The sequence below is a fragment of the Klebsiella sp. CB_Kp196 genome (genome assembly GCF_040061575.1).
GTDB classification, from domain to species: domain Bacteria; phylum Pseudomonadota; class Gammaproteobacteria; order Enterobacterales; family Enterobacteriaceae; genus Klebsiella; species Klebsiella michiganensis.
Genome location: NZ_JBEAFH010000031.1, coordinates 1 through 57,671 on the forward strand (window position 1 = coordinate 1; position 57,671 = coordinate 57,671).

Annotated in this window: 51 protein-coding genes and 1 pseudogene (1 of these 52 running past the window's edge); 19 read left to right on the forward strand and 33 right to left on the reverse strand. The window is 55.4% G+C overall.

The features are described 5' to 3' along the window. Nucleotides 1-121: 121 nt before the first annotated feature. Entirely contained in the window at nt 122-688 is a 567-nt protein-coding gene (gene gmhB / locus ABLU87_RS04795; protein WP_014837457.1) for a D-glycero-beta-D-manno-heptose 1,7-bisphosphate 7-phosphatase, read from the reverse strand. Nucleotides 689-876: 188 nt separating this feature from the next. Here gmhB and metN point away from each other — a divergent pair, with 188 nt between their 5' ends. The 7 genes from metN (at nt 877) to ABLU87_RS04830 (ending at nt 7,329) form a co-directional block, all read left to right on the forward strand. Further along, nucleotides 877-1,908, forward strand: a complete 1,032-nt coding sequence (gene metN, locus ABLU87_RS04800) for a methionine ABC transporter ATP-binding protein MetN (RefSeq protein ID WP_004098793.1) — start codon at nt 877-879, stop codon at nt 1,906-1,908. After that, nucleotides 1,901-2,554 (forward strand): methionine ABC transporter permease MetI, encoded by a 654-nt coding sequence (locus ABLU87_RS04805; RefSeq protein ID WP_004098792.1) that lies wholly within the window; start codon nt 1,901-1,903, stop codon nt 2,552-2,554. Before metN ends, ABLU87_RS04805 begins: the two co-directional genes overlap by 8 nt. A 37-nt stretch (nt 2,555-2,591) precedes the next feature. Then, nucleotides 2,592-3,407, forward strand: coding sequence for a methionine ABC transporter substrate-binding lipoprotein MetQ (metQ, locus tag ABLU87_RS04810; RefSeq protein WP_004098791.1), 816 nt, complete (start codon nt 2,592-2,594; stop codon nt 3,405-3,407). 108 nt (nt 3,408-3,515) lie between these two features. Beyond that, complete coding sequence (gene rcsF, locus ABLU87_RS04815; protein WP_004098790.1) at nt 3,516-3,923, forward strand: Rcs stress response system protein RcsF; 408 nt, start codon at nt 3,516-3,518, stop codon at nt 3,921-3,923. Then, nucleotides 3,920-4,627, forward strand: coding sequence for a tRNA (N6-threonylcarbamoyladenosine(37)-N6)-methyltransferase TrmO (tsaA, locus tag ABLU87_RS04820; protein ID WP_032748069.1), 708 nt, complete (start codon nt 3,920-3,922; stop codon nt 4,625-4,627). The genes rcsF and tsaA overlap by 4 nt, the downstream gene beginning before the upstream one ends. A 110-nt stretch (nt 4,628-4,737) precedes the next feature. Beyond that, nucleotides 4,738-6,456: a proline--tRNA ligase gene (gene proS / locus ABLU87_RS04825; RefSeq protein ID WP_014837454.1), complete on the forward strand. Its 1,719-nt coding sequence runs from the start codon at nt 4,738-4,740 to the stop codon at nt 6,454-6,456. A gap of 51 nt (nt 6,457-6,507) precedes the next feature. Further along, the gene (locus tag ABLU87_RS04830) at nt 6,508-7,329 is read left to right on the forward strand and encodes a YaeF family permuted papain-like enzyme (RefSeq protein ID WP_047724396.1); all 822 of its coding nucleotides are present in this window, start codon (nt 6,508-6,510) and stop codon (nt 7,327-7,329) included. Here the strand turns inward: ABLU87_RS04830 and nlpE are convergent, their stop codons facing one another. The 3 genes from nlpE to ABLU87_RS04845 are packed head-to-tail and all read right to left on the reverse strand — an operon-like array spanning nt 7,330 to nt 9,028. After that, nucleotides 7,330-8,031 (reverse strand): envelope stress response activation lipoprotein NlpE, encoded by a 702-nt coding sequence (gene nlpE / locus ABLU87_RS04835; RefSeq protein WP_014228013.1) that lies wholly within the window; start codon nt 8,029-8,031, stop codon nt 7,330-7,332. Nucleotides 8,032-8,072: 41 nt separating this feature from the next. Beyond that, on the reverse strand, nt 8,073-8,486 hold the full coding sequence (gene arfB / locus ABLU87_RS04840) for an alternative ribosome rescue aminoacyl-tRNA hydrolase ArfB (RefSeq protein ID WP_014228012.1): 414 nt from the start codon (nt 8,484-8,486) through the stop codon (nt 8,073-8,075). After that, nucleotides 8,483-9,028, reverse strand: a complete 546-nt coding sequence (locus ABLU87_RS04845; RefSeq protein WP_004098780.1) for a YaeQ family protein — start codon at nt 9,026-9,028, stop codon at nt 8,483-8,485. The genes arfB and ABLU87_RS04845 overlap by 4 nt, the downstream gene beginning before the upstream one ends. A gap of 196 nt (nt 9,029-9,224) precedes the next feature. Here ABLU87_RS04845 and ABLU87_RS04850 point away from each other — a divergent pair, with 196 nt between their 5' ends. Together ABLU87_RS04850 and rof are read left to right on the forward strand one after the other, a co-directional pair. Next, nucleotides 9,225-9,425 (forward strand): YaeP family protein, encoded by a 201-nt coding sequence (locus tag ABLU87_RS04850; protein ID WP_004098778.1) that lies wholly within the window; start codon nt 9,225-9,227, stop codon nt 9,423-9,425. After that, nucleotides 9,412-9,672: a Rho-binding antiterminator gene (gene rof / locus ABLU87_RS04855; protein ID WP_004098776.1), complete on the forward strand. Its 261-nt coding sequence runs from the start codon at nt 9,412-9,414 to the stop codon at nt 9,670-9,672. Before ABLU87_RS04850 ends, rof begins: the two co-directional genes overlap by 14 nt. A 15-nt stretch (nt 9,673-9,687) precedes the next feature. On the opposite strand, the gene tilS is transcribed toward rof, so the two are convergent. The 21 genes from tilS to rpsB all read right to left on the reverse strand — a co-directional run bounded on the left by tilS (nt 9,688) and on the right by rpsB (nt 35,388). Continuing rightward, nucleotides 9,688-10,989: a tRNA lysidine(34) synthetase TilS gene (gene tilS, locus ABLU87_RS04860; RefSeq protein ID WP_064358611.1), complete on the reverse strand. Its 1,302-nt coding sequence runs from the start codon at nt 10,987-10,989 to the stop codon at nt 9,688-9,690. A 69-nt stretch (nt 10,990-11,058) separates the two neighbouring features. Beyond that, a complete protein-coding gene (locus tag ABLU87_RS04865; protein WP_004098774.1) occupies nt 11,059-11,448 on the reverse strand; it encodes a VOC family protein in 390 nt (129 codons plus the stop codon). A 62-nt stretch (nt 11,449-11,510) separates the two neighbouring features. Beyond that, nucleotides 11,511-13,649, reverse strand: coding sequence for a lysine decarboxylase LdcC (locus ABLU87_RS04870; RefSeq protein WP_122116936.1), 2,139 nt, complete (start codon nt 13,647-13,649; stop codon nt 11,511-11,513). Nucleotides 13,650-13,724: 75 nt separating this feature from the next. Then, nucleotides 13,725-15,515, reverse strand: coding sequence for a chitinase (locus ABLU87_RS04875; protein WP_122116935.1), 1,791 nt, complete (start codon nt 15,513-15,515; stop codon nt 13,725-13,727). Between the two features lie 190 nt (nt 15,516-15,705). Further along, complete coding sequence (gene accA, locus ABLU87_RS04880; RefSeq protein WP_004137983.1) at nt 15,706-16,665, reverse strand: acetyl-CoA carboxylase carboxyl transferase subunit alpha; 960 nt, start codon at nt 16,663-16,665, stop codon at nt 15,706-15,708. A 12-nt stretch (nt 16,666-16,677) separates the two neighbouring features. Further along, nucleotides 16,678-20,160 (reverse strand): DNA polymerase III subunit alpha, encoded by a 3,483-nt coding sequence (gene dnaE, locus ABLU87_RS04885; RefSeq protein ID WP_009654544.1) that lies wholly within the window; start codon nt 20,158-20,160, stop codon nt 16,678-16,680. A gap of 38 nt (nt 20,161-20,198) precedes the next feature. Beyond that, a complete protein-coding gene (gene rnhB, locus ABLU87_RS04890; RefSeq protein ID WP_014228005.1) occupies nt 20,199-20,795 on the reverse strand; it encodes a ribonuclease HII in 597 nt (198 codons plus the stop codon). Next, a complete protein-coding gene (gene lpxB / locus ABLU87_RS04895) occupies nt 20,792-21,940 on the reverse strand; it encodes a lipid-A-disaccharide synthase (protein ID WP_004098764.1) in 1,149 nt (382 codons plus the stop codon). Before lpxB ends, rnhB begins: the two co-directional genes overlap by 4 nt. Further along, nucleotides 21,940-22,728: an acyl-ACP--UDP-N-acetylglucosamine O-acyltransferase gene (gene lpxA / locus ABLU87_RS04900; RefSeq protein WP_004098763.1), complete on the reverse strand. Its 789-nt coding sequence runs from the start codon at nt 22,726-22,728 to the stop codon at nt 21,940-21,942. The genes lpxB and lpxA overlap by 1 nt, the downstream gene beginning before the upstream one ends. Nucleotides 22,729-22,731: 3 nt before the next feature. Next, nucleotides 22,732-23,187: a 3-hydroxyacyl-ACP dehydratase FabZ gene (gene fabZ / locus ABLU87_RS04905; RefSeq protein ID WP_004098761.1), complete on the reverse strand. Its 456-nt coding sequence runs from the start codon at nt 23,185-23,187 to the stop codon at nt 22,732-22,734. Nucleotides 23,188-23,289: 102 nt separating this feature from the next. After that, nucleotides 23,290-24,315, reverse strand: a complete 1,026-nt coding sequence (gene lpxD / locus ABLU87_RS04910; protein ID WP_014837448.1) for a UDP-3-O-(3-hydroxymyristoyl)glucosamine N-acyltransferase — start codon at nt 24,313-24,315, stop codon at nt 23,290-23,292. A gap of 3 nt (nt 24,316-24,318) precedes the next feature. Further along, on the reverse strand, nt 24,319-24,804 hold the full coding sequence (skp, locus tag ABLU87_RS04915; protein ID WP_004098757.1) for a molecular chaperone Skp: 486 nt from the start codon (nt 24,802-24,804) through the stop codon (nt 24,319-24,321). Nucleotides 24,805-24,934: 130 nt separating this feature from the next. Further along, nucleotides 24,935-27,364, reverse strand: coding sequence for an outer membrane protein assembly factor BamA (bamA, locus tag ABLU87_RS04920; protein ID WP_014228002.1), 2,430 nt, complete (start codon nt 27,362-27,364; stop codon nt 24,935-24,937). Nucleotides 27,365-27,395: 31 nt separating this feature from the next. Beyond that, nucleotides 27,396-28,748: a sigma E protease regulator RseP gene (rseP, locus tag ABLU87_RS04925; protein WP_014228001.1), complete on the reverse strand. Its 1,353-nt coding sequence runs from the start codon at nt 28,746-28,748 to the stop codon at nt 27,396-27,398. A gap of 11 nt (nt 28,749-28,759) precedes the next feature. After that, nucleotides 28,760-29,617 carry a phosphatidate cytidylyltransferase gene (cdsA, locus tag ABLU87_RS04930; RefSeq protein ID WP_014228000.1) on the reverse strand — a complete coding sequence of 286 codons (858 nt, stop codon included), beginning with the start codon at nt 29,615-29,617 and terminating at the stop codon, nt 28,760-28,762. Nucleotides 29,618-29,629: 12 nt separating this feature from the next. Next, a complete protein-coding gene (gene ispU, locus ABLU87_RS04935) occupies nt 29,630-30,388 on the reverse strand; it encodes a (2E,6E)-farnesyl-diphosphate-specific ditrans,polycis-undecaprenyl-diphosphate synthase (protein WP_004098751.1) in 759 nt (252 codons plus the stop codon). Between the two features lie 242 nt (nt 30,389-30,630). Beyond that, nucleotides 30,631-31,830 carry a 1-deoxy-D-xylulose-5-phosphate reductoisomerase gene (gene ispC / locus ABLU87_RS04940; RefSeq protein WP_057173044.1) on the reverse strand — a complete coding sequence of 400 codons (1,200 nt, stop codon included), beginning with the start codon at nt 31,828-31,830 and terminating at the stop codon, nt 30,631-30,633. A 226-nt stretch (nt 31,831-32,056) separates the two neighbouring features. Next, nucleotides 32,057-32,614: a ribosome recycling factor gene (frr, locus tag ABLU87_RS04945; protein WP_004098748.1), complete on the reverse strand. Its 558-nt coding sequence runs from the start codon at nt 32,612-32,614 to the stop codon at nt 32,057-32,059. A gap of 205 nt (nt 32,615-32,819) precedes the next feature. After that, nucleotides 32,820-33,545: a UMP kinase gene (gene pyrH, locus ABLU87_RS04950; protein ID WP_004098747.1), complete on the reverse strand. Its 726-nt coding sequence runs from the start codon at nt 33,543-33,545 to the stop codon at nt 32,820-32,822. 146 nt (nt 33,546-33,691) lie between these two features. Beyond that, entirely contained in the window at nt 33,692-34,543 is an 852-nt protein-coding gene (tsf, locus tag ABLU87_RS04955) for a translation elongation factor Ts (protein ID WP_004098746.1), read from the reverse strand. A gap of 119 nt (nt 34,544-34,662) precedes the next feature. Continuing rightward, on the reverse strand, nt 34,663-35,388 hold the full coding sequence (gene rpsB / locus ABLU87_RS04960; protein WP_003856207.1) for a 30S ribosomal protein S2: 726 nt from the start codon (nt 35,386-35,388) through the stop codon (nt 34,663-34,665). Between the two features lie 323 nt (nt 35,389-35,711). Here rpsB and map point away from each other — a divergent pair, with 323 nt between their 5' ends. From map to ABLU87_RS04985, 5 genes are all read left to right on the forward strand, one after another. Next, the gene (map, locus tag ABLU87_RS04965; protein ID WP_004098745.1) at nt 35,712-36,506 is read left to right on the forward strand and encodes a type I methionyl aminopeptidase; all 795 of its coding nucleotides are present in this window, start codon (nt 35,712-35,714) and stop codon (nt 36,504-36,506) included. Between the two features lie 119 nt (nt 36,507-36,625). Then, nucleotides 36,626-39,289: a bifunctional uridylyltransferase/uridylyl-removing protein GlnD gene (gene glnD / locus ABLU87_RS04970; RefSeq protein WP_046878565.1), complete on the forward strand. Its 2,664-nt coding sequence runs from the start codon at nt 36,626-36,628 to the stop codon at nt 39,287-39,289. Between the two features lie 33 nt (nt 39,290-39,322). After that, a complete protein-coding gene (gene dapD / locus ABLU87_RS04975) occupies nt 39,323-40,147 on the forward strand; it encodes a 2,3,4,5-tetrahydropyridine-2,6-dicarboxylate N-succinyltransferase (RefSeq protein ID WP_004098743.1) in 825 nt (274 codons plus the stop codon). Nucleotides 40,148-40,254: 107 nt separating this feature from the next. Beyond that, nucleotides 40,255-40,644: a DUF3461 family protein gene (locus ABLU87_RS04980; RefSeq protein WP_004098742.1), complete on the forward strand. Its 390-nt coding sequence runs from the start codon at nt 40,255-40,257 to the stop codon at nt 40,642-40,644. A gap of 195 nt (nt 40,645-40,839) precedes the next feature. Then, nucleotides 40,840-43,818: a putative mucin/carbohydrate-binding domain-containing protein gene (locus ABLU87_RS04985; RefSeq protein WP_122116934.1), complete on the forward strand. Its 2,979-nt coding sequence runs from the start codon at nt 40,840-40,842 to the stop codon at nt 43,816-43,818. A 36-nt stretch (nt 43,819-43,854) separates the two neighbouring features. Here ABLU87_RS04985 and cdaR read toward each other — a convergent pair whose 3' ends face one another. The 3 genes from cdaR to dgt all read right to left on the reverse strand — a co-directional run bounded on the left by cdaR (nt 43,855) and on the right by dgt (nt 48,292). Beyond that, nucleotides 43,855-45,012 (reverse strand): DNA-binding transcriptional regulator CdaR, encoded by a 1,158-nt coding sequence (cdaR, locus tag ABLU87_RS04990; protein WP_004098741.1) that lies wholly within the window; start codon nt 45,010-45,012, stop codon nt 43,855-43,857. 191 nt (nt 45,013-45,203) lie between these two features. After that, nucleotides 45,204-46,643, reverse strand: coding sequence for a serine endoprotease DegP (gene degP / locus ABLU87_RS04995; protein WP_004098740.1), 1,440 nt, complete (start codon nt 46,641-46,643; stop codon nt 45,204-45,206). A 134-nt stretch (nt 46,644-46,777) separates the two neighbouring features. Beyond that, nucleotides 46,778-48,292 (reverse strand): dGTPase, encoded by a 1,515-nt coding sequence (gene dgt, locus ABLU87_RS05000; protein ID WP_046877770.1) that lies wholly within the window; start codon nt 48,290-48,292, stop codon nt 46,778-46,780. Nucleotides 48,293-48,376: 84 nt separating this feature from the next. On the opposite strand from dgt, the gene mtnN reads away from it, so the two are divergent. From mtnN to ABLU87_RS05015, 3 genes are all read left to right on the forward strand, one after another. Further along, nucleotides 48,377-49,075 carry a 5'-methylthioadenosine/S-adenosylhomocysteine nucleosidase gene (gene mtnN / locus ABLU87_RS05005; RefSeq protein WP_014227993.1) on the forward strand — a complete coding sequence of 233 codons (699 nt, stop codon included), beginning with the start codon at nt 48,377-48,379 and terminating at the stop codon, nt 49,073-49,075. After that, a complete protein-coding gene (btuF, locus tag ABLU87_RS05010) occupies nt 49,068-49,868 on the forward strand; it encodes a vitamin B12 ABC transporter substrate-binding protein BtuF (RefSeq protein ID WP_025107381.1) in 801 nt (266 codons plus the stop codon). The genes mtnN and btuF overlap by 8 nt, the downstream gene beginning before the upstream one ends. Nucleotides 49,869-50,051: 183 nt before the next feature. After that, entirely contained in the window at nt 50,052-50,675 is a 624-nt protein-coding gene (locus tag ABLU87_RS05015) for a TRIC cation channel family protein (RefSeq protein ID WP_009654554.1), read from the forward strand. A gap of 99 nt (nt 50,676-50,774) precedes the next feature. On the opposite strand, the gene erpA is transcribed toward ABLU87_RS05015, so the two are convergent. Next, nucleotides 50,775-51,119, reverse strand: a complete 345-nt coding sequence (erpA, locus tag ABLU87_RS05020) for an iron-sulfur cluster insertion protein ErpA (protein ID WP_004098733.1) — start codon at nt 51,117-51,119, stop codon at nt 50,775-50,777. Between the two features lie 81 nt (nt 51,120-51,200). Continuing rightward, nucleotides 51,201-52,619 (reverse strand): H(+)/Cl(-) exchange transporter ClcA, encoded by a 1,419-nt coding sequence (clcA, locus tag ABLU87_RS05025; RefSeq protein ID WP_032694441.1) that lies wholly within the window; start codon nt 52,617-52,619, stop codon nt 51,201-51,203. A gap of 180 nt (nt 52,620-52,799) precedes the next feature. On the opposite strand from clcA, the gene hemL reads away from it, so the two are divergent. Together hemL and ABLU87_RS05035 are read left to right on the forward strand one after the other, a co-directional pair. Beyond that, a complete protein-coding gene (gene hemL, locus ABLU87_RS05030) occupies nt 52,800-54,080 on the forward strand; it encodes a glutamate-1-semialdehyde 2,1-aminomutase (RefSeq protein ID WP_032748054.1) in 1,281 nt (426 codons plus the stop codon). Nucleotides 54,081-54,351: 271 nt separating this feature from the next. Then, a pseudogene (locus tag ABLU87_RS05035) lies at nt 54,352-54,447 on the forward strand (Rpn family recombination-promoting nuclease/putative transposase); the annotation flags it as partial. A 177-nt stretch (nt 54,448-54,624) separates the two neighbouring features. Here the strand turns inward: ABLU87_RS05035 and fhuB are convergent. The 3 genes in view from fhuB to fhuC are tightly spaced (each overlapping or abutting the next) and all read right to left on the reverse strand, a layout consistent with a single transcriptional unit that may run on beyond the window. Beyond that, nucleotides 54,625-56,607: a Fe(3+)-hydroxamate ABC transporter permease FhuB gene (gene fhuB, locus ABLU87_RS05040; protein WP_064358580.1), complete on the reverse strand. Its 1,983-nt coding sequence runs from the start codon at nt 56,605-56,607 to the stop codon at nt 54,625-54,627. Further along, nucleotides 56,604-57,494: a Fe(3+)-hydroxamate ABC transporter substrate-binding protein FhuD gene (fhuD, locus tag ABLU87_RS05045; protein ID WP_014227987.1), complete on the reverse strand. Its 891-nt coding sequence runs from the start codon at nt 57,492-57,494 to the stop codon at nt 56,604-56,606. The genes fhuB and fhuD overlap by 4 nt, the downstream gene beginning before the upstream one ends. Continuing rightward, nucleotides 57,494-57,671 carry the final stretch of a Fe3+-hydroxamate ABC transporter ATP-binding protein FhuC gene (fhuC, locus tag ABLU87_RS05050; protein WP_004098728.1) on the reverse strand. The gene runs 620 nt beyond the window's last position, so 178 of the gene's 798 nt are visible here — the last part of the coding sequence; its start codon lies off the right edge, out of view; its stop codon occupies nt 57,494-57,496. Before fhuC ends, fhuD begins: the two co-directional genes overlap by 1 nt.

The following is a 57,671-nucleotide window of genomic DNA, read 5'->3' on the forward strand; positions in this document are numbered from 1 at the left end:
GTTGTTTGTGAAGTGATTCACATCTGCCGTGTCAGTGGGAGCGCATTATAGGGAGTTATTCGGCGGTGACAAGCGGTAAAATGCAATTTTATTTCAACCGCTCACCTTTTATACATAACGCTTATTTTTGCTGCTTTTTGATAGCATCCGGCAGGTCTGCCAGGCTATTAAGTACCCAATCAGCGGCACTTTCGGCTTCTGGGGTCACCGGCTTGCCGGTGCGCACTAATACTTTCGTGCCGACATTGGCCGCCAGAGCTGCCTGCATATCTTCGACTTTATCGCCAACCATAAAGGAAGCCGCCATATCAATATGCAGATAGTCGCGCGCCGAAATCAGCATACCCGGATGCGGCTTGCGGCAGTCGCAGGTCTGGCGAAACTCTTCAACGGTTCCCTGCGGGTGGTGCGGACAATAATAGATACCATCCAGATCAACGCCGCGATCGGCCAGCGACCAGTCCATCCACTCCGTCAGCGTTTCAAACTGCTCTTCAGTAAACTTACCGCGGGCGATACCGGACTGGTTGGTCACCAGCACCAGCGCGTAGCCCATCTCCTTTAATTGACGCATTGCGTCAATGACGCCATCGATAAATTCAAAGTTGTCGATTTCATGGACATAGCCGTGATCGACATTAATCGTGCCATCACGGTCAAGAAAAATTGCGGGTACTGACATTGCCACCGGTTTGCTCCTGATAAAGGCTAATGCGCGTAGTATCGCATGTTTCCGGACGCAAGAAAGTGCTCATTATACAGAGTCAGATTGATTTAGACGTCTGGATGCCTTAACATCCATTTCATTGACAGGCATCGCCTGGACACGGCAGAAGAAAATGCCACGGCAAACGGCTAAACGATAATAAATAACTGATGATTAAACTTTCGAATATTACCAAAGTGTTCCAGCAGGGAAATCGCAGCATACAGGCGCTGAACGATGTCAGCCTGCATGTCCCCGCCGGGCAAATTTATGGCGTCATCGGCGCTTCCGGCGCGGGTAAAAGTACGTTAATCCGCTGCGTTAACCTGCTCGAACGTCCAACGCAGGGCAGCGTACAGGTAGGCGGCCAGGAACTAACGGCGCTGTCAGAAAAAGAGCTCACTCGCGCTCGTCGCCAGATTGGCATGATCTTCCAGCACTTTAACCTGCTTGCCTCACGCACCGTATTCGGCAACGTGGCGTTGCCTCTGGAGCTGGATAATACGCCGAAAGATGAAATCAAGCGCCGGGTGACCGAGCTGCTCGATCTCGTCGGTCTGGGGGATAAACACGATAGCTATCCGGCAAATCTCTCCGGCGGTCAAAAACAGCGCGTGGCCATCGCCCGTGCGCTGGCGAGCAATCCAAAAGTCCTGCTCTGCGACGAAGCCACCAGCGCTCTGGACCCGGCCACTACGCGTTCGATTCTGGAACTGCTGAAAGATATCAACCGTCGCCTGGGCCTGACGATTTTGCTGATTACCCATGAAATGGATGTCGTCAAACGCATCTGCGATTGCGTTGCCGTTATCAGCAACGGCCAGTTGATTGAACAGGATACGGTGAGTGAGGTCTTCTCTCATCCCAAAACCCCGCTGGCGCAACAGTTTATTCAGTCAACGCTGCACCTTGATATCCCGGATGATTATCAGGCCCGCCTTAAACCTGAAGCGCTTCCCGATAGCGTGCCCATGCTGCGCATGGAGTTTACGGGTCACTCCGTTGATGCCCCGCTTCTTTCTGAGACTGCCCGTCGTTTTAACGTGAATAACAACATTATTAGCGCGCAGATGGATTACGCGGGCGGCGTGAAGTTCGGCATTATGCTCACTGAGATGCACGGCACGCAGGAAGATACCCAGGCCGCAATCGCCTGGCTACAGGAACACCATGTAAAAGTAGAGGTACTGGGATATGTCTGAACCAATGATTTGGCTGCTGGTTCGCGGCGTATGGGAAACGCTGGCCATGACGTTTGTCTCCGGCTTCTTCGGTTTTGTTCTCGGCCTGCCGGTCGGCGTGCTGCTGTACGTCACCCGTCCGGGGCAAATTGTCGCTAATGCGAAGCTCTACCGCACGCTTTCGGCGGTGGTGAATATTTTCCGCTCGATTCCTTTTATTATCCTGCTGGTGTGGATGATCCCATTCACTCGCGTGATCGTTGGCACGTCGATTGGCCTGCAGGCGGCTATCGTTCCGCTGACGGTCGGCGCTGCGCCGTTCATCGCCCGTATGGTGGAAAACGCCCTGCTGGAGATCCCCACCGGCCTTATCGAAGCATCCCGCGCCATGGGCGCAACGCCGATGCAGATCGTGCGTAAGGTTCTGCTGCCGGAAGCGCTGCCGGGCCTGGTGAATGCGGCAACCATCACGCTCATTACGCTGGTCGGCTATTCCGCGATGGGCGGCGCCGTCGGTGCCGGTGGTCTCGGGCAGATTGGCTATCAGTACGGTTATATCGGCTACAATGCAACGGTAATGAATACCGTACTGGTGCTGCTGGTTATTCTGGTGTACTTAATCCAATTCTCAGGCGATCGTATCGTCCGGGCTGTGACTCACAAATAACATTACACAATACAGAATCTTACAGGAAGGAAATAACATGGCCTTTAATTTCAAAACCTTTGCGGCAGTCGGCGCGTTAATCGGTTCTCTGGCTCTGGTGGGTTGCGGTCAGGACGAAAAAGATCCTAACCATATTAAAGTCGGCGTTATCGTCGGTGCGGAGCAGCAGGTTGCGGAAGTCGCGCAGAAAGTAGCAAAAGAAAAATACGGCCTTGATGTCGAACTGGTGACTTTCAACGACTACGTTCTGCCGAACGAAGCGCTGAGCAAAGGTGATATCGACGTTAACGCCTTCCAGCATAAACCGTATCTTGACCAGCAAATCAAAGACCGCGGCTACAAGCTGGTTTCCGTAGGTAACTCTTTTGTTTACCCGATTGCGGGTTATTCGAAAAAAATTAAATCGCTGGACGAACTGCAGCCGGGCTCTCAGGTTGCGATTCCTAACGATCCCACCAACCTTGGCCGCTCTCTGCTGCTGCTGCAACAGGTTGGCCTGATCAAACTGAAAGAAGGCGTTGGTCTGCTGCCAACCTCTCTGGATATTATTGAAAACCCGAAAAACCTGAAAATTGTTGAGCTGGAAGCCCCGCAGCTGCCGCGCTCTCTGGATGATGCGCAAATCGCTCTGGCGGTTATCAATACCACCTATGCCAGCCAGATTGGCTTAACGCCGGCAAAAGACGGTATTTTCGTGGAAGGTAAAGAGTCTCCGTACGTGAATCTGATTGTCGCTCGCGAAGACAACAAAGATGCGGAAAATGTTAAGAAATTTGTTCAAGCCTATCAGAGTGATGAAGTTTACGAAGCGGCTAACAAAATCTTTAACGGCGGTGCGGTGAAAGGCTGGTAATCTTTTCTCAGCGTAATATCATTCAGGACGGGCTTTATGCCCGTCTTGTCATTTATGCAAGCACCTGATTCAATAGCGCCCTGTTTTATTATTTATTGAGGAAATACTATGCGTGCTTTACCGGTCTGTTTGTTAGCACTCATGTTAAGCGGTTGTTCTATGCTAAGCAGATCTCCCGTCGAGCCTGTACAAAGCACCGTAACCCCGCCTGCCAAATCGGAACCGGCAAAACCGAAAGCGACGCGTCCGGCCCCGGTAAGAATCTATACCGATGCAACAGAATTGGTGGGTAAACCTTTCCGCGAACTCGGCGAAGTCACCGGTGAATCATGCCAGGCCTCGAATCAAGACTCTCCGCCCAATATCCCGACGGCGCGCAAGCGCATGCAGATTAACGCTGCAAAAATGAAAGCCAATGCCGTGCTGCTGCACCGCTGCGAAGTGACCAGCGGAACTCCGGGCTGCTACCGCCAGGCCGTCTGCCTTGGTTCAGCGCTTAACGTCACGGCGCAATGAGTGATTTTCAGTTTGCGCAGATAGGCGTTATTCGCTCGCCCTATAAAGAAAAATTTGCCGTCCCCCGCCAGCCTGGGCTGGTTAAAAACGGCGGCGGCGAATTACATCTTCTGCCCCCCTATAACCAGGCCGATGCCGTACGTGGCCTGGAAAACTTCAGCCATCTGTGGATCCTGTTTGTGTTTCATCAGACCATGGAAGGCGGCTGGCGCCCGACCGTGCGCCCTCCCCGCCTCGGCGGTAATGCGCGGATGGGCGTTTTCGCCACCCGTTCGACCTTTCGTCCTAATCCAATCGGTATGTCGCTGGTCGAGCTAAAAGGTATTCGCTGCCAGAAAGAACACGTCGTTCTGGAACTCGGTAGTCTGGACCTGGTGGATGGTACGCCGGTCGTGGACATCAAACCTTACCTGCCCTTTGCCGAAGCGCTGCCGGAAGCCAGCGCGAGCTACGCGCAGCAGGCACCGCAGGCGGAAGTGGCGGTGAGCTTCACGCCCGAAACAGAAGCCCGGCTTTTAGAACTGGAAAAGCGCTATCCCCGACTTAAGGTGTTTATTAGCGAAGTTCTGGCGCAAGATCCGCGCCCGGCATATCGTAAAGAAGAAGACCCGGGAAAGACCTACGCCGTCTGGCTGCTGGATTTTAACGTGCGCTGGCGGGTGATTTCGTCCGGTTTTGAAGTCTTTTCTCTCGAACCACGCTAATTTTATTTTCCTCTCTTTTGGCATCTTTGCCACACTGGTAAACTAAACCACTTTTTTGTGTCAGGCTGGCTCCCAGCCTGTATCGATCGTCCAAATGGAACCGTAACAACATGCGTACTAGCCAATACCTGCTCTCCACTCTGAAGGAGACACCTGCCGACGCCGAGGTTATCAGCCATCAGCTGATGCTGCGCGCCGGGATGATCCGCAAGCTGGCCTCCGGGTTATATACCTGGCTGCCGACCGGCGTGCGCGTCCTGAAAAAAGTCGAAAACATCGTGCGTGAAGAGATGAACAACGCCGGTGCAATCGAGGTGTTAATGCCGGTAGTTCAGCCCTCTGAGCTGTGGCAAGAGAGTGGTCGTTGGGAACAGTACGGCCCGGAACTGCTGCGTATTGCTGACCGTGGCGAACGTCCGTTCGTACTCGGCCCGACTCATGAAGAAGTGATCACCGACCTGATTCGTAACGAGCTGAGCTCTTACAAACAGCTGCCGCTGAACTTCTATCAGATTCAGACCAAATTCCGTGACGAAGTGCGCCCGCGTTTCGGCGTGATGCGTTCCCGTGAATTCCTGATGAAAGATGCTTACTCTTTCCATACCTCTCAGGAATCTCTGCAGGAAACCTACGACGCGATGTACGCCGCGTACAGCAAAATCTTCAGCCGTATGGGCCTGGATTTCCGTGCGGTACAGGCTGACACCGGTTCTATCGGCGGTAGCGCATCTCACGAATTCCAGGTGCTGGCGCAGAGCGGCGAAGATGACGTGATCTTCTCTGACTCTTCCGACTACGCGGCCAATATTGAGTTCGCCGAAGCCGTTGCGCCGAAAGAGCCGCGCGCGGCCGCCACTCAGGAAATGACGCTGGTCGATACGCCGAACGCCAAAACCATCGCCGAGCTGGTTGAGCAGTTCAATCTGCCGATTGAGAAAACGGTGAAAACCCTGCTGGTCAAAGCGGTAGAAGACAGCAAGTCTCCGCTGATTGCCCTGCTGGTTCGCGGCGATCATGAGCTGAACGAAGTGAAAGCGGAAAAACTGCCGCAGGTCGCCAGCCCGCTGACCTTCGCCACCGAAGAAGAGATCCGCGCGCTGGTGCAGGCGGGTCCTGGTTCTCTGGGCCCGGTTAATATGCCCATTCCGGTGATTATTGACCGTACCGTTGCCGCAATGAGCGATTTCGCCGCGGGCGCGAACATCGACGGGAAACACTACTTCGGCATCAACTGGGATCGCGACGTCGCCACCCCTGAAGTGGCTGATATCCGTAACGTCGTGGCGGGTGACCCGAGCCCGGACGGTAAAGGTACGCTGCTGATTAAACGCGGTATCGAAGTGGGCCACATCTTCCAGCTGGGTACCAAGTACTCTGAAGCGATGAAAGCCTCCGTACAGGGCGAAGATGGCCGTAACCAGATCCTGACGATGGGCTGCTACGGTATCGGTGTGACGCGCGTGGTGGCGGCCGCCATTGAGCAGAACTTTGACGATCGCGGGATTCTGTGGCCGGAAGCTATCGCCCCGTTCCAGGTTGCGATTCTGCCGATGAACATGCATAAATCCTACCGCGTGCAGGAGCTGGCCGAGAAGCTGTACGCAGAGCTGAGCGCGCTGGGTATCGACGTGCTGATGGACGACCGTAAAGAGCGTCCGGGCGTGATGTTCGCCGATATGGAGCTTATCGGTATTCCGCACACCATCGTGCTGGGCGACCGTAACCTCGACAACGACGATATCGAATATAAATATCGTCGCAGCGGCGAGAAGCAGCTGATTAAAACCGGCGATATCGTGAATTACCTGGTACAACAAATTAAAGGTTAACGCCAAAAGAGGCTCTGGTTTCAGAGCCTCTTTTTTACAAGGATTGTAATCATGGCTAAACAACGGGCAAATTATGTCCTGCTTTTTCCCGCATTGTTTTTACTTTCGGCCTGCACGGTAGACGTCAGCCGGTCCGCGCCTTCCGCTTCCGCTATTAAGCCACCATCGCAGCAATGGGCAGTTAAACTTCAGCGCCAGAGCTCGGTGGCTAATAACACGCTGACTGAAATTAACGCACAAGACCTGCTCCCCGGCGATCTCCTTTTCTCTTCCAGCATTGGCGTGACGTCCCTGGGGATTCGTGCTTTTAGCACATCGTCCGTTAGCCATGTTGCTATCTATATCGGTGATAACCAGGTTGCAGAAGCAACCGGCGCTGGGGTGCAGATTATTCCGCTCCAGCAAGCAATGCAGCACAGCGATAAGCTGTTTGCCCTAAGAGCGCCTGACCTCACGCCGCAACAGGCCGCAGGCATTAAAAATTTCGCCTATAAAAACAGAAACAGCGGCTATAACTATCGCGGCATCATTGAATTTGTGCCCTTTATGGTAACCAAACAGCTCTGCTCCCTGAATCCCTTTTCGAAAGATTTCCGCCAGCAGTGCGTGAATGGCCTGGCCAAAGCGCAGCTTAGCGATGCCGTTTCCGGGGACAAAAAAATGTGGTTTTGTTCTGAGTTTGTCAGCGATGCCTTCGCGAAGGCCGGACACCCGCTGACCCTGGCTCAACCGGGCTGGATTAGCCCATCAGACCTGCTTCATATGCGTGAGGGGGACGTGGCAAACTTTAAGCCCGAAACACAATTGCAGTATATCGGGCATCTTAAATTGGGAATTTATATCAAGACAAGCCGTCTCGTAGGACTCAATTAACTAACGAGAATTGCAGTCTTCTTTTTGATAAAACTTGCCTGGTGAATCCACCGCCAGAACTTTAACCGGCGCTCCCGAATCCGGGTTCGCTTCCAGCGTAAAGTGCCCCTCGACCACCAGCAGCACCGGGCGAGTATCCGTTCCGCGCGCCGCGGCATAATCACGCTCGAGCTGCGCGTTATTCGCGACTGCCACTCGCTTGCCGGTTGCGCAATCGGTAAAGGTCGCGGCATCCGCCATATAGAAGTACATTCCGCGCATCGCCATTGGCGTGATGGGCAGGCTGGATTTGACTGACTCAAGCGTATAGTTCAGCGTAGACTCGATGGGATTACCGTCGCGATCGAGCATTTCCAGCTTGTCGCCCTTCGCCCGATAGTAAGACTTCTCGCCTTTGCTGTCGGTCAGCACCAGCTTATCGGCCGTGCGCGCCCAGGTGCCATAGGAAGCAAAGGAGGAAGGCTCGCGACTGACGCCCTGATACCGCTCGTTCATCACCCAGGTGCCGTCTTTCTCAAGAAAGAGCGAAGTTTCGATGCCTTCGCAGTCGGCACACGGCAGCACGCCGCGCCAGCTCTGCTGCATCGGCTTTAGCTCTTCCATCGGCGCCGGTTGTAGCGTGTCCATCTCCGCGCGATGGTTACAGCCGAATAGGGCAAAAAGCGAGCATGCCGCCACGACTGAAAATACGATTTTCTTCACTGTAAATTCCTTATTATCCATTCCACCGGTTCGCCATGCCTTTAATGACGAACTTTCCCACGCAGCGCCTTAACTGAGGATTTTTGCGCCTTTGAGGCAAGCCGGCGCTCTTTTGACGCTCTGGTCGGCCGCGTCTCCCGGCGGCGCTTCTGCACTGCGGTTAATTCTTGTATTAAGGCAACCAGACGCGCAATCGCCGCTTCGCGATTCATCTCCTGGCTGCGATATTCCTGAGCCTTAATGATAACCACACCCTCGGCAGAAATTAAGTGATGGCTGGAGGTAAGCAGACGTTCCTTATAATACTCGGGCAGGCTCGATGCCTTAATATCAAAGCGCAAATGGATAGCCGTCGATGCTTTATTGACATGCTGACCGCCCGCCCCCTGGGCGCGTATCCCGGAAAGCGAGACCTCGTCATCCGCAATCGCCACGCTGCGGCTAATCGTAATCATGCGGATGTTTGCCAGGCCGTTAAATGAATTTCCAGATTATTCTTAGCGTCAGATAACCAGATAGCGCCATCCTGGATAGTCGCCTGTAGCGACATTGTCCGATCGGCAAAAGCACTGAGCTGCGCCAGCTGAGTATCATCTAAATACCATACGGTTAGCTTTGAAAACTGTGCCATTTTGCTTTTATTTTGCTGCCACCAGATTTCTGCCGCCCGGCTATTATAGGCAAACAGCGCCACCTCTTGCGCCCGCGAACAGGCTTTTTTAATCCGCCGTTCGTCCGGCAGCCCCAGTTCAATCCATAGATCAACGCCCAGATGATCGTTTAGCAGCCAGAGTTCAGCTTCATCATCGGAAGACAGACCGCGGGTAAACTGCAGACGCTCGTCGGCGTATTTCATCCACGCCAGCAGGCGCAGCATCATGCGCTCCTGGGTTTCTGACGGATGCTGGGCAAGCGTCAAACTGGCATCCAGAAACTGGTTGCGGTCCAGGTCGGCCACGTTCACCGTCGCTTTATAAATCGTCGCTTTCAGCGCCATGAGGAAACTCCTGATAAAAATGGCGTTCATTGTAGCGAAACTGGCGGCAAAAGGCTGTCAGCAATCACAGGATCCCCTTTCATCCTGCTGATATTGCTTAAATGACTATGGTATAGTCACCTTGCTAAACAGAGTTTATCTTCGTAGGCTTAAACTTACATCCCACGGTTAAGTCAGAACGCTGACAGGAGGGCATGTGGACAAATATTGTGAGTTAATACGCAAGCGGTATGCGGAAATAGCCAGCGGGGACCTTGGGTATATCCCGGATGCGCTAGGTTGCGTGTTGAAAGTATTGAATGAGGTTGCGGCGGATCAGGCCCTTGCTGAGTCAGTCAGGGAAAAGGCCGCATATGCGGCGGCAAACTTACTGGTGAGCGATTATGTCAATGAATGATACTTATCAACCCATCAATTGCGATGATTATGACAACCTCGAACTTGCCTGTCAGCACCATCTGGTCCTGGCGCTGGAGCTCAAAGATGGCGAACAGCTGCAAGCGAAGGCCAACGATCTTATCTCGCGCAAAAATATCGAGTATCTCGTCGTGGAGCTCGCCGGTGACGTCCGCGAACTGCGCCTGGATAAAATCGCCAGCTTCAGCCATCCGGAAATCGGTACGGTAGTGGTCAGCGAGTCCTGAAGCAAAACGGGTGGCTCAGCCGCCCGTTTTCATCCACATCATCTGCACGCCTTCACCTTCCTGAACTTTCCCATCGACGGTACTAAACAGACCATCGGCTGCGGCGATAAGCGTTTCGCCGTAAAACAGCAGCGGCGTGGTATCGCGCCGCCAGGGCGCAACGTTGAGCTCCTGCCAGATTTTCTTCAGCTTGCGGCCGCCCTGGCGACCGACGATATGCAGATTACCGCTGGCGCGAAAACGAATAGTGACCGCTTCATCCTGGCGCGGGCCGCGTAACGGGCCGCCGGCCAGGAGCTTCAGTTCGCCAAGGCCGTCGGGTAACGGCAGCGGTCTGGCAATATCGCGCCACGCCAGCACCGTCTCGCTCTGTCCGGGGAGATATTTCACCCAGTGCAGCCGTTGCTGATAGCGACGAACGGCGAAGTGGCCAAGGCGCAGACAGGGATACGCATCCTCGCGCGCCATCGCCACTTCACGCCAGATACGCTCCGGCATCTCGCGCGAAGGCATCGGCGCATTGAGCCCAGCCAGCCAGCGGCGCAGCAGCGCGGCCCGACGCGGCGCGCTCATGGCCGCCAACGGTTCGATAGTCAACGCGCCATCCTCCGCCACCAGCGTTGCCAGCTCCGCAGCGAGCATTTCATCCAGCAGCTGTTCCTGCTCGCCGCACAGGCTGGCGCTGCGCGCTACGGCCTCGGCGAAGTGCGGCCAGCGAGCGTTAAGCAGCGGAACAATTCGCAGGCGGAGAAAATTGCGATCGTAGGCGTCGTCCTGGTTACTTTCGTCTTCAATCCAGCTGAGCTGATGGGCTATCGCCCACCGGTGCAGGGAGTCGCGGCTTTCGTTAAGCAGCGGACGCAGCAGTTTCGTCCCGGCAAAATCGGACTCGCCGGCCATCGCCGAAAGCCCGGTTGGGCCGCTCCCCCGCTTAAGCGCCAACAGAAAGGTTTCACACTGGTCGTCAAGATGCTGTGCCGTCACCAGCGCTTCGCCGGGTAATAGCGCCGAACGGAAAGCCTGATAGCGCGCCTGACGCGCGTGGGCCTCAATCCCCAGCCCCTCATCGGCGAGCGCCACCCGTTCAACCAAAAGCGGTACCTGCCACTGCTGGCATATTTGTCGGCAGTGCGCCACCCAATCGTCGGCGTTCGCGCTGAGGCCGTGGTGTATATGCATCGCCCGCAGCTGAACGGTAGGATCCTGTTCGCGCCAGCAAACCAGGCGATACAGGAGCACGCTCGAATCCAGCCCGCCGCTAAAGGCCACTAAAAAATGGCGGTGCGGCTGTAGCGTTTGCGCCATGTCTGGGATCATCATCATGAGAGTACTAACTGAGGAAAGCGTGTCCGGCACGTTACCCGGCAGAACACGCTCTGACAAGAATTACTGCTGATAAATCTCCAGCGGTAGCCCGTCCGGATCGTTAAAAAAGGTGAATCGTTTACCGGTGAAGGGGTCGATACGAACGCCTTCACAGGCCACGCCGTGGGCCTCAAGATGCGCAACGGCGGCATCGACATCATCAACGCTAAACGCCAGATGGCGCAGCCCGCAGGCTTCGGGGCGGCTCGGACGCGCAGGAGGAAACGGGAATGAAAAGAGTTCAATAACATATTCGCCATTCAGCGCCAGATCGCCCTTCCATGAATCGCGCTCCTGGCGATAGAACTCGCCCTGCAGGGTGAACCCCAGAATGTCGCAGTAGAAGGCTTTACTCTTCGCATAATCCGTCGCAATGATGGCGATATGGTGAACCCGTTTTAAACCCAGCATGGTACAACTCCTCCAGTTGAAGCCAACAACGTTACTCGTTCAGTTCGTGAGTACGCAAGCGCTTAGTCATTTTTTAAGACTCGAACCCAGTACACGCCGTCTTCATCGCGTTTCGCGCCGTGGATATCGGTTTCGAAACCCGGATAGTGGCGGCCGATGGAGCACAGCATAAGCAGGAAATTGAGCACCGCGCGGCTCTCCTCGGCGATCATCTCGCCGGGCATCAGCAGCGGCACGCCGGGCGGGTACGGTAGGATCATATTCGCTGAAATACGCCCGACCAGATTCTCCAGTTCAATGGTTTCCACTTCGCCTTTAATCTGCCGCTGCCAGGCCTGATGCGGCGTCATTTTCATCTCCGGCAGGACGTCGAAAGCGCTAAGCATCAGCTGCGAGAGCTGGTGCTGGCGAATCAGACGATGAATACCCTGAGCCAGATCCTGAATACGCATGTTGCGGTAAAAATCCGGATCTTCGGCGTACAGATCCGGCAGCATGTTTTTCACCCGTAAATTGAGATCGTAAGCGCGTTTGAACTCGGTCAATCCGCGCAGCAGCCCCATCGCCCGGGTTTTATCTATACCGATACTGAACAGGAACAGCAGGTTGTACGGCCCGGTTTTTTCTACCACCACGCCGCGCTCATCAAGGAACTTCGCCACCAGCGCGGCCGGAATGCCTTCGCTATCCATGTTGCCCTGCTCGTCCATACCGGGCGTCAGAATGGTGACTTTCACCGGATCGAGGAACATATGGTCGTCATCGGCGTCCTGAAAGCCATGCCACCTTTCTCCGGGTGAAACCGGCCAGCACTGCGCTTCCCCCACCTCTTCCGGCTGCCAGATATCAAAAAACCAGCCGTCAGACTCTTCGCGCAACCGCTGCACCTCTTTACGAAAATCCAGCGCCCGCTCAATCGAACGCTGAATCAGTCGTCTGCCGGAGTTGCCGCGCAGCATGGCGGCAGCCGTCTCAATGGAGGCAACGATCGGGTAGCTCGGGGAGGTCGAGGTGTGCATCATAAAGGCTTCATTGAAGGTATCCTCATCATAGCTGCCTTTAATATGAATCAGCGAAGCCTGCGATAGCGCGGCCAGCATTTTATGCGTCGACTGCGTTTCAAAGATCACTTTCCCCGCAATACGATCGCCGCTCATCCCGCTTTTACCCTGATAGATCGGATGAAAATGGGTATAGGGCACCCAGGCGGAATCAAAGTGGATTGACGGTACGTCGAGGGTCTCTTTGATCCAGGTGGTGTTATACAGCAGTCCGTCATAGGTGGAGTTGGTGATCACCGCATGCACAGGCCACCCGGCGCCGCCTGTCGCATTAACCTTTTGCTGAATACTGTCACGGGTAAATTCGTGCTTGGGTATGCCGCCGAGGATCCCTAGCGCATTGCGCGTCGGCTTTAGCCACAGCGGCACCACGTCGCTCATCATCAGTAAATGAGCCAACGATTTATGGCAGTTGCGATCGATAAGCAGGGTGCTGCCCGCCGGAGCGGAATACATACCGACAATCTTATTCGACGTCGAGGTTCCGTTGGTCACCATATAGCTCTGTTCGGCGCCGAATGCGCGGGCAATATACTCTTCCGCCTCCAGATGCGGACCGCTATGATCGAGCAGGGATCCCAGCTCCGTCACGGAAATAGAGACGTCGGCCTTTAGGGTATTCCCGCCAAAGAAATCATAAAACAGACAGCCCACCGGGCTTTTTTGATATGCCGAGCCGCCCATATGCCCGGGGGTACAGAAAGTATATTTCCCCTCCTGCACATAGTTGAACAAGGCTTTGGTAAACGGCGGGGTTATGTTGTCGAGGTATTCGCGGGTGTATTGACCGATGCGGGTAGCGATCTCTTCCGCCAGCCCCAGCGCGTATTCAAAGAACCATAGCGTCATGCGCAGGTCCTGGCTGCTGACGTCCATCGTCGAATGGGCGTTGATAAATGCGTACAGCGGTAGATATTCATTTAAGCAATTAATATCGCTGCACAGATCAACGCTGTATTCATCCCAGTCAAAAATAACCCCGCAGATCCGCGGATTATGCTCGATAAATTGCAAAAGATCGGCGCTATTTTGCGGCCAGATGGTCTGGAAACCTTGCCGTTGCAGGGCGGCTTCCAGTTCTTTGATCGGTTCGTCTTTATAATAGACGCCGTGGGGACCCATGATCGCAATGATATTCACGCTTTCCTCCTGAATTTACCTAAGGAAAGCATCATATCACCCCGCCAGCGCTAAGCACTGGCGGATTTATCTCTATTACAGCGCTTTCCACGCATCGCCCCAGGCAATGCCTGCGCCGGGCTCATAGTAGGTCGGCGCCACGTTGCACCACGCCCCTTCAGGTAGCGGTTTACACTGATACAGCGCGCCGTGGTTATTAACGATATCGCCCGCTTTCCAGGTCTGGGTACTGCTCCAGGAAGGATAGCTGATGGTGTCGCTGTCTTTGCCATCGGTCGTTTCATCCGCAGCAGCAGCTTTAGCCTTCACGTTCAGGGTGTACGTTGCCGTGCTGGATAAGGTCCCGTCGCTTACCGTCAGGCTCACCACATATTGCGCATCGCGATCTTTTTCCGGAGCGGTAAAGGTGATAACGGCTTTATCCTGTCCGCTGATAGTCTGACCGTCCTGCGACATCCAGGTATAGGTGAGCTTATCGCCATTCGCATCGGTAGAGCCCTCCGCGCTCAGGGAAACCCTGGCGCCCGCTTCGATAGCGCCAATCGGACCGGCGATACGCGCAACCGGCGCCACGTTAGTTTCCTGCGCAGGCGTGGTATCGTCAGGCGTCGCCGGGGGAGTATCCTCGGCCTGGCCGGTATCGTCGATGATATTGACGTTGAAGTGGCTCTGGACGCACTTCGCATAGTCACCTTGTTTAAAGGCGCTATACGGCGTCTGGTAGCCCACCAGCTGGCAGGCGTTAGTCTTGCCGTCAGCGGTGTCCGGGCTCCATCCCCAATCCTCTTCCCAGTAAATCGGTAACGCGCCCGCGCCGCCTTCATCGAACTGCTTCATATTCTTACAGCCGAGAACTTCATCATCAGCAATCGGCACTTTCAGGTAGTTTGCGAACTCTTTGTAGTAGGCAATACGGTTCAGAGACTGCGCGTTCTCTTCCGCCCCGCCGCACTCGACGCCGCCGTTGATAATTTGAATGGTGACCCCAAAACCTTCAACCAGGCCATTCGCTTTATCATGATCGTTTGGTACCCAGGTTCCGTCGATGACGTGCAGCATAGAGGGCTTCGGCGGCTGCGGGTAAACGAAGAAGAACACCGCGCTCGCCAGGTTCATCCAGGTATCCGCCACCCGCTCCGGTTTATCCAGTAGAGGACGAACGTCGCCATCGTACATGGCATCGGAGAACGGGCCGTAGTTGTAGTTATAGGAGAGCTGTTTTGCGCCGCGGCCAAAGTAGCTCAGGTAGTCGCCGTCTTTATCTTTACCGCAGGGCCAGGTCTGCCCCTGCCAGATATCCGGGTTACACTCCCCGTTGTAGCCGCCTTTCTGACCTTCAACCCAGCCCACTTCACGGAGATAAACCAGCGCCTGGCGCCACTCGGGAATATCGCGCCAGCTTTCGTGGCCGCCGGTTTCCTGAGCAAAGTGGGCAAACATGGTTGCCAGAGATTTACGGCATATGGCATCGCTATCGCGTCCGTCGGTATAGGTCCCGCAAACCGCAGGGAATTTACCAATAGCTTTCAGAAAGTTAGAGTAGGTATATTCTGCCGCGCGCATCGGAAACAGATATTCCCAATCCTTTTCGGACAGAATGCTTTCCACGCGCTTCACGTTTGCCGGGTTAGTCGCCAGACCCGGCTCGATTTTTTCAACTTCGCTGTTCGGCAGCGTTTGAATCGATGATTTTACCGATGTCATGAGCGGAAAGTCGGTTAAGGCTTTTTCTTTCTCGGCCAGGTCACTCGCCTTGATGGTTGTCGCTTCCGTTGCGCCAAGCAACGGTGTGGCCTGTGCGGCCCCCAGGCTTAACATGATCCCTGCGGCCACGGCGCTTAATGCGACGGTTTTGTGCAATGCCATAGTATTTCTCCTTTATCCTTGTTAACGGCCTGCCGGGTCGCAATCCCTGGCAGTTGCTGCAGTTTCAGGAGAGATCGGCATCATCGGCTAATCACATTAGCTCTTATTCATCTCATCTCGTCTCAGTAAACAACACATAAAAAAAGGGCCGGAAAATCCGGCCCTTAGGGATAAAAAATGAGTCAGATAATCAGGCGTAGCCGTAGCTCATCAGACGCTGATAGCGACGGTTCAGCAGCTCTTCTTCACTCAGAACATCGAGGTCAGCCAGATCGGCCAGCAGCTGCGCTTTCAGAGAGGCGGCCATGACTTCCGGATTACGATGCGCGCCGCCCAGCGGCTCAGGAATGATGGAGTCAATCAGCTTCAGCTCTTTCAGACGCGGGGCAACAATCCCCATCGCTTCGGCGGCCAGCGGCGCTTTATCGGCGCTTTTCCACAAAATGGAGGCACAGCCTTCCGGGGAGATAACGGAATAGGTGCTGTACTGCAGCATATTCACTTTATCGCCCACGCCGATTGCCAGCGCGCCGCCGGAACCACCTTCACCGATAACGGTGCAGATAACCGGGACGCTCAGACGCGACATTTCACGCAGGTTGCGGGCAATCGCTTCAGACTGGCCGCGCTCTTCCGCACCGACGCCCGGATAGGCGCCCGGGGTGTCGATGAAGGTGATGATCGGCATTTTAAAGCGTTCGGCCATTTCCATCAGGCGCAGTGCCTTACGATAGCCTTCCGGCGCCGGCATACCGAAGTTGCGGCGAATTTTCTCTTTGGTTTCGCGCCCTTTCTGGTGGCCGATAATCATTACCGGACGCCCGTCCAGACGCGCAATCCCGCCGACGATAGCTTTATCGTCAGCATAGGCACGGTCACCGGCCAGTTCGTCGAATTCGTCGAAAGCCAGGCGGACATAATCCAGGGTGTACGGGCGACGTGGATGGCGCGCCAGTTGCGCAACCTGCCATGCACCAAGATCGGCGAAGATCTTGCGCGTCAGCTCTACGCTCTTTTCACGCAGGCGATGCACTTCTTCATCGATATTAATATCCAGTTTCTCATCCTGGCGGCTAACCGCAGTCAGAGAATCGATTTTCGCTTCCAGCTCTGCAATCGGCTGTTCAAAATCAAGGAAATTCAGACTCATAGTATTCCTGTATTAGTCAAACTCCAGTTCCACCTGCTCCGAGCCGATAAGGCCACGCAGATCGTTAAGTAAACGATCGCTCGGAGAGACGCGCCATGTTGCGCCAAAACGCAACCGCGCGCGTGCATCCGCCCTCTGATAATAGAGGTGTACTGGAATAGTTCCCGAACGGTGGGGTTCCAGAGACTGACGGAGTCGGTTTAAAAGCTGGTCATCAATTTGCCTGTCCGTCAGCGAGATAGCAAGCCCGCGAGCATATTTTTCCCGGGCTTCGTCAATGTCCATGACTTCACGAGCGGTCATTTTAAGCCCCCCGCTGAAGTCATCAAAGCTGACCTGTCCGCTGACGATAAGTATGCGGTCTTTTTCCAGCAGCTGCTGGTATTTATCCAGGGCGTCGGTGAACAACATCACCTCCAGACGCCCGGAACGGTCATCCAGCGTGCAGATGCCGATACGATTGCCGCGCTTGGTGACCATGACCCGCGCGGCAATAACGAGCCCGGCCGCCGTGGTCACTTTACCACGATCGGTCGGATGCATGTCTTTGAGTCGTACGCCGCCTACGTAGCGCTCGATCTCTTTCAAGTACTGGTTAATCGGATGCCCGGTCAGATACAGCCCCAGGGTCTCCCTTTCGCCATCCAGCACGACCTGTTCCGGCCACGGCTGGCAGCTGGCGTAGGACTGTTCGATTTGCTCCGGCTCTTCCGCCAGTACGCCGAACATGTCCGCCTGACCGATAGCTTCGGCTTTGGCGTGCTGATCGGCGGCTTTTAGCGCATCGCCCAGTGAATTCATTAACGCCGCGCGATGCGGCCCGAGGCGATCGAAGGCCCCGGACATAATCAGTTTTTCCAGCACCCGGCGGTTGAGCTTTTTAATATCCGTACGCGCGCAGAGATCGAACAGCTCGCGGAAATAGCCGCCCTGATTACGGGCTTCAATGATCGCTTCTATCGGACCTTCGCCGACGCCTTTGATGGCGCCGATACCATAAACGATTTCGCCATCGTCGTTAACGTGAAAATGGTACAGGCCGGAGTTAATATCCGGCGGCAGGATTTTCAGCCCCATCCGCCAGCACTCATCCACCAGGCCGACGACCTTCTCGGTGTTATCCATATCCGCGGTCATTACCGCCGCCATAAATTCAGCCGGATAGTGCGCCTTCAGCCACAGCGTCTGATAGGACACTAAAGCATAAGCGGCAGAGTGCGATTTGTTAAATCCATAACCGGCGAACTTCTCTACCAGGTCAAAGATTTTAATCGCCAGTTCGCCGTCAACGCCGCGCTTTCTCGCCCCTTCTTCAAAGGTGCCGCGCTGCTTGGCCATCTCTTCCGGCTTTTTCTTACCCATCGCACGACGCAGCATATCCGCGCCGCCGAGGGTATAGCCGGAAAGCTCCTGGGCAATCTGCATGACCTGTTCCTGGTACAGGATAATGCCATAGGTTGGCTCCAGTACCGGTTTCAGACATTCGTGCTGCCACTGTACGTCCGGATACGATATCTCTTCGCGACCGTGCTTACGGTCGATAAAGTTATCCACCATTCCCGACTGCAGCGGCCCCGGTCGGAACAGGGCCACCAGAGCGATCATATCTTCAAAGCAGTCAGGCTGCAGACGCTTGATCAGATCCTTCATACCGCGCGATTCAAGCTGGAAGACGGCGGTGGTTTCCGAACGCTGCAGCATGTCGAAGCTTTTTTTATCATCCAGCGGGATAGCGGCGATATCCAGCGGCCCCTCGCCGTTCTTCTCGCGGCGGGCGTTGATCATCTCCAGCGCCCAGTTAATGATGGTGAGCGTACGCAGACCGAGGAAGTCGAACTTCACCAGCCCGGCATATTCAACGTCGTTCTTATCAAACTGGGTAACCGGATGCTGGCCCGCTTCATCGCAGTACAGCGGGGCAAAATCGGTTATTTTGGTGGGCGCAATCACCACCCCGCCCGCATGTTTACCGGCGTTACGGGTGACCCCTTCGAGCTTACGCGCCATGTCGATCAGCGCTTTAACCTCTTCGTCCGCCTCGTAAATCTCCGGCAGCTGCGGCTCGGCTTCAAACGCTTTCGCCAGCGTCATCCCCGGATCGGGCGGTACCAGCTTAGAAATGCGGTCCACAAAGCCGTACGGGTGGCCCAGCACGCGGCCAACGTCGCGGATAACCGCTTTCGCCGCCATGGTGCCGAAGGTAATAATCTGCGAGACCGCATCGCGACCGTACATGTCCGCGACGTGTTCAATCACCTGGTCGCGCTTCTCCATACAGAAGTCAACGTCGAAGTCGGGCATGGAGACACGTTCCGGGTTTAGGAAACGTTCGAACAGCAGGTCGAACTCCAGCGGATCGAGGTCGGTAATTTTCAGCGCATAGGCCACCAGCGATCCGGCGCCGGAACCACGTCCCGGCCCTACCGGCACGCCGTTATCCTTCGACCACTGGATAAACTCCATAACGATCAGGAAGTAGCCCGGGAACCCCATCTGGTTAATCACCTGCAGCTCAATATCCAGGCGTTCATCATATTCAGGACGGCGTTTAGCCCGTTCATCCGGATCGGGGAACAGGAATTCCAGACGCTCTTCCAGACCCTCTTTGGATTTCTTAACCAGATAATCTTCGGTGGTCATATCCCCCGTCGGGAACTGCGGCAGGAAGTACTCGCCAAGGCGCACGGTCACGTTACAGCGTTTGGCGATCTCCACGGTGTTTTGCAGCGCTTCGGGAATATCGGAAAAGAGCTCGCACATCTCCTCTTCGCTGCGCATATACTGCTGCGGCGAGTAGTTGCGCGGACGCTTGGGATCGTCGAGGGTAAAGCCGTCGTGGATAGCCACGCGGATTTCATGGGCGTCGAAGTCGCCCGGCTCAAGGAAGCGAACATCGTTGGTCGCCACCACCGGTAGGCCGCGGGTTTCCGCCAGTTCTACCGCCGCATGCAGGTAGGGCTCTTCATCCTGACGGCCGGTGCGAATGAGCTCAAGGAAGTAGCAATCAGGGAAATGTTGTTCATAAAAATCAACGCACTGATCCACCAGCGCCATGTTTCCGCGCAGCAGGCTACGACCCACGTCGCCCATACGCCCGCCGGAGAGCAAAATCAGCCCTTCTTTTAATTCGATCAGCCAGTCGCGATCGATAATCGGGCCTGCCGCGCCGTAGCCGCGCTGATAGGCTCTGGAGATCAGCAGCGTCAGGTTTTGATAGCCAGTATTATTTGCCGCCAGTACCGTCAGCTGACTCAGTTCATCGCCAAGCAGATCGCTCTGAACGTGAAAATCTGCCCCGACGATGGGTTTAATTCCGGCACCGTGCCCTGCTCCGTAGAACTTCACCAGCCCGCAAAGGTTGGTAAAATCAGTGATCGCCAGCGCAGGCATGCCGAGCGCGGCCGCCTTTTTTACCAACGGTCCGGTTTTCGCCAGACCATCGATCATGGAATAGTCGCTGTGCACCCGCAGGTGTACGAAACGTGGTTCAGCCATCTTCAGATTCCGCGTTACTTGATTGCTTGCGTGTCAGTTCAGGACGCCAGGCCCAGCGCGCGTTTCACCGGGCCAAAGCTGCGCCGGTATTGCTCGATTACGCCATGTTCCAGCAGCTTTTGCAGATGAAAAGCGGTGGGATAACCTTTATGTTGCGCAAAGCCGTACTGCGGGAACTCCCGGTCCAGTACGGCCATTTCAGCATCGCGCGTCACTTTAGCCAGAATAGACGCGGCGCTGATTTCCGCCACTCGGCTGTCGCCTTTGACGACCGCCAGTGACGGCATCGGCAGCGGCGGACAGCGGTTACCATCAATAAGAACAAACTCAGGGGAAACGCGCAAACCGGCAACGGCGCGCTGCATGGCCAGCATGGTCGCGTGCAAAATATTCAGCTCATCGATTTCATGCGGCTCAGCGCGACCGAGGCTCCAGCACAGCGCTTTTTCTTTGATCTCGTCAAATAGCGCAAGGCGGCGTTTTTCGCTTAGCTTTTTTGAGTCGTTAAGACCGACGATCGGCTTTGCCGGATCGAGAATAACCGCGGCGGTCACCACTGCGCCAACCAGCGGGCCGCGTCCGACTTCATCGACTCCCGCAACCAGATGGGTATGCGGATATACGAATTCCATCATTTTGCTAACTCCAGTACGGCATCCGCCGCCTGCTCATCAGCGTTGCAGCGGATCTGCTGATGCAGCGCGCGGAAGGTTTCATGCATATCGTGGCTGGTTTTTCCGTCGGCCAGCAGCGGCTTCAGCGCCTCGGCCAGCGCCTGCGGCCGGCATTCATCCTGCAGCAGTTCTTTAACCAGTTCGCGCCCGGCCAGTAAATTCGGCAACGACACATAGTCGGTCTTCACCAGCCGTTTCGCCAGCCAGAAGGTAAACGGCTTCATCCGATAGCCGACAACCATCGGACACTTAGCCAGCATACACTCCAGCGCAGCCGTGCCGGAGGCCAGCAGCGCGGCATCGCTGGCGATCATCGCATCGCGCGCCCGGCCGTCGAGCAGGTGGACGGCAAGATCAGGCGCCGTTTCCGCTTTGATGCGCTCGAACTGTTCCCGCCGCTTCGCGTTGACCAGCGGGACAACCACTTCCAGGTCGGGATAATGGTCTCGCAGGAGCTGCGCCGTTTTCAGAAAATCAGCGCTGAGCATCTCAACTTCCGCCCCGCGGCTTCCCGGCAGCAGCGCCAGGCAATGCACGTTACGATCGATCCCCAGACGGTCGCGCGCCGCGCCTTTATCCGGGTCCAGCGGCATCGCATCCGCCATCGTGTGGCCGATAAACCGGCAGGGAACGTTGAATTTGTCATAAAACGCTTTTTCGAAAGGCAGAAATGCCAATACCAGATCGGTGGATCTGCCAATTTTGAAAACGCGTTTTTGCCGCCATGCCCACACCGAGGGGCTGACGTAATGGATGGTTTTGATACCCTGCTTCTTCAGATTACCTTCGAGGGTGATATTGAAGTCAGGCGCATCAATGCCGACGAATACGTCTGGCTTAAGCTCGGTCAATCGACGGGTGAGATCGGCGCGAATATGCAGCAGACGGCGCAGGCGACCCAGCACTTCCACAATGCCCATCACTGCCAGCTCTTCCATCTCATACCAGGCTTCGCAGCCTTCCGCCTGCATCAACGGCCCGGCAACGCCGACAAAGCGGGCATCAGGTATGCGGGCTTTGAGCGCGCGGATAAGACCGGCACCAAGAATATCGCCGGAGGTTTCTCCGGCGACCAGGGCAATCGTCAGGGGACGCAATTCAGCCATTAACGAATCAGGCCGCGCGTGGAGCGGGCAAAAAAGTCGGTAAAGGTCTGCACTTCGGGATACTGCGCCGCCAGCTCGGCAATTTCAGCTTTCGCTTCGTCCAGCGTTTTACCGCTGCGGTACAGCAGCTTATACGCGTTACGAATCGCAGTGATCGCCTCACGGCTGAAGCCGCGGCGTTTCAGCCCTTCGATGTTGACGCCAAACGGCGTCGCGTGGTTGCCCTGCGCAATCACGAACGGCGGAACGTCCTGCGCTACGCCGGAGCAGCCGCCCACCATCACGTGTGCGCCAATAATGCAGAACTGATGCACGGCGGTCATACCGCCGATGATAACAAAATCATCCAGCGAAACGTGGCCCGCAAGGGTCGCGTTATTGGCCAGAATACAGCGGTCGCCCAGCGTACAATCGTGCGCCACGTGGGCGTTGATCATCAGCAGGTTATCGCTGCCCACCTTCGTTAATCCACCGCCCTGTACTGTGCCACGATGAATGGTGACGCTTTCGCGGATGCGGTTGCGATCGCCAATTTCCACGCGGGTCGGTTCGCCAGCATATTTCAGGTCCTGGTTAACTTCGCCGATGGAAGCGAACTGATAGATCTCGTTATCGCGGCCAATTTTGGTATGGCCGTTGATGACAACGTGAGATTTCAGTACGGTACCTTCGCCGATTTCGACGTTAGCACCAACAATACAAAACGGGCCAACGTGGACGTTAGCGCCAATAACGGCGCCTTCTTCTACAATGGCGGAAGGATGAATAAAGGCGGTTTTATCAATCACGTATCAGGCCTCCCGGCTACGGGCACACATCATCGTTGCTTCGCAAACCACTTTTCCGTCAACGGTTGCAACGCCTTTAAAGCGAGTCAGACCGCGGCGGGTTTTTTCAAAAGTGACTTCCATAATCATCTGATCGCCAGGCACGACCGGACGTTTGAAACGCGCTTCGTCAATCCCGGCAAAATAATACAGCTCGCCCGGTTCCAGTTTTCCAACGCTTTTGAATGCCAGAATGCCGGTGGCCTGGGCCATAGCTTCGAGAATCAATACGCCCGGTAAAATCGGCTTACCAGGGAAATGCCCCTGGAAAAACGGCTCATTTACAGAAACATTTTTAACTGCGCGTAGAAAACGACCTTCTTCAAAATCCAGCACGCGATCGACCAGCAGGAACGGGTATCGGTGAGGCAGAAGTTCCAGAATCTCTTCAATGTGCAGAGTATGAGTGTCAGTAGTCAAAATACTCTTCCTGTCTAAATATCCTAAAAGGCAATAATAACACGGCCTGCGGCAATCTCATGAATGCAACAGGCCGAAAATTTAATGTGGCTGGACGCAGCACTAATCTTGTTGATTAACCTTGCGCTCAATGGCTTTGAGGCGCTTGCTCATATCATCAATATTCAGTACCAGCGCAGCGGTCTTACGCCAGACCTTATTCGGCTGCAGCGGGATACCTGAAGAGTAAACCCCTGGCTCTGTGATAGGACGCATAACCATTCCCATCCCCGTAACGGTGACTTTATCGCAGATTTCCATATGGCCGTTGATCACGCTGGCTCCGCCAATCATGCAGTAGCGGCCGATCTTCAGGCTGCCCGCCATGATGACGCCGCCAGCAACCGCGGTGTTGTCGCCAATCACCACGTTGTGCGCAATTTGACACTGGTTATCAATAATCACGCCGTTACCGATGACGGTGTCGTCCAGCGCACCACGGTCGATGGTCGTACAGGCGCCAATCTCCACGCGATCGCCAATAATTACGCGACCCAGCTGTGGGATCTTAACCCAGTTGCCGCGATCGTTCGCGTAGCCGAAGCCATCTGCGCCAATCACCGTGCTGGACTGGATCAGGCAATTCTCGCCGATCTCAATGTCGTGGTAAACGGTGACGTTGGCCCATAAACGCGAGCCGGCACCTATTTTCGTATTTTTCCCAACGAAGCAGCCCGCGCCGATAACCACGTTATCACCGAGGATGACGCCCGATTCAATCACGGCGTTTGGGCCAATCGCCACGTGGGTACCCAGCTTCGCCGTCGCATCGATGACCGCGCTGGGCGCGATATCCTGCGCCGGCTGCGGCGTGGTATCAAGAATTTGAGCCATGCGCGCGTAGGTCAGGTAGGGATTACGCACTACCAGCGCGGCGCTATGAGCAAAAGGTAAATCATCCTGCGTCATCACGACGGCAGATGCCTGGCAAGCGGCCAGGTGTTCACGGTACTTAGGATTTACCATGAAAGTAATATCGCCCGCTTGTGCGGACTGCATGGACGCAACGCCGGTGATGACGATATCGCCATCACCGTGTAATTCTGCATCCAACTGCTGGGCTAAATCAGCCAGTCGAATTGAAGGCATTACTTATTTAACCTGTTTCAGCACATCAGCGGTGATGTCTTTTACATCGCTGCTGTTGTATGCAACGGCATTAGAGTCAACAACCAGATCGATGCTCTGATCTTTAGCCACGCTCTGCACGGCGCTCTGAATACGAGTCACCAGCTTGCCGCGCTCTTCGTTAGAACGACGTGCACGATCCTGTTCGAAAGACTGCGCTTTCTGGGAGAAAGTCTGGCGCTGAGCCATCACGTCTTTTTCCAGTTTGGTACGGTCAGAGCCCGCTTTCATGGACTGCAGACGCTGCATTTTAGACTGCAGGTCGCCTTCCATACGCTGCAGCTCGCTCGCGCGGCCTTTAAACTCGTTTTCCAGCGTGTTAGAAACGCCTGTTTTCTGGGCAACCTGTTGGAAGAGGCTGTTCATGTTAACCATTGCAATTTTATCTGCCGCCTGAGCGGAAGTTACCATTGCTAAACCCAGACCTGCAGCTAATAACCACTTTTTCACAATTAACTCCTTACCATCCCATGAGTACCCAGGGGTACCGTTATTTGCGTGGCCAGGCGACAACCTCAGTTATCGCCAATAGTCAGCGCTATACTGCAACTGCACTTACATTCCATTGTAGCCAATACCATTACCAGGTTTTACCGATGTTAAACTGGAACTGTTCGGCTTTGTCTCCATCGTACTTTTTAAACGGCTGAGCGTAGGAGAATACCAACGGCCCTAACGGCGACATCCACTGTACTGCGATACCCGCAGACATACGGATATTACTTGGATCGCTGTAGTCCGGGTAACCACCATATGCGGCTGAATCCCAGTGAGTATCCCACACGGTACCCATATCCCAGAAGACGGAAGTACGGACCGAGTTCGCATATTTATCGCTAATAAACGGCGTCGGGGTGATCAGCTCAAGGCTGGCAACCGCCATGGCGTTACCGCCCACCGCATCATCAGACTTACACGGTGCGGACTCGCTGCTCTTACATTCGTTATCGTAGCTGCTGTCGTCGTCATGACGGCTGCTGGCCGGGAAATAAACCGCTTTCGGACCGATAGTATTGGACTGGAAGCCACGCACGGTGCTTGAACCACCGGCATAGAAGTTCTCATAGAACGGCATCTCTTTACCGCCCAGACCATCGCCATAACCAAAGCGGGTACGACCCAACATCACCCATTTATGATCGTCATCGATCGGTACATAGGTCGCGGTATCGAGCGTCGCTTTGTAATATTCGTTATCCGATCCCGGAATCGTCACTTTACCGTTCAGGTTGACGCGTGAGCCTTCGGTCGGGAAGAAGCCACGGTCGAGCTTGTTATACGTCCAGCCGTAGTTGAAGGTGAAGTCGTCAGCGCTGAACGAGTTTCTGTCGTTGGTGTTGTCCGGATACTGCCCCATCGAATTCAGATAACGCCACATGGATACCTGAGGCTGCATGTTGGATAGCTTGTTATGCACATAGCCCAGGCCCGCGCGCAGCGTATTGTATTCGTTAACCGGGAAGCCCAGCGTGATGTCTGTACCATAGCTTTTGTTGGTATAGTCAGACAGGTCCGCATCGTTAGCGTCGAAGTCGTTATAGAAAACACGACCGCCGAGGCTGACGCCATCCACGGTAAAGTACGGGTTCGTCACCGACAGTTCAGTATAGGTCTGATAGTCGTTTTTGGTGCCGTTAATCCCAACGGAATAGCCGGTACCGAGCCAGTTATCCTGCTGAACGCCGGCCTGGAAGCTGACGCCGCTTTCCGTACCGTAACCAACGCCGAAGTTAAAGCTACCGGTGTTACGCTCTTTAACCTTATAGACCACGTCAACCTGATCCGGGCTGCCCGGAACGCGCTGCGTATCGGTATCAACCGTTTCAAAGTAGCCTAAACGGTTCAGACGATCTTTACCCTGATCGACCAGGTCGCTGCCCAGCCAGGCGCCTTCCATCTGACGCATTTCTCGACGCAGAACGGCATCTTTCGAGGTGTCGTTGCCTTCGAAGCGAATTTTACGCACGTAGTAGCGGTTACCCGCATCGACGTTCACGTGCAGCTTCACGGTCTTATCGCTATCGCTGATTTCCGGCTGGGACTGAACGCGCGGATAGGCATAGCCGTAGCGACCAAGGAGTTTCTTAATGTCATTCTCCATTTTGGTCACTTTGGTGCCGTTATACAGCTCGCCCGGCTCCACTTTGGTCAGCGCTTCGATTTCTGCCGAATGCCCCGCCAGATCACCCGTCACCTGCACCCCAGAAAGCTTGTACTGATCGCCTTCGGTAATGTTGATGGTGATGTAGATACCTTTTTTGTCCGGCGTCAGGCTAACCTGCGTGGAGTCAATGTTGAAACGAGCATAGCCGCGATCCAGATAGTAGCTGCGCAGCGTTTCAAGATCTCCCGCCAGCTTCTGTTTCTGATATTTACGATCGCCCACCACGTTCCACCACGGCACTTCATCGCGCAGCTGGAAGGTAGAAATGAGTTCATCGGTGCTGAATGCGTGGTTGCCGACGATATTGATCTGCTGGATTTTCGCCGAGACGCCTTCCTGGAATACCAGCTTCAGGTCGACACGGTTACGCGGCAGCGGCGTCACGACAGCTTTAACGCTGGCGCTGTACTTACCGACGCTGTAGTAGAAATCCTCCAGCCCCTTTTCGATATCAGCCAGCGTGGTGCGATCGAGGGATTCCCCTACGCGCACGCCGGATGCCTCAAGGTTTTGCTTGAGCATGTCATCTTTCACCGACTTGTTACCGGAGAAAGTGATGCTGGCAATCGTTGGACGCTCTTTCACCTGCACCAGCAGGGTATCACCATCGCGCAGTACGCGGACGTCCTCAAAGTTGCCGGTGGCAAACAGAGCACGGATGGTGTTACTGATATCATCATCGGTTACGGTATCGCCAGGACGCACTGGCATACTGAGGAGGGCCGCACCAACAGCGACTCGCTGAAGGCCTTCGAAATGAATGTCCTTCACCACGAACCCGTCAGCACCGTATACGGTTGCGCTGCTAAACAGCAGCGACGCTATGAGCAACTTTTTCATCGCCATCGTTATTATGCGTTCTTCCTAACAAACTCTCTTACAACCGAGAGAAATCATTGAAAAGTGCAAGCCCCATTAACAGCACCAGCAATATTGAGCCAATGCGATAACTAAAGTCTTGAACTCGCTCGGATACCGGCCCGCCTTTCAGCTTTTCAATCGCCAAAAACAGCAGATGTCCCCCGTCGAGAACGGGAAGCGGGAACAGGTTGATTATGCCGAGGTTCACGCTGATCAGCGCAAGGAACATCAGATAGTAAATCAACCCAAATTCCGCTGACATCCCAGCCCCCTGGGCGATAGAAATCGGCCCGCTGAGGTTGTTCAGTTTGACATCACCGGTTATCAATTTGCCCAGCATTCGGACCGTTAACGACATCAGTTGCCAGGTTTTATCCGTGGCTTCAGCGATGGCGGCAAACGGCCCGTACTGACGCACTGTCTTATATTCATCAGGCAGCGGGATGACCTTAGGTACGACCCCTGCAAACCCCTCCGCTTTGCCTTTGGTAGACTTCGTATCCGGCGTCAAGGTCACCGACAGGGGGCTACCCTGCCGCTCGATGTCCAGAACTAATGCCCTACCCGGATTATCACGCACCAGATTAACAAACGTCATCCACTGCGTTAACGGTTGACCATCGACTTTAACGATCCTGTCGCCCGCTTGCAAACCCGCCTTCTGCGCCGCCGAGTCAGATTGTACTTCAGCCAGGACGGTATCAATCTGCGCGCTGCGAGGCTGAATGCCCAACGAGGCAACCGGATCTTGTTTATCCGGCTCAAACGCCCAGTGCTGCAGATCGAGGATTTTATCCTGACGTTGATTGGTCCCGAAAGGGGCGACCGTAACTATTGTTTGCCGATCGCCTATCTTCGCCACCAGCGCCATACGTACTGCATCCCAATCAGGCGTTTCGATGCCATCTATCGCTTTAAGTTCCGTTCCTTTTGCAATTTGTGCTTGCGCGGCGATCGAGTTGGGCGTTATGTCGCCAACGACCGGACGCACGCCTGGCACGCCGATAATAAACACCAGCCAGTAGGCAAAAATGGCAAAAAGGAAGTTCGCGATTGGCCCCGCGGCAATAACGGCGGCGCGCTGGCCGACGGTTTTGTTGTTAAACGCGGAGTGACGCATCTCTGGGGCCACGGGCTCAACGCGTTCGTCAAGCATTTTGACATAACCGCCCAGCGGAATAAGGGCGATAATAAATTCCGTTCCTTGCTTGTCAAAACGGCGCCACAGCGCTTTGCCAAAGCCGATTGAGAAACGCTCAACGCGGATACCGCAGCGGCGAGCAACCCAGAAATGGCCAAACTCATGGACGGTGATCAACACGCCCAGCGCAATAATAAAAGCAGCCAAATTCCAGAGAACGCTCAGCATAAAACCTTCCGTCAAATCGTCCTGAAAACCAACAAGAGTAGGCAAGCAAACACGGGCACCGCGGCCGTCAGGCTATCGATACGATCGAGAATACCGCCGTGTCCGGGAATCAGATTTCCGCTATCTTTAATGCCAGCTTCGCGTTTAAACATGCTTTCGGTCAGGTCGCCGAGTACCGAAGCCAGGGCCGCGACAATAGAACACACCAGCAGCACCATCGGCGTGACATTCAGATGGGCCCACCAGCCGTAAGCCCAGGAGATAACCGCTGCCGTTAACAGACCGCCGAAAAAACCCTGCCAGGTTTTACCCGGAGAAACCTTCGGCGCCAGCTTATGCTTACCGAACATTTTTCCGAACATGTAAGCGCCGGAATCCGCGCCCCAGACCAGAATCATTACGTACAGCAACCACAGCGCACCGCTATAATGGTCATCGGTATAATGCCAGGCCCGAAGCGCCAGCATGCCCCAAAAAAACGGCACGATGGTCAGGACGCCAAAAATCAGACGGAGCGTTTTTGAATTGCGCCAGAAAGCCGCTGAAGCAGGGTAAGTGAGCACTAAAAGCAGCGCGACGACCCACCAGCCTAATGATGCCCATAGCGCGCCCTCAACCAGCGGTTGATGAACGTCATAATGGTATTCCGGCATCAGGAATAGCATCAGCGCCAGCAGCAGACCGCAAAGCACTGACAGCCAGACTCTCTGGGTAGTTGAAGTGAAACCGCTAAATTGCCCCCACTCCCACGCGGCGAGCATACAGACGACTAGCGTAACGATGGCAAAACCCGCAGGCGGCAGTAAAAAAAGCGCCGCAATAACAACGGGTATTAAGACGAAAGCAGAAATCAGGCGATACTTCAGCAAAAGTGACCCCCATCAGGCATTGTTGCCGCCCGGCTCAGTGCCGCCGAAGCGACGCTCTCGATTAACAAAGGCATGGAGTGCACCTTCAAAGTCCTGTTCAGCGAAATCGGGCCAAAGAACATCCGTAAAGTAAAGTTCGGCATAGGCAATTTGCCAAATCAAAAAATTACTAATGCGATGCTCTCCCCCGGTCCTAATAACTAAATCTACGGGAGCCAGTTCATGCATGCAGACCTGCTGGCTCAGCATCTCTTCTGTGATTTGCTCGGGCTGAAGCACCCCGTCTTGCACCTGTTTGGCCAGATGACGAACGCCCTGGACGATATCCCAGCGGCCGCCGTAGTTCGCCGCAATATTCAGGGTCAAACCGGTGTTGTTCTCAGTCAGCGCCTCCGCTTTACGAATACGCTCCTGGAGACGCGCATTGAAGCGCGTGGTCTCGCCGATAATACGCAGGCGCACATTATGCCGGTGCAGACTTTTCACTTCGCTATCCAGCGCCCAGACAAACAGCTCCATCAGCGCGCTGACTTCCTGCGCCGGGCGATTCCAGTTTTCACTGCTGAACGCGTATAACGTCAACGCTTCAATACCATTATTCGCCGCGAAAGAGACGGCGCGACGAACAGATTTAGCGCCGGCTTTATGGCCAAAGGCGCGGATCTTTCCTTGCCGTTTTGCCCAACGCCCGTTGCCATCCATAATAATGGCCACATGACGACAGCCATGCGCAGGCAACATTTCGCTGACAGTTTGATTAGCAGACAACATAACGCGTTTTAAGTCCATAATAAGGATTAGCTAAGCTACTAAACACGGGCCACCGGTCAGCGCTGGATACGCATTTTTATCCGGTGCCGGAGCTACGGCCAATCGCAGAGAACAACCAAAAGCTTTACGCAAAAAAGCCGTGTCTTGCCACGGCCACCGTAATCTTTCACACCAAAATGCAACGATCGGATGGCGCAGACTATATCACTGAAGCACAGCGCCCACAAATATCACAACGCGTATCAGAATTTGCGCCACGCCGTCAGGAGCTGGCCTGCGCTTACCCGGGCCATCGCATCAATAGCCAGCACTTCATCAATACTTTGCGGCTCATTTAACGCCTGTTGATCCAGCACCGCCTGATTTATCGCCGCAATATCGGTAAAGCGAATATCCCCGTTCAGAAACGCCGCGACCGAAACTTCATTTGCCGCATTCAGCGCCGTGGTCGCCGCCTGGCCGACATCAAAAGCCTCCATGGCCAGCTTCAGACAGGGGTAACGGCCGTAATCCGGCGCCGAGAAGCTCAGAGTGCTCAACTGACAGAAATCCAGCGGTTTCACGCCAGAATTAAGGCGTTTTGGCCAGCCCATCGTGTGGGCAATCGGCGTACGCATATCCGGCTCGCCGAGCTGCGCCAGGACGCTGCCATCCTGATAACGTACCATCGAGTGAATCACCGATTGCGGATGGATCAGGACTTCCATCTGCTGCGCCGAGGCGTTGAACAGCCAGCGGGCTTCGATATACTCCAGCCCTTTGTTCATCATGGTGGCCGAATCGACAGATATTTTGCGCCCCATCGACCAGTTTGGATGCTTGCATGCCCGATCGGGGGTCATCGCCGCCAGTTCAGAAATCGCCGTTTCCCGGAAGGGACCGCCGGAGCCGGTGAGCAGAATCGACGCCACGCCGTTCTGGGTTAAATCAGCGTATCCCAGATTATGTTGAATTGTTTCCGGCATACTCTGAAAAATCGCATTATGCTCGCTATCAACCGGCAACAATCGTGCGCCGTACTGCTGCACGGCATCCATAAACAGACGGCCGCAGGTCACCAGCGACTCTTTGTTCGCCAGCAGCACCGTTTTACCCGCACGAATGGCTGAGAGCGTCGGCACCAGTCCTGCTGCGCCGACAATCGCCGCCATCACCTGCTCAACCTCGTCCAGCGCCGCCACTTCTGCCGCCGCCTGCTGGCCGCTCATGACTTCCGTTCGGCTGCCCTGCTCGCGCAGTTGCGCACGCAGCAGCTCCGCGCTGTGCGCATCGTCCATTACCGCGTAACGAGGGGAGAATTCCAGACATTGTTCAACCATACGGTCGACATTTTTCCCGGCGACCAGCGCGGTGATAGAAAAGCTATCAGGATTATGGCGCACCACATCCAGCGTGCTGCAGCCGATAGAACCGGTCGAACCAAGAATGGTTAATTGCTTCATGAGGCGTCCAGAATAATGAAGACAGGATAAAAAGCAAAACGCCGCCAGCAAACCCTTATGCATCAATTATCGGTTGACAGAGCGGAGGCGCAAGGCCTTTGACATGGCGCCAAAGGCTACAAGGCCAGCCGTCTAAACGCAATCCCGAAAATTGAGCGTACGGTCTCCTGTACGGCGTTTCAGATTTTACGCAGGCCGATCGTTAGACCTGCGTGTCGGCAGAGAATCAGAACTGCATCAGTTCCGCTTCTTTATCCGCCAGCGCCGCATCAACTTTCTTGATAGCAGCATCAGTCATTTTCTGCACATCTTCCTGAGAGCGGCGATCGTCATCTTCGCTGATCTCTTTCTCTTTCAGCAGCGCTTTGACTTTGTCGTTGGCATCGCGACGAACGTTACGTACGGCAACGCGCGCCTGTTCAGCTTCGCCACGCACGATTTTGGTCAGATCTTTACGACGCTCTTCGGTCAGCGGCGGCAGCGGAACGCGGATATCGCTGCCCGCAGAGCTTGGGTTCAGACCGAGGTCGGAAGCCATAATCGCTTTTTCAACGGCCGGGCTCATGGAACGATCGAAGACGTTGATCTTCAGCGTGCGGGAGTCTTCTACCGTTACGCTAGCCAGCTGACGCAGCGGAGTCGGCGTGCCGTAGTATTCCACGATAATGCCATCCAGCAGGCTGGGAGAAGCACGACCCGTGCGTATTTTGCTGATTTGGGTTTTGAACGCTTCAACGCATTTGTCCATGCGTACTTCAGCATCTTTTCTGATATCGCTAATCACGTTACGAATCCTTGAAAACTTGTCTCAGACAGACCAGACGGTCACCCACTGCAAAAGTGAGCTAAGTATAGTCATGTTTATGCTCAGCGTCTTTCAGGCTGCGGGTCAGCCGCAGCATTCCGTCCACAGAGCATGTTGAAAACCATCGGGTCAAAAACCCGAAAAAGTAAGGCCGAATATTACCCGTATTTGACGCTGACGGGAATTACTCAGTAATTAATGTGCCTTCTTTTTCACCCATCACCACGCGGCGCAGCGCGCCAGGCTTATTCATATTGAATACGCGAATCGGCAGTTTGTGGTCACGCGCCAGGGTAAAGGCCGCAAGATCCATCACTTTCAGCTCTTTATCCAGTACTTCGCTGTAGGTCAGCTGATCGTACATCGTTGCGGAAGGATCTTTGGCCGGGTCAGCGGTAAATACACCGTCGACTTTGGTGGCTTTCAGTACCACATCGGCTTCAATTTCAATGCCGCGCAGGCAGGCAGCGGAATCGGTGGTAAAGAATGGGTTGCCGGTACCCGCGGAAAGAATCACCACGCGGTTGTTACGCAGCAGGCTGATAGCTTCCGCCCAGCTGTAGTTATCGCACACGCCATTCAGCGGAATCGCTGACATCAGGCGGGCGTTCACATAGGCGCGATGAAGTGCATCACGCATTGCAAGGCCGTTCATGACCGTTGCCAGCATGCCCATGTGGTCGCCCACAACGCGGTTCATACCCGCTTTCGCCAGACCAGCACCACGGAAAAGGTTACCGCCACCAATCACTACGCCAACCTGAATACCCAGCTCAACCAGTTCTTTGATTTCCTGAGCCATGCGGTCAAGTATGCTCGCATCAATACCGAAGCCTTCTGAACCTTGCAGAGCTTCGCCACTTAACTTAAGCAGAATACGTTTGTAGACGGGTTTTGCATTGGTAGCCATGTTTCTTTCCTGAGACTGTCAACGAATGAGATGAATTAATTCTGGCGACATTGTACGTCGCTTTTCAGCGTGCCCACTATAGCGGTTGGCTGAATTTACACATTAGGCGCAAAAAGAAGCCGCCCTCAGGCGGCTCCTTTTGAAAATTAAGACTGCTTGGACATCGCAGCAACTTCTGCTGCAAAGTCAGTCTCAACTTTCTCAATGCCTTCGCCCACTTCAAAGCGGATGAAGCCAGTCACGTCAGCGTTGTGCTCTTTCAGCAGCTGAGCAACGGATTTGCTCGGGTCCATAACGAACGGCTGACCGGTCAGAGAAACTTCGCCGGTGAATTTCTTCATGCGGCCTTCAACCATTTTCTCTGCGATTTCTTTCGGCTTGCCAGACTGCATGGCGATGTCCAGCTGAACCTGGTACTCTTTTTCCACCACTTCAGCGGAAACGTCTTCCGGCTTAACGAATTCAGGCTTGCTTGCAGCGATGTGCATAGCGAGCTGTTTAACCAGCTCTTCGCTCGCGCCTTTAGCGGCAACCAGAACACCGATACGCGCGCCGTGCTGGTAAGAGCCCAGAACTTCGCCTTCCAGGGAAGAAACGCGACGGATGTTGATGTTCTCACCGATTTTAGCAACCAGCGCAACGCGTTCTTCTTCGAACTGTGCTTTCAGAACTTCAACGTCGGTGATTTTGCCTGCAACAGCTGCATCCAGAACTTTGTTAGCAAATGCCTGGAAGCCACCATCTTTAGCCACGAAGTCAGTCTGGCAGTTAACTTCCAGAATGATGCCGTAGGTGCCATCGATTTTAGTGATGATCACGCCGTCAGCGGCAACGTTGCCCGCTTTTTTCGCTGCTTTAATAGCACCGGATTTACGCATGTTTTCGATTGCCAGCTCGATGTCGCCGTTCGCTTCAGTCAGCGCTTTTTTGCAATCCATCATGCCTGCGCCAGTACGCTCGCGCAGCTCTTTTACCAGGGATGCGGTAATTTCAGCCATTCTTTATTCCTCGGGAGATGTGATCGGCCCGGTTCCAGGAACCAGACAGATTTGAAAGTGAAAAAGGGGCCGCTAAGAGGCCCCTATTTATACACGGTACTAAATAAGGGTATGCCTTATTATTCAGCTTCTACGAAGCTTTCTTCCGCCTGAGAAGCCAGATCCTGAGAACGGCCTTCACGAACGGTAGCAGCAACAGCGCTCAGGTACAGGCTAACTGCACGGATTGCGTCGTCGTTACCCGGGATAACGAAGTCAACGCCGTCCGGATCGGAGTTAGTATCAACGATAGCAAATACCGGAATACCCAGGTTGTTTGCTTCTTTGATTGCGATGTGCTCGTGGTCAGCGTCGATAACGAACAGCGCGTCCGGCAGGCCGCCCATGTCTTTGATACCGCCCAGGCTGTTTTCCAGCTTGTCCAGCTCACGAGTGCGCATCAGCGCTTCTTTCTTGGTCAGCTTGTCGAAAGTACCGTCCTGGGACTGAGTTTCCAGGTCTTTCAGACGTTTGATAGACTGACGAACGGTTTTCCAGTTAGTCAGCATACCGCCCAGCCAGCGATGGTTCACGAAGAACTGGTCGCAGCTGTTAGCAGCGTCTTTTACCGCTTCGCTTGCAGCGCGCTTAGTACCAACGAAAAGGATTTTGCCTTTGCGAGAAGAGATCTTGTTCAGTTCAGCCAGAGCTTCGTTGAACATCGGTACAGTTTTCTCAAGGTTGATGATGTGAACTTTGTTACGCGCGCCGAAGATGAAAGGCTTCATTTTCGGGTTCCAGTAACGGGTCTGGTGACCAAAGTGAACACCAGCCTTGAGCATGTCGCGCATGGAAACAGTTGCCATGTTTAAAACCTCTATAGATAAAAGTTGGGGTTATGCCTCCACGTATCCCATATTACCGACCCCAAAGGGCACCCCGGAATATGTGCCGATACGTGTGTGTTGTTACACAAAGTGAGATTTGTCGCTTCAGTCCATCTTGTGTATCTGAGAATGGAACAGAAGTCCGGCGCGCTTTATACCACAAAACAGGAGCAGACACCAACTGTTGTTGACGTCGCGTGCTGCTAATGATTCTCAATTTGGCAGCAGGACGCCCGGACTGTTAACATTGTTCAGACATAATCTATTATTGTCGAAAAAATCGACACTGCTGGACACAATCCATGGCTATTTCTATCAAGACATCTGAAGACATCGAAAAAATGCGCGTTGCCGGCCGCCTGGCCGCTGAAGTGCTGGAAATGATCGAACCCTACGTAAAACCGGGCGTCAGCACCGGCGAACTGGATCGCATCTGCAACGATTATATCGTTAACGAACAAAAAGCCGTATCCGCCTGCCTGGGCTACCACGGCTTCCCGAAATCCGTCTGCATCTCTATTAATGAAGTGGTGTGCCACGGGATCCCGGACGACGGCAAGCTGCTGAAAGATGGCGATATCGTCAACATTGACGTCACCGTCATTAAAGATGATTTCCACGGTGACACCTCGAAGATGTTTATCGTCGGTAAACCGACCATTCTGGGCGAGCGCCTGTGCCGCATTACCCAGGAAAGCCTCTATCTGGCCCTGAAAATGGTCAAACCGGGCGTTAATCTGCGCGCTATCGGCGCGGCTATCCAGAAATACGTCGAAGCCGAAGGTTTCTCCGTCGTGCGCGAGTACTGCGGCCACGGTATCGGCCGCGGTTTTCATGAAGAACCGCAGGTGCTGCATTACGACTCTCCGGAAACCAACGTGGTGCTCAAACCCGGCATGACCTTTACCATTGAACCGATGGTCAACGCGGGTAAAAAAGAGATCCGCAGTATGAAAGACGGCTGGACGGTAAAAACCAAAGACCGGAGCTTGTCTGCGCAGTATGAGCATACTATTGTGGTGACAGACAGCGGCTGCGAAATACTGACGTTACGCAAGGATGACACCATCCCGGCGATAATCTCGCACAACGAATGATGAAAAGCCGGCGCCAGCCGGCTTTTTTATGACGGGCACCCTGTGGGCCGCCGCAAGCGACGTTAAAAATCGCTCCCGGCGATTTTTTATGGGCGATAGTTTTTTATTATGGTGGCGCGATGAGCAACTCTTTATCTGATACTGTCTCCCCTGCCCTGGCCGACCAGCCGGCGAATCCGGGCTGCTGGCCGCAGAGCGACTTCAACTGCGCGGCTATCAAGGCGCACATCGACGCTTTTCAGCGCTGGCTGGGCGAAGCGTTTGACCACGGCATCGCCGCAGAGAGATTGATTGAGGCGCGCACCGAATTTATCGATCAACTGCTTCAGCGGCTATGGGTCGAGTACGGGTTCGGGTCGATGAACGACATCGCGCTGGTCGCCGTCGGCGGTTACGGCCGCGGCGAACTGCACCCGCTTTCCGATATCGACCTGCTTATCCTGAGTCGTAAAAAGCTGCCCGATGAGCAGGCGCAGAAGGTCGGCGAGCTGCTGACGCTGCTGTGGGATATCAAGCTGGAAGTCGGCCACAGCGTGCGCACCCTCGAAGAGTGCCTGCTGGAGGGGCTGTCGGACCTCAGCGTCGCCACTAACCTGATTGAATCGCGTCTGCTTATTGGCGACGTCGCGCTGTTCCTTGAACTGCAAAAACATATATTCAGCGACGGCTTCTGGCCATCGGAAAAGTTCTTTGCGGCAAAAGTCGAAGAGCAGAATGTACGCCATCAGCGCTATCACGGGACCAGCTATAACCTCGAGCCGGACGTGAAAAGCAGCCCCGGCGGCCTGCGCGATATTCACACCCTGCAGTGGATCGCGCGCCGCCATTTCGGCGCCACCTCGCTTGATGAAATGGTCGGCTTCGGTTTCCTGACCGAAGCCGAGCGCAACGAGCTTAACGAATGCCTGCATCAGCTTTGGCGCATTCGCTTTGCGCTGCATCTGGAGCTCAACCGCTACGATAATCGCCTGCTGTTCGACAGGCAGTTCAGCGTCGCCCGTCGCCTGCGTTACGAAGGCGAAAGCAACCAGCCGATCGAGCATATGATGAAGGATTTCTTTCGCGTCACCCGCCGGGTGAGCGAGCTGAACCAAATGCTGATCCAGCTGTTCGAAGAGGCGATTCTGGCGCTCACCGAAGATGAGAAGCCGCGGCCGATTGACGATGATTTTCAGCTGCGCGGCACGCTAATCGATCTGCGCGATGACACGCTGTTCATCCGCGAACCGCAGGCGATTCTGCGCATGTTCTTTATGATGGTGCGCAACAGCAGCATTACCGGCATCTACTCCACCACGCTTCGCCACCTGCGCCACGCCCGCCGTCATCTGACGCAGCCGCTTTGCTATATTCCGGAAGCGCGGACCCTGTTCCTCAGCATGCTGCGCCATCAGGGCGCGGTCAGCCGGGGGCTGCTGCCGATGCACCGCCATAGCGTGCTGTGGGCCTATATGCCGCAATGGTCGCATATTGTCGGTCAGATGCAATTTGACCTGTTTCACGCCTATACCGTTGATGAACACACGATCCGCGTGCTGCTTAAGCTTGAGAGCTTCGCCAAAGAAGAGACCCGCAGCCGCCATCCGCTGTGCGTTGAACTGTGGCCGCGCCTGACGCATCCGGAGCTGATCCTTATCGCCGCCCTCTTCCACGATATCGCGAAAGGACGCGGCGGCGACCATTCGATTCTCGGCGCGCAGGACGTGCTGAAATTCGCCGAGCTTCACGGTCTTAACTCGCGCGAAACCCAGCTGGTGGCGTGGCTGGTGCGTCATCATCTGCTGATGTCGGTCACCGCCCAGCGTCGCGATATTCAGGATCCGGAAGTGATCAAGCAGTTTGCCGAAGAGGTGCAAACGGAGAACCGTCTGCACTACCTGGTTTGCCTGACCGTCGCCGATATCTGCGCCACCAACGAAAACCTGTGGAACAGCTGGAAGCAGAGCCTGCTGCGCGAGCTCTATTTCGCCACCGAAAAACAGCTGCGCCGGGGGATGCAAAACACGCCGGATATGCGCGAGCGGGTGCGTCACCACCAGCTACAGGCGCTGGCGCTGCTGCGGATGGAAAATATTAATGAACAGGCGCTGCACCAAATCTGGAACCGCTGCCGCGCCAACTACTTTGTGCGCCATACGCCAAACCAGCTCGCCTGGCACGCGCGTAATCTGCTGCAGCACGATCTCAGCAAACCGATGATCCTGCTCAGTTCCCACGCCTCGCGCGGGGGCACCGAGATCTTCATCTGGAGTCCGGATCGTCCTTACCTCTTCGCCGCCGTTTGCGGCGAGCTGGATCGACGTAATCTTAGCGTTCACGATGCGCAGATCTTCACCACCCGCGACGGCATGGCGATGGATACCTTTATTGTTCTTGAGCCGGACGGCAGCCCGCTTTCCGCCGACAGGCACGAAATGATCCGCGTGGGCCTGGAACAGACCATCAGCCAGCGCAGCTGGCAGCCGCCGGCGCCCCGTCGTCAGGCGGCGAAGCTGAGGCATTTTTCCGTGCCGACGGAGGTGAATTTCCTGCCGACGCATACCGACCGGAAATCCTTTCTTGAGCTGATTGCTCTCGACCAGCCGGGTCTGTTAGCGCGCGTCGGCCAGGTGTTTGCCGACCTCGGAATTTCGCTCCACGGCGCGCGAATTACGACAATTGGTGAGCGAGTAGAAGATTTATTTATAATCGCCACCGCAGACCGGCGCGCCCTTAATAATGAGCTACAGCAAGAAGTGCAACAACGGTTGACAGAGGCCCTCAATCCAAACGATAAAGGGTAACGTATTTTTTTAAGTAAATGGAAAGAGTAAACAATGCAGCAATTACAGAACGTTATTGAGTCCGCTTTTGAGCGTCGCGCCGACATCACGCCGGCAAACGTGGATACCGTAACCCGCGAAGCGGTTAACCAGGTGATTTCTCTGCTTGATTCCGGCGCGCTGCGTGTCGCTGAAAAAGTTGACGGCCAGTGGGTCACCCATCAGTGGCTGAAGAAAGCGGTTCTGCTCTCTTTCCGTATTAACGATAACCAGGTTATCGATGGTGCGGAAAGCCGCTACTTCGATAAAGTCCCAATGAAGTTCGCGGATTATGATGAAGCGCGTTTCCAGAAAGAAGGTTTCCGCGTCGTTCCGCCGGCGGCCGTTCGTCAGGGGGCGTATATCGCTCGCAACACGGTTCTGATGCCGTCCTATGTGAACATCGGCGCCTACGTTGACGAAGGTTCGATGGTTGATACCTGGGCGACCGTGGGTTCCTGCGCGCAGATCGGCAAAAACGTCCACCTGTCCGGCGGCGTCGGCATCGGTGGCGTACTGGAGCCGCTGCAGGCTAACCCGACCATTATCGAAGATAACTGCTTTATCGGCGCGCGTTCGGAAGTCGTTGAAGGCGTCATCGTCGAAGAGGGTTCCGTTATCTCCATGGGCGTATACCTCGGCCAGAGCACCAAAATCTACGATCGCGAAACCGGTGAAGTCTTCTACGGCCGCGTTCCGGCGGGATCCGTCGTCGTCTCCGGCAACCTGCCGTCAAAAGATGGCAAGTACAGCTTGTACTGCGCGGTTATCGTCAAAAAAGTCGATGCCAAAACCCGCGGCAAGGTTGGAATCAACGAACTTCTGCGTACCATCGACTAAGCAGCATGAAAAGCGGGAGGCATCCCGCTTTTTTTATATATTGAGCTGGCGAAGATGGATTTTTTCGTTAATTATTCAAAGATTACGATGATATCAAAGGTACCGTTATGTACGATAATCTGAAAAGTCTTGGTATTACCAATCCTGATGAAATCGATCGCTATAGCCTGCGGCAGGAAGCCAACAACGACATTCTGAAAATCTACTTTCAGAAGGATAAAGGCGAGTTCTTCGCCAAGAGCGTCAAGTTCAAATATCCGCGTCAGCGCAAAACCGTTGTCGCCGACGGCGTGGGCCAGGGATATAAAGAAGTCCAGGAGATTAGCCCTAATCTACGCTATATCATCGACGAGCTGGATCAAATCTGTCAGCGCGATCGCACCGAAATCGATCTGAAACGTAAGATCCTCGACGATCTGCGTCACCTCGAAAGCGTGGTGACGAATAAGATCAGCGAAATCGAATCCGATCTGGAAAAACTGACCCGCAATAAGTAAGCCTGATACGGGCCAGATGCTGGCCCTGTTTCTCTCTGCCTCATCCTCTTTTTTCTCACTTACCCCCACCGGCAGCATCAGCGAATATCAGCTATTCCTCTCTGATATCATTTCATCTCATATCCCTATCTACATGAATGACATAATAAAATAAGTCGCTGTATGTTCAATTTCCACCTGAAAGGAGATCATACGATGACACAGGAAATTGAACAAAAATTTTATACCCTACAATCTGCGCCCTGGCTGGATAAGACCGGTTTTGAAAAAGGACGGCAGCACGATCGCCAGCCGCTGGGCTTTATTCTGCCCGCCAATACGCCGCTGCACATTCGCCAACCGGATATCAGCAACGGCAACTCGATTCTGCGCCTGCTTTGCAATGATACCGCGCTAGAAAGCACCAGCACGATCGCCACCGGCTGGAAAACGGTCAGCGCCACGGTCGACACCGTTCCTTTTGTCGATACGCTGTTTACCGACCAGTCCAGCGAATTCACCGTCATCTACCAGCAACCTGCGGCAACTAAACCGCTGCCGTGCTGGAAAGCAGGACAATCTGAGGATGAATTTTTCCTCAGCTGGGAGAAAAATCAATCCGCACTCGCGCTGCTTGATTTAGATGTGATTAACCTGCTGCTGCCCTACGCCGACCGCGATAATGCGATGAAAGCGGGCTTATCCTCGCTACACGCTTATTACACCCACCTTTTCAAATGCTATAACGACTGGGCTGGGCTAAGCGATCGCCCGGATGCGCCGTGGAACCAGGATGTCGCCAACCGCTACTTTGTGCGGGCAGATAAACACGGCGTCGGCGCAGCCTATTATCACCCCTGGTGGTGCGCACATACATCATCAACGTTAGGTGAAGGCTGGCTGGATAACGTTGCGACGCAGTGGGTTATTCTTCATGAAATTGCGCACGGGTATCAGGGCAAATTTATGCAGGACACCACTCTGCCCGTCAATGAGGTGTGGAACAATATTTACGCCGCTTTCTATCAGCAGCTTACCCTGAGCCAGGATAATCATCTCTATGTGGATGGCTGGCTCTATAACTATGGTCAGCAGGCCGTACAGGAACTCCAGCTGATGACCTATATAAAAGACCAGACGCCGGTCGCCAGCTGGGGCCTGCGTCCGCGCCTGCAATTCCTGATGCTGATGTTGCTAAAAGCAGGAACCAAAGCCTTCAGCGCCTTTAACCAGAACTATCGTGAACTGGCCAACGGCGATAGCTTCCGGCCGTCCGATTATCAGCTTATCGATATGTTGGCTACCGCCATTGCCGCCGCCGCAGGGTATGATGTCACGCCGTTTATCGAGCTATGCGGCTTAACGCTGGAAATTACCACTAAGGGAGATATCGCCGCGCTGGCGGCAAAACCGCTCTATCCGCTATATCTTTTCCTTCCGCAAAGCGAATGGGATAGCGCGCGGCGGCAGCTGGGGCTGGACTCCTTCGTCTGGCTGGTGGATAACAGCGAACTGGTGGCATTAGGCAAAACGGGGACGCTATCCCTGACGTTCAATATCGACCAGCTGGAACAAATTTACGGGCGAACGCTGACGATTAAAGATAATTGTGGCACGCATTATTCACTGGTTGTTAATGATGACACGTTGATCCTGAATGATATTCCAGTCGGCGTTTACCAGATCGATCCTCCGAAAGGCCGTTCACAAAAATATCGTCCGGATATCAGCTATCTCGTCGTAAAAGAAGGGGCGAATGCGGCTACCATCAACTACACCCGACAATGCGATACCCGCGGGCGTAACGTGACAATGAGCTTTTTAGGTATTGGCGACACGCCGTTTGCATATCTGGATATCGATTTCGAAAATCAGCAGCTTACGCTGAATATTACCAGCGCCACGCCGCACAACAACTACCCTGACGCGCTCTATGCCGGCGTATGCGTACTTTCCGCCAGCGGCGAAAAAGTCTTTGAGCGCAATATGAACGGCACAAACTGCGCCACCGGTAAGGTGATTATTCCCTTCGGCCCTCACTATCACTTGTATATTACTCACGTCGAGCCGGGACGTCTGAAAGCCTCCCCGGAGTATTTACCGCTGATCGCGGGCGAGAAATGCCAGCTGATGCGTATTGATGAGAGTGGGCTTTACAACTTTATCCTCGATAATAATCCGGCGGAAGATTTACTGGCTATTTTCGAGCATGACGCTCAGGCGATGCGTAACCAGCCTTCGCTATTAGCGCAGGAAGAGAACGTATGTAAAAACGATCTCTGGCTGATGCTCTCCCATATTGAAGAGCCCAAGCGCAGCAGGCTGCTTAAAGAGTATGCCGATGTTCTGCCTCAGGATAATAGTGAACCGGGCGAGTTGACGGGCAAGAGCGTGACCCTCAATCTCAGAGGACAGGGCAACAAAGATTTTTGCCAGATCGTTATCGATAATCAACAGCACGCCATGATGGTCACCACCCGTACCGGCGCGCCGCACCCGTATTATGTCTCCCATACCTACGCCAGCATTACGGTAACCGGGGCGGACGAAACGGTGGTTTATCACCGCAGCTATGCCGGAGCGACCAACAACCTGGCAAACATCGAAACTATCGCCCTCGCTGAAAACATGATCATTGAGGTTTTCCATGATGAGCCATTCCGCTCCAGCGCCAGCAATGATACGACGCATCGCGCCATTACGCTGAAGCAGCACAACCGCTGGCGGGTAGTGAAGGATGGGCTGGAGACCTGTTCGCTGGTGCCAGACCCGGAGGATAAAGAAACTACGGATGCTGAGGACGAGGCTACAGAGCTGTATGGCGATCTCTTCTGCTGGCAGCTACTTGGCAATGATAATATTCGTTTTGCGACGATGGAGATGGATATTGGCCGCGGCGCGCTCACCTTTACCGCCAGCCCCGTGGTGCCGAATAAGCACTTTACGACGGCCTATGCCGCGGTGAATATCTACAATACGCGCGGCTCGGTGGTTTATCGCCAGTCCATTAAAGGCTCATCGCAGCTTGGCGACTATATAGATACGGCAATACTTGATGAGGGCTATATCATCGAAGTATTCCATGCCGAAGCCGGCGATCGCTCCGTCATTATCAACCCACAAAACGGTAACGCCTGGCCACAGCCTCATACCGTCTCCTGGCAAGTCACGGCCCGCGGACTGCAGCGCCTGTAATTCCCGTCCCCGCTCCCGCCGCAGGCGGGAGTGTTTTTAGCGCTGCTCATCGAGCTGTAGCGCAATATACAGCAGCAGACGATCGTCAAAATTACCCAAATCCAGCCCCGTCAGCTCAGAGATACGGTTCAAACGGTATTCCAGCGTATTACGGTGGATAAACAGTGCTTTCGACGTCGCCAGCGGCTGCACGTTATGACGAAACCAGGCCTGTAAGGTGCGACGCAGCAGGCCGTTGTTATCCATCGCCTTCAGGCGAACCAGCGGGCGCGCCAGCTCATTAGCCTGCCAGCCACCGCGCAGGCTATCCAGCAGTACCGGCAGCATCAAATCCTGGTAAAAATAGCTACGGCTCTCCGGCATCCGCTGTTTACCGACCATCATGGTGGTTCTGGCGGTGCGATACGAGCGAGCAATGCTGCCCGGTCCGGTAAAAAAGTTTCCCAGCGCCACGCGAAAACGCAGCTGACCGTTCTCTTTCATCCTGCTAATGAGCTGCTCGACCCGTTTGCAGTGATCTTCCGCATCCCAGCGGCCAAAGGCGTTCAGCGCGGGCTTCAGTACCACCATTTCGGTCAGCGAGACAATGGCCACCAGATTATTACGGTCCGGCGTGGTCAACGCGGTCTGGAGCTGCTGCAGCTCCGCCATCGCGCTGTCTACGCCCAGCTGGCCGCTATCCACTTCAATCATAGCCACCACGCGCGGTTGGTTGAGATCGATCCCCAGACGCTGGGCCCACTCGGTCAGCGCCGGGGTGTTCTCTTCCGCCTGAATCAGGTTCATCACCAGCTCTTCGCGCAGACGGCTATCCTGGGCCAGGAGATGCATCAGCCGCGATTGTTCCAGCATCATCTCGGCGGTCATACACACCAGTTCACCGTATTTACGCAGCGACTCCGGTTCGCCGGTCAGGCCGATAACGCCGACGATCTCCCCTTCCAGACGCAGCGGCAGGTTGATCCCCTGGCGCACGCCGTGCAGATGTCGGGCAACGGCATCATCAATATCGACAACGCGGCCCTGGGAAAGCACTAATAGCGCGCCTTCGTGCAATTCACCAATTCGCTCGCGGTCTCCGCTACCGATAATGCGCCCGCGGGCATCCATTACGTTAATATTGGTATCAATGATGCGCATCGTACGCGCCACGATATCCTGAGCCATTTTGGTATCAAGATGCCAGCCAGCCATGTAACCCTCCCGTGAGCAGGCTAACAGCATAAAAGAGTTGGCAACACGCTGCATTGTGCATTTGCACAAAGCCGGGCTAAGAAATATGGAGTTGTGGAAGATATCACAGAACGAAAAATGGAAGGGGCGGCAGAAATAAAAAAGCCCCTTTCCTCCGCAAGGAGAAAAGGGGCTTTGCGAACCGTCAGGGATTACTGCATCAGCAGATAAATCGACGTATCGCCGCGCTGGATATTCAGCGCCAGAACCGACGGTTTGGCATCAAAAATTTTGCGCAGGTCGGCAATATTTTTCACCGGCTGCTGGTTCGCGCCAACGATAATATCGCCTTTCTTCAGGCCAATCTGCGCCGCCGGCGTTCCCGCTTTCACGTTACTCACCACGACGCCTTTATCCTGACCTTTGTTGCTCATTTCCGCACCTTCAATACCGTTGAAGATGGTGCTTGAGTCAACCTGGTTCTGATTGCTCTGCTGCAGCTCAACGGTCACCGTCACCGGCTTGCCATCACGCAGCAGGCCAAGCTCGACTTTGCTGCCGATCGGCATGGTCCCCACCTGGGCACGCAGCGCGGCAAAGCTGCTGATCGATTTACCGTTCAGCGTGGTAATCACGTCGCCGGCTTTAATCCCCGCCTTAGCGGCCGCCGAGTTCGGCATCACCTGGCTGACGAACGCGCCGCGCTGAGCGTCAACTTTCATCGCTTTCGCCAGTTCGGAATTCAGCTCGGTCCCCATGATGCCCAGCTCACCGCGCTTAACCTGGCCAAATTTGACCATCTGATCGGTCAGGTTTTTCACCATGTTGCTCGGAATAGCGAAGCCGATACCAATGTTGCCGCCGTCCGGCGCCAGAATCGCGGTGTTGATACCGATCAGCTCGCCGTTCAGGTTAACCAGCGCGCCGCCGGAGTTACCGCGGTTGATCGCCGCATCGGTCTGGATAAAGTTTTCATAGTTTTCAACGTTCAGGCCGCTACGGCCCAGGGCGGAAACGATCCCCGAGGTCACGGTTTCGCCCAGGCCAAACGGGTTACCGATCGCCACGGTGTAATCGCCGACGCGCAGGGCGTCAGAGTCCGCCAGCTTAATCGCGCTCAGGTTTTTCGGATCCTGGATTTGAATCAGCGCAATATCAGAACGCGGGTCTTTGCCGACCACTTTCGCGTCGAACTTGCGGCCATCGCTGAGCTGAACTTTGATAGTAGTCGCGTTATCCACGACGTGGTTGTTAGTCACAACATAGCCTTTAGCGGCATCAATAATCACCCCGGAACCAAGGGCCATAAATTTCTGCTGCTGGCCGCCGTCGCTACCCGGCGCACCGCCCTGCCCGCCGCCCTGACAGAACGGAGAGCTCTGGAACGGAGAACCATCCTGACAGAACGGCGAATTGTCGCCAAAGAACTGCTGGAAGTTACGCGGCATCCGCGGCGTATTAACGGTGGTGCTCCCCTCAACGTTAATGCTCACGACCGACGGCATCACTTTTTCCAGCATCGGCGCCAGGCTTGGCATCTGCTGCGCATTAGTCGCCGAAGAAGCTGTTTCCGCCGCGCTCGCAGAGAGAGGGGACAACGCCAGACCTAAACTCAGAGCCAGGGCACTCATTGCTAACGTGGTTTTTTTCATAGGTTTCAATCTCAATTTCAGATAACGAATAGTTGCTGTGTTGGTGACTATCAGAGTCATTTTATAGCGCGAAGTTCCGGAATGAAGTTTTGGTAAAAGTAAAAATTTATTGTCCGTCTTTACAAAACTCACCCTTATTCTACGGCCATCAATCGTCGATATTCATCCCATGCATACAAGTCGGTCATTCCGCTGATATAGTCCTGAATGAGACGACAGCGATAATAATATTCCATCACTGGAAACTCCGGATTATTGCGCGAAATCTTATTTACGGCTTCTATGTAAGCTAACCGATGACGAGTTGAAAGTTTCTGAAAAAGACGTGATGCAATCGGTAAACTTCGCACCCGCTCTTTTTCCACCAGCAAACTAAACTCATCCAGCGATAATTTTAACAGCGGCTGGTATATATCTAACAGACCGCTGATCACGCGATAGCCCTGCAGCTCCAGCTGCTCGACATCCGGATGGCTAAACACATGTTTTACCGCGACATTTTTATATAGTTCAAGAAGCTGGCTGCAATCGCTATCGTCCTCAAGCAGCGCATGGTTAAAGTCACCGCTAAAAATCTTCGCCAGGTTATCAATAAACCGCCGCGCCGCATACGGTACCAGCCTATTGAGCGTATTAACCCGTAAATACATAAAAAACTGATCTTCGGTACTCCGGCTCAGAGAATTCGCACGCGATTTCTCCCAGGCGTTTTCGACAACCTGATTAAACAAGGAGCCTTTTTCGTGAACGCCCCAGGCTTCATAGAGATGCTGATAAAGCTGCTCTACGCTGAAGATGCGTTTTTCTACCGCATCTTCAAGGTCGGCGACGCAATATGAGATATCATCCGCGGCTTCCATAATCCACGTTAATGGGAAGCGATTGTAAGGAGCCAGATCCAGTTCTTTACGCAACCTCGCAACATAGCCCTCTTCGGCTAAATAATAACCAGGTTTTTTCATTAAATAATTGTGGCTAGCCGGCGGTTCCCCGCGCCACCATGCCGGACGCGTATATTTTAGAATACAGCCCACCTGCGCCCAGGTGAGATTCATGCGCATCAGCGTATGCACTAAGCGAATACCCTGCGCATTGCCTTCAAACCAGCATAAGTCCTGGCGAACCTTACGCCGCAGCTCATTCAGCTGGCTATCGCCTTCCTGCAGGCGCAGCGCCGCAACCACGCAGCGATCGTCGGTTAACGGCTGGCTGGCCGCATCGCCGGGGAAGAGCCGCTGGCTGAACCAATCATTAATTGCCGCCTCGCCAAAATGGCCAAATGGCGGATTGCCGATATCGTGCATCAGGCAGGCCATTTCAACAATGCTCTCGAACGGCCCGGTAAGCTCATCCAGCCCGTAGCTTTCCAGCAGCTTCTGCTCTTTCAGACGACTCAGCACCTCTTTGGCGATGTAGCGGCCCACCTGCTGAACTTCCAGAGAGTGGGTCAGCCGCGTACGCACCGCGGCATTGCGCTCCAGCGGGAAAACCTGGGTTTTTTGCTGCAGCCGGCGGATCGCCGGCGAGTTGATGATGCGTCCGCGATCGCTTTCGAAAATTCGCAGGATTTCACGCTCCGTCTCAACGCCCTGCGGTGAACGGTAGCGGCGACGCCAGTTAATCTTGTTGCGAAAATCGATCTTAGCCATGATCTCCCCCGAGCGAGCAATAACGTTTCCTTCTAAGCGCATGATAGACTATGCCGCTAAAACCCACACATCGCGAGTAAATCTATGAAAATCGGTATTATTGGCGCAATGGAAGAAGAAGTTACCCTTCTGCGCGACAAAATCGACAACCGCCAGACCATCACTATCGGCGGCAGCGAAATCTACACCGGCCAGCTGCAGGGCGTTGATGTCGCTTTGTTGAAATCGGGCATTGGCAAAGTCGCCGCCGCCATGGGCGCCACTCTGCTGATGGAGCACTGCAAGCCGGATGTGATTATTAACACCGGTTCTGCGGGCGGCCTCGCGTCGACCCTGAAGGTTGGCGATATTGTCGTCTCCGACGAAACGCGCTATCACGACGCGGACGTCACCGCGTTTGGCTATGAGTATGGCCAGCTGCCGGGCTGCCCTGCCGGTTTCAAAGCCGATGATAAGCTGATTGCCGCCGCAGAGACCTGCATCAGCGCGCTGAATCTTAATGCGGTTCGCGGACTCATTGTCAGCGGCGATGCATTCATCAACGGTTCCATTGGTCTCGCCAAAATCCGCCACAACTTCCCGCAGGCCGTCGCGGTAGAAATGGAAGCCACCGCCATCGCGCACGTCTGCCACAACTATGGCGTACCGTTTGTTGTCGTTCGCGCGATCTCCGATGTTGCCGATCAGCAGTCGCATCTGAGCTTCGACGAGTTTCTCGCCGTTGCCGCGAAGCAATCCACCCTGATGGTGGAAAACCTGGTGCAGCACCTGGCTCGTGGCTAAGTCGCTCAACGCGGCGCTTGCCGTCCTGATGCTGCTTGCCCCGGCGTGGCTTTTCGCCGCGCCGCGGGTGATTACGCTCTCTCCCGCCAATACTGAACTGGCGTTTGCCGCGGGTATTACGCCAGTTGGCGTCAGCAGCTATTCCGATTATCCCCCGGAAGCCGCAAAGATAGAGCAGGTCTCCAGCTGGCAGGGGATGAATCTGGAACGCATCGTCGCCCTTAAGCCCGACCTGGTGCTGGCGTGGCGCGGCGGTAACGCTGAACGCCAGGTGAATCAGCTAAGCTCGCTCGGGATAAAAGTCATCTGGGTCGAAACATCGACCATCGAAGAGATTATCGCAACGCTTCGCCAGCTGGCGCAGTGGAGCCCGCAGCCGGAAAAGGCGCGGCAGGCGGCGCAGAAAATGCAGGACGCGTACCAGGCCTTAAAAACCCGCTACGCGAGCGGGCCGAAAAAACGCGTTTTTTTACAGTTCGGCGCCAACCCTCTCTTTACCACCAGCAAAGGCTCGATTCAGGATCAGGTTCTGACGCTGTGCGGGGGAGAAAACATTTTTGCCGCCAGCCGGGTTCCCTGGCCGCAGGTGAGCCGTGAACAGGTACTGGCAAGGCAGCCGCAGGCCATTGTCATCGCCGGCGACGCCAGTCAACTTCCCGCCGTTGAGCGCTATTGGCAGAATCAGCTAAAAATTTCTTTTATTGCGCTACATGGCGACTGGTTTGAACGCGCGAGCCCACGTATTATTCTCGCCGCAAAACAACTCTGTACTGCGCTCGAGCAGATAAAATAATCACCTGCTAACCCAGGTGCTAAAAGGCTATCCCACCAGGCGCAATTGTTGCAGCCAGTTTGGACACGGGCGGCGCGGAACACCCGGAGCGTACATGTGGTACGTGAGGGCGGTGAGCACTGCCCAGGGCCAAACTGGCAAATAAAATCGCCTAATGGGATAGACTCTAAGTGGGAACTGACGATGCTTGTCTATTGGCTGGATATCATTGGCACCGCCGTGTTTGCCATCTCCGGCGTCCTGCTGGCTGGAAAGCTGCGCATGGACCCTTTCGGCGTGCTGGTATTAGGCGTGGTCACCGCGGTAGGCGGTGGCACCATTCGCGATATGGCCCTTGCTAACGGCCCGGTATTTTGGGTTAAAGACCCTACCGATCTGGTGGTGGCGATGGTCACCAGCATGTTCACTATTCTGCTGGTACGCCAGCCGCGCCGGTTACCGAAATGGGTGCTGCCGGTACTGGACGCCGTCGGTCTGGCGGTATTTGTCGGTATTGGCGTTAACAAAGCCTTTCTTGCCCATAGCGGACCGCTGGTGGCCGTCTGCATGGGCGTCGTCACCGGCGTCGGCGGGGGGATCATCCGCGACGTGCTGGCGCGTGAAATCCCGATGATTCTGCGTACGGAAATCTACGCGACGGCCTGCATCGTTGGCGGCATCGTGCATGCGACGGCGTACTACACCTTTCAGGTTCCGTTAGAAAACGCGGCGATGATAGGTATGGTGGTCACGCTGGTCATCAGGCTGGCGGCCATCCGCTGGCACCTGAAGCTGCCAACGTTCGCGCTTGATGAGAATGGACGGTAATAAAAGCAAAACGGTAACCTTAACGTTACCGTTTTTAGCGTTTGCTCACTCTCGCTGTATGAGAGGGCTGGGGAGAAGAGGCTCCCGGGCGCACTATCTTTAGACGCTGAACGAGGAGCCGCAGCCGCAGGTGCTTTTCGCATTCGGGTTGGTCACGATAAAACGCGAGCCTTCCAGACCTTCGGTATAATCGACGGCGCCGCCGACCAGATACTGCAGGCTCATAGGGTCAACCACCAGGCCGACGCCCTGCTTCTCGATAGTCATATCGCCTTCGTTAACCTGATCGTCGAAGGTAAAGCCGTACTGGAAACCGCTGCAGCCACCACCGGTGATGTACACGCGCAGTTTCAGGTTCGGATTGTCTTCATCCGCAATCAGGTCTTTTACTTTAATCGCCGCGGCTTCGGTAAACTCCAGCGGCAACGCTACGTCATCACTCATTTTATGCTCCCATTGATACTTCTGACCGGTTAAAGAATAACCCGACCTTTTGAGCCATTATCCAATACCCGAGTAAATCGTTCAAGTATTCTCCCCGCCGACCGGCTGCGCCTTTGCTTCCTGTTCCGCCTTTTGTTTTGCCAGGGTGCGCTGCAGAATAGTCGAGTATAAAGGCTTACCGCCGAGGAATTGTGCCAATAGTGTTGCGCCGAGACAGGTAATAATCATTGGCAAAATGAGCTGATAGTTATCGGTCATCTCCAGCACCAGCACGATGCCGGTCAACGGCGCGCGAACCGAGGCGGCGAGCAGCGCCCCCATCCCGGCGATGGCAAAGGTGCCGGCATCCAGATGATAGGCCGGAAACAGCGGCGTCGCCGCCATGCCAAACGCCGTGCCCAGCAGCGTCCCCAGCGCCAGCATCGGCGCAAAGATACCGCCGGGCGCGCCGGAAGAGAAGCAAAGCAGCGTGGTAATCACCCGCGCGATAAAAATAAACAGCAGCAGGCCGACGGAAAAATTGCCCGCCGCGGCGATGGGAATCAGGTTAAACCCGCCGCCGGACGCCGCTGGCTGAATCAGGCCCAGCACGCCGCAGCTTCCGCCGATCAGGCCGCCAATCAGCACCCATTTTTTAATGTTGCCGCCGTGGAGCCGCTGGAACATATCCTGGGTGCGCAGCACCAGCGTATTAAACAGCGGGCCAACACAGCCAAAAATCATCCCGAGAATCAAATACAGCCACAGGGTGTTGACCGGCGCGTTGCTGAGCTTACCGACCTCGATAACCGCTTTATCGCCGTTGAAGATACGGAAAACGATGGTGGCCATAATGACGCCGGTAAACACGGCTTTAATGGAGATCAGGTTGTAGCGAAACTGCGGGCGCATCTCTTCAATAATAAACAGAATCCCGGCCAGCGGCGCGTTAAAGGCGGCGGAGAGGCCCGCCGCGGCGCCGGTTGCCAGCAGCGTATGGCGCGCTTCCGGACTGCGCATGCGAAAAACGTCCACCACCATGCGCCCAAGATTGCCCCCAAGCTGCACCATCGGCCCTTCGCGCCCCAGAACCATGCCCGCACCCAGCGTCCCCATGCCGCCGATGAACTTCACCGGCAGTACGCGCCACCAGCGAACGGGACGCAGCTCCTCCAGCGCGCCTTCAATTTCCGGGATCCCGGAGCCGCCCGCTTCCGGCGCAAAACGGCGGACGAGAAAATAGCCCACCATCGCCAGCAAAGCGGAGAGGATAAAGGCCAGCGGCCAGACCAGAAACCAGTGGTCCGCCACCTCTACCAGCGCGCCTATGCGCAGGTTCTGCACCCAGTTGACGCTTTTTTCAAACGCGACGCCGATCAGCCCCGCCAGCGTGCCGACAACGGCCGCCATTAATAACACCGCCAGCGGCGTTTTATCACGCTGAATCAACCGACGCACGGCATCGCTGCGGCGAACGCGTACGAACTGATGTGCTGAAGAAGAGGGGTTTTCTGCTTTCATGCCATTATCAATAATAAGTAATACAAATAGAAAGAAGGTCATTCTAGCCAACCGGACAGGCTCCGTCGTCAAAAAAATGCGCCGTGACCCCATTGTTTCAATTGGGCAAAACTTTCATAACCTTCCTGGAATAACTTAGAATAGTCGACAAAACATTTTTCACGAACCAGGACCCTGGCAATGAGCAAATCTGAAAATCTGTATAACGCTGCGCGTGAACTTATTCCCGGCGGCGTGAACTCTCCGGTACGTGCGTTCACCGGCGTCGGCGGTACGCCGCTGTTTATCGAGCGCGCCGACGGCGCTTACCTTTACGACGTTGATGGTAAAGCGTATATCGATTATGTCGGCTCCTGGGGCCCAATGGTGCTGGGTCATAACCATCCGGCCATCCGCAACGCGGTCATTGAAGCCGCCGAACGCGGCCTGAGCTTTGGCGCGCCGACGGAGATGGAAGTTAAAATGGCAGCGCTGGTCACCGAGCTGGTCCCGACCATGGATATGGTCCGCATGGTGAACTCCGGTACCGAAGCCACCATGAGCGCCATTCGCCTGGCCCGCGGCTTCACCGGCCGTGATAAAATTATCAAGTTCGAAGGCTGCTACCACGGCCACGCCGACTGCCTGCTGGTAAAAGCCGGCTCAGGCGCGCTGACGCTCGGCCAGCCGAACTCGCCGGGCGTGCCGGCGGACTTCGCCAAACACACCCTGACCTGCACCTATAACGATCTGTCATCGGTTCGCGCCGCGTTCGAACAGTATCCGCAGGATATCGCCTGCATCATCGTTGAGCCGGTGGCCGGTAATATGAACTGCATCCCGCCGCTGCCGGAGTTTCTGCCGGGCCTGCGCGCGCTATGCGACGAGTTCGGCGCGCTGCTGATTATTGATGAAGTCATGACCGGCTTCCGCGTGGCGCTGGCCGGCGCGCAGGATTACTACGGCGTTGTGCCGGATCTGACCTGCCTTGGCAAAATCATCGGCGGCGGTATGCCGGTTGGCGCATTCGGCGGTCGTCGTGAGGTGATGGATGCCCTGGCGCCGACCGGCCCGGTTTACCAGGCAGGCACCCTCTCCGGCAACCCCATCGCGATGGCGGCAGGTTTCGCTTGCCTGACCGAAGTGGCGCAGCCCGGCGTGCACGAGACGCTAACCGAGCTCACTAACCAGCTGGCCCAGGGTCTGCTGGACGCCGCGCGCGATGCCGGTATTCCGCTGGTGGTGAATAACGTCGGCGGCATGTTCGGCATTTTCTTTACCGACGCGCCAACCGTGACCTGCTACCAGGACGTGGTGAAGTGCGATGTAGAGCGGTTTAAACGCTTCTTCCACCTGATGCTGGAAGAGGGCGTCTACCTGGCGCCGTCGGCGTTTGAAGCGGGCTTTATGTCCATCGCCCATAGCGAAGAAGATATCGACAACACCGTCGCCGCCGCGCGTAACGCCTTCGCGAAGCTGTAACCTCAACGCCGGGGCCCCCCTGCCCCGGCAATACGCATCTTGTTCAAAAGCATCATTTTGCGTCGGCCCACGCATAACAAGATGCAAACGCGATCGCCTCGAAAGATTGTCATCATCCCGCCTCGTAGAACCCAAAATCGTCGGCAGACAATGGGCAGGCAAAAGCAGATTCTCAGCGGAAACTCAGCCGCAAGGATTGCTCAGAATGACAACACAATCGTCCCCTACACCGCATGACGCCATTTTTAAACAGCTACTGGCCCATATCGATATGCAGCACCAGCGTATTGCGATCCTGGAGCTCCTGCAAAAGCATATTCGCCAGCGGGATCTCATGTTGCTGCTCGAGCAATTGGGGATTCTGCTTAACGCGGGATACACTACCGCCGAGCAGCTAAAAGTGTTTTTTAGCTATATGGGGCAGCGCGGTCGTGACGGAAAACGAATTAGAGCAGTTGCAGAATTCCGCAGTTAGTCCCAACTGAATCCGGGCAAAAAAGGGGATAACATCGCGACGCCCGCCGGGCATCGCGATGGTGAAACGCTACCGGCTCTGCTTTCTCAACAGATAGATAAAGTACGGCGCGCCGATAAACGTCGACAGCAATCCTGCCGGGATTTGGTACGGGAACATCAGCATCCGGCCGCACCAGTCGGCAAACACCAGCAGCACTCCGCCAATCAGGCCGGAGATCGCCATATGCGGCATCGTACGCCGGAATCCCATCATACGCGCAATATGCGGCGCCATTAACCCCACGAAGCTGAGCGGGCCAATCGTTAGGGTTGCGGCCGCGGTCAGACATGCCGCCAGCAGCAGCAGCCCGATACGTGACGGCGTCAGCGCCATCCCGACCGCCCTCGCCGCCTCGCCGCCCAGCGGCAGAATCGTCAACCAGCGTCGGCAAAGCGGCGTCAGCGCCAGCAGAATAAGCATCACCGCGCCGCTGCGCATCACGAGCTCCGGCGTGGCGCTGTAGGTTGAGCCGGAAATCCACGTCAGGATTTGCGCCATTCGCGGATCGCCGCTGGCCTGCAGCATCATCAGCAGCATGGTAAACGCCGTGCTCAGCGCCATCCCCGCCAGCAGCATGCGATGCGGCGAGAACCCGCCGCGTCCGGCGGCAATCAGAATGACCAGCAGCGTCGCCGCCGCGCCGAGGCTACCGGCGGGCAGCAGCCAGCCAAAGGCATTTCCCGGCACGAAGAACAGCATCACCACCACGCCAAACGCCGCGCCCGAGCTGATCCCGAGCACTTCCGGACTGGCCATCGGATTACCGGTTAAGCGCTGGATAATGCAGCCCGCCACCGCCAGCATCACGCCAGCGAACAGCGCCGCCAGAATGCGCGGCCAGCGCCAGGGCATTAGCTCATCCAGTAGCGTACCGCTGGCCCAGTGCCAGCCCTGCGCGTCGCGGCCGAAAGCCAGCGCCGCGACGATGGCCAGCAGCAGAATCGCCAGCCCGCCCAGCGCGAACCACAGCACATGTTGCCGTTCAGCCAGCACGCTATCGCCACCGTTCATCACCGGCGCGCTAATGCTGCGCAGGCGCGGCAGCAGCCATAGCAGCAGCGGCGCGCCAATCAGCGCGGTCACCGAACCGGTGGAGATCTCCATCCACACCCGGGCCAGCCAGAGGATAACCTGATCGGAGAGCCACAGCAGCAGCGCGCCAATCAGGGCCGCCAGCAGCAGGCGCGAGAGCAGGCGACGCGCGCCCAGCATCTTCGCCAACAGCGGCGCGAACAGGCCGATAAAGCCAATAATCCCCACCGCATTCACCAACAGGGCGCTAATGATAATCGCCAGGGTCAACGCCCCCAGCCGCGCCAGCGAGAGCGCCAGTCCGAGGTTGCGCGCCACGCCGTCGTCCAGCCCCATCAGGGTCAGCGGACGCAGCAGCAGTAGCGTTAAAATCGCTCCGCCCAGCAGCTGCGGCCACAGCCGCTGCACCACGCTCCAGTCGGTCTGCGTCAGGGTACCTGTACTCCACAGGAACATACTTTGCAGCCGATCGTGATGGAAAATAGCCATTAGTTGATTAAGCGCGCCGCAGTACAGGCTCACCACCAGCCCTGCCAGAATCAACGTCACCGGCGAGAGGCGTTTGCCCCACGACACGCCAAACACCAGCGCGCCGACAATGCACGCCCCGGCCAGCGCGGCGAACTGCGACGCCAGCACGCCAGGGATCGCCCACAGCGTGGTGACCGTCATGCCCAGCTGCGCCCCGGTCGCCACGCCGAGTGTCGTCGGCTCCGCCAGCGGGTTACGTAGTACCTGCTGGAACAGCACGCCCACCAGCCCCAGCCCGGCGCCGACCAGCAGCGATATCGCCAGCCGCGGCAGCAGGCTGTAGTGGAACAGCATCTGAGCGATATTATCGATATTCGGCTGCCAAAGCGCCTGCCCCCATTCGCTTCGCGGCAGCGCCACGTTGAGGTTGAACAGCGTCAGCGCAGCAGCGACGAGAAGGAGCGTCAACAGCAGTGGTGTCGCCAAAGGCGAAATTCGCGATCTCATGCCGGGCCTCCCTGAGCGTCGGCCAGCACACGGGCAAAATGCATCGCCGATAGCGTCGCGCCATAGAACCACACCGCCGGGACGCGCTGAAAACGCCCTGCGCGAACAAACGGCATCGCTCGCCACAGCGGCGTCGCCATAAGCTGCGCCATCTCCCGCGCATTGCCGTGGTCGAAGCAGATAACGTCGGCGTCTCTGTAGGCCGCCAGCCGGTCAATACCGACGGTGACGCTGCCCCAGAAGGTGGTTTCGCCCTGCCAGGCATTTTTGATGGCAAAGCGGTCGAGCACCTCCTGGAACAGGCAGTTTTGCGCAAAAACCAGCACGTGACGGCTATCAAGCAGAGTAATCATCAGCAGCGGACGATCGCCGCGGCGGGCAAAGCGCGGTCGCAGGCTCTCCATCAGCGCGTCAAATTCCGCCAGATGGCGCTTCGCTTCCCGCTGCCTGCCGATCAGATCAGCCATTTCGCCAAGCGACTGCTGAGCCATCATCAGCGGGCGCTTGCCGTCGCTGAAGGTGAATCCTCGTCCGGGCGCTATACGCGCCAGCTTTTCCGCCGACGGGCCGTATCCCGCCGACCAGACCAGAAACGACGGCTTCATCTGCGTCAGCAGCTCCAGATTGGGCTCGGTACGCAGCCCGACGTCAATCACCGAATCAGGCAGCGCCGGTTCATTGACCCACAGCCGGTAGTTAGGGATATCGGCAACGCCGTAGGGCGTAACGCCCAGCGCCAGCAGCAGCTCTACCGGCAGCCATTCGAGCGCGACAATACGCTGCGGATCCACTTCCGCCGCCCGCGCGCCGCGCATCTGCCACAGCAGCGGCGACAGCGCCATTGCGGTCAGCAGGCGCCGCCGCGTGATGAATGTGAGGTTTTCCATCAATAGACAAAACTTACCGGCGCTGCGCCAGCCGGATGCGGCAGGATCCCCATCGGGATGCCGTAAATTTGTTCCAGGGTTTCGCTGCGCATCAGCTCCGCGGGCGTTCCCTGAGCGATCATCTCACCGCCGCGCAGCGCAACCAGATAGTCGCAGTAGCGCGCCGCCATATTGATA

Bases quoted from the DNA above. Each gene is read 5' to 3' on its own strand.
- bamA (WP_014228002.1), bottom strand. From the start codon at position 27,364: ATGGCGATGAAAAAGTTGCTCATAGCGTCGCTGCTGTTTAGCAGCGCA.
- ABLU87_RS04985 (WP_122116934.1), top strand. From the start codon at position 40,840: ATGACACAGGAAATTGAACAAAAATTTTATACCCTACAATCTGCGCCC.
- lpxD (WP_014837448.1), bottom strand. From the start codon at position 24,315: ATGCCTTCAATTCGACTGGCTGATTTAGCCCAGCAGTTGGATGCAGAA.
- ABLU87_RS04875 (WP_122116935.1), bottom strand. From the start codon at position 15,515: ATGGCATTGCACAAAACCGTCGCATTAAGCGCCGTGGCCGCAGGGATC.
- degP (WP_004098740.1), bottom strand. From the start codon at position 46,643: ATGAAAAAAACCACGTTAGCAATGAGTGCCCTGGCTCTGAGTTTAGGT.
- rpsB (WP_003856207.1), bottom strand. From the start codon at position 35,388: ATGGCAACTGTTTCCATGCGCGACATGCTCAAGGCTGGTGTTCACTTT.
- ABLU87_RS04980 (WP_004098742.1), top strand. From the start codon at position 40,255: ATGTACGATAATCTGAAAAGTCTTGGTATTACCAATCCTGATGAAATC.
- tsaA (WP_032748069.1), top strand. From the start codon at position 3,920: ATGAGTGATTTTCAGTTTGCGCAGATAGGCGTTATTCGCTCGCCCTAT.
- rof (WP_004098776.1), top strand. From the start codon at position 9,412: ATGTCAATGAATGATACTTATCAACCCATCAATTGCGATGATTATGAC.
- tsf (WP_004098746.1), bottom strand. From the start codon at position 34,543: ATGGCTGAAATTACCGCATCCCTGGTAAAAGAGCTGCGCGAGCGTACT.
- ABLU87_RS04805 (WP_004098792.1), top strand. From the start codon at position 1,901: ATGTCTGAACCAATGATTTGGCTGCTGGTTCGCGGCGTATGGGAAACG.
- ABLU87_RS05015 (WP_009654554.1), top strand. From the start codon at position 50,052: ATGCTTGTCTATTGGCTGGATATCATTGGCACCGCCGTGTTTGCCATC.
- dgt (WP_046877770.1), bottom strand. From the start codon at position 48,292: ATGGCTAAGATCGATTTTCGCAACAAGATTAACTGGCGTCGCCGCTAC.
- fhuB (WP_064358580.1), bottom strand. From the start codon at position 56,607: ATGAGATCGCGAATTTCGCCTTTGGCGACACCACTGCTGTTGACGCTC.
- proS (WP_014837454.1), top strand. From the start codon at position 4,738: ATGCGTACTAGCCAATACCTGCTCTCCACTCTGAAGGAGACACCTGCC.
- dnaE (WP_009654544.1), bottom strand. From the start codon at position 20,160: ATGGCTGAACCACGTTTCGTACACCTGCGGGTGCACAGCGACTATTCC.
- erpA (WP_004098733.1), bottom strand. From the start codon at position 51,119: ATGAGTGATGACGTAGCGTTGCCGCTGGAGTTTACCGAAGCCGCGGCG.
- rseP (WP_014228001.1), bottom strand. From the start codon at position 28,748: ATGCTGAGCGTTCTCTGGAATTTGGCTGCTTTTATTATTGCGCTGGGC.
- tilS (WP_064358611.1), bottom strand. From the start codon at position 10,989: ATGATCCCAGACATGGCGCAAACGCTACAGCCGCACCGCCATTTTTTA.
- map (WP_004098745.1), top strand. From the start codon at position 35,712: ATGGCTATTTCTATCAAGACATCTGAAGACATCGAAAAAATGCGCGTT.
- clcA (WP_032694441.1), bottom strand. From the start codon at position 52,619: ATGAAAGCAGAAAACCCCTCTTCTTCAGCACATCAGTTCGTACGCGTT.
- ispU (WP_004098751.1), bottom strand. From the start codon at position 30,388: ATGTTGTCTGCTAATCAAACTGTCAGCGAAATGTTGCCTGCGCATGGC.
- pyrH (WP_004098747.1), bottom strand. From the start codon at position 33,545: ATGGCTACCAATGCAAAACCCGTCTACAAACGTATTCTGCTTAAGTTA.
- ABLU87_RS04865 (WP_004098774.1), bottom strand. From the start codon at position 11,448: ATGCTGGGTTTAAAACGGGTTCACCATATCGCCATCATTGCGACGGAT.
- lpxB (WP_004098764.1), bottom strand. From the start codon at position 21,940: ATGGCTGAATTGCGTCCCCTGACGATTGCCCTGGTCGCCGGAGAAACC.
- arfB (WP_014228012.1), bottom strand. From the start codon at position 8,486: ATGATTACGATTAGCCGCAGCGTGGCGATTGCGGATGACGAGGTCTCG.
- metN (WP_004098793.1), top strand. From the start codon at position 877: ATGATTAAACTTTCGAATATTACCAAAGTGTTCCAGCAGGGAAATCGC.
- metQ (WP_004098791.1), top strand. From the start codon at position 2,592: ATGGCCTTTAATTTCAAAACCTTTGCGGCAGTCGGCGCGTTAATCGGT.
- mtnN (WP_014227993.1), top strand. From the start codon at position 48,377: ATGAAAATCGGTATTATTGGCGCAATGGAAGAAGAAGTTACCCTTCTG.
- hemL (WP_032748054.1), top strand. From the start codon at position 52,800: ATGAGCAAATCTGAAAATCTGTATAACGCTGCGCGTGAACTTATTCCC.
- ABLU87_RS04845 (WP_004098780.1), bottom strand. From the start codon at position 9,028: ATGGCGCTGAAAGCGACGATTTATAAAGCGACGGTGAACGTGGCCGAC.
- ABLU87_RS04830 (WP_047724396.1), top strand. From the start codon at position 6,508: ATGGCTAAACAACGGGCAAATTATGTCCTGCTTTTTCCCGCATTGTTT.
- ispC (WP_057173044.1), bottom strand. From the start codon at position 31,830: ATGAAGCAATTAACCATTCTTGGTTCGACCGGTTCTATCGGCTGCAGC.
- rcsF (WP_004098790.1), top strand. From the start codon at position 3,516: ATGCGTGCTTTACCGGTCTGTTTGTTAGCACTCATGTTAAGCGGTTGT.
- glnD (WP_046878565.1), top strand. From the start codon at position 36,626: ATGAGCAACTCTTTATCTGATACTGTCTCCCCTGCCCTGGCCGACCAG.
- dapD (WP_004098743.1), top strand. From the start codon at position 39,323: ATGCAGCAATTACAGAACGTTATTGAGTCCGCTTTTGAGCGTCGCGCC.
- fhuD (WP_014227987.1), bottom strand. From the start codon at position 57,494: ATGGAAAACCTCACATTCATCACGCGGCGGCGCCTGCTGACCGCAATG.
- accA (WP_004137983.1), bottom strand. From the start codon at position 16,665: ATGAGTCTGAATTTCCTTGATTTTGAACAGCCGATTGCAGAGCTGGAA.
- rnhB (WP_014228005.1), bottom strand. From the start codon at position 20,795: ATGATGGAATTCGTATATCCGCATACCCATCTGGTTGCGGGAGTCGAT.
- cdaR (WP_004098741.1), bottom strand. From the start codon at position 45,012: ATGGCTGGCTGGCATCTTGATACCAAAATGGCTCAGGATATCGTGGCG.